Source organism: Spongiibacter taiwanensis (genome assembly GCF_023702635.1).
In the GTDB taxonomy this organism is placed as follows: domain Bacteria; phylum Pseudomonadota; class Gammaproteobacteria; order Pseudomonadales; family Spongiibacteraceae; genus Spongiibacter; species Spongiibacter taiwanensis.
Genome location: NZ_CP098455.1, coordinates 2,929,241 through 2,986,911, shown reverse-complemented (window position 1 = coordinate 2,986,911; position 57,671 = coordinate 2,929,241). Strand labels below are relative to the sequence as shown.

The 57,671-nt window shown below is 55.3% G+C and carries 52 protein-coding genes (2 of these 52 running past the window's edge); 14 read left to right on the top strand and 38 right to left on the bottom strand.

Annotation, left to right across the window (positions count from 1 at the left end):
- The 3 genes from NCG89_RS13600 to NCG89_RS13590 all read right to left on the bottom strand — a co-directional run.
- On the bottom strand, positions 1–559 hold the 5' portion of the coding sequence (locus NCG89_RS13600) for a hypothetical protein (protein ID WP_251087098.1). It extends 227 nt beyond the left edge of the window; 559 of the gene's 786 nt are visible here — the first part of the coding sequence; it begins with the start codon at positions 557–559; the stop codon falls past the left edge of the window.
- A 139-nt stretch (positions 560–698) separates the two neighbouring features.
- Positions 699–1,316, bottom strand: coding sequence for a hypothetical protein (locus NCG89_RS13595; RefSeq protein WP_251087097.1), 618 nt, complete (start codon positions 1,314–1,316; stop codon positions 699–701).
- An 84-nt stretch (positions 1,317–1,400) separates the two neighbouring features.
- Positions 1,401–3,647 (bottom strand): TonB-dependent receptor, encoded by a 2,247-nt coding sequence (locus NCG89_RS13590; protein WP_251087096.1) that lies wholly within the window; start codon positions 3,645–3,647, stop codon positions 1,401–1,403.
- 298 nt (positions 3,648–3,945) lie between these two features.
- Between NCG89_RS13590 and NCG89_RS13585 the strand changes: the two genes are divergently transcribed.
- On the top strand, positions 3,946–4,656 hold the full coding sequence (locus tag NCG89_RS13585) for a TetR/AcrR family transcriptional regulator (protein ID WP_251087095.1): 711 nt from the start codon (positions 3,946–3,948) through the stop codon (positions 4,654–4,656).
- 128 nt (positions 4,657–4,784) lie between these two features.
- Here the strand turns inward: NCG89_RS13585 and NCG89_RS13580 are convergent, their stop codons facing one another.
- The 5 genes from NCG89_RS13580 to NCG89_RS13560 all read right to left on the bottom strand — a co-directional run bounded on the left by NCG89_RS13580 (position 4,785) and on the right by NCG89_RS13560 (position 9,673).
- The gene (locus tag NCG89_RS13580; RefSeq protein WP_251087094.1) at positions 4,785–5,000 is read right to left on the bottom strand and encodes a cytochrome C oxidase subunit IV family protein; all 216 of its coding nucleotides are present in this window, start codon (positions 4,998–5,000) and stop codon (positions 4,785–4,787) included.
- Positions 5,001–5,041: 41 nt separating this feature from the next.
- On the bottom strand, positions 5,042–5,635 hold the full coding sequence (locus NCG89_RS13575) for a cytochrome c oxidase subunit 3 (protein WP_251087093.1): 594 nt from the start codon (positions 5,633–5,635) through the stop codon (positions 5,042–5,044).
- A gap of 113 nt (positions 5,636–5,748) precedes the next feature.
- Entirely contained in the window at positions 5,749–6,486 is a 738-nt protein-coding gene (locus NCG89_RS13570; RefSeq protein WP_251087092.1) for a hypothetical protein, read from the bottom strand.
- A 146-nt stretch (positions 6,487–6,632) separates the two neighbouring features.
- Entirely contained in the window at positions 6,633–7,196 is a 564-nt protein-coding gene (locus NCG89_RS13565) for a hypothetical protein (RefSeq protein ID WP_251087091.1), read from the bottom strand.
- A 68-nt stretch (positions 7,197–7,264) separates the two neighbouring features.
- Positions 7,265–9,673 (bottom strand): TonB-dependent receptor, encoded by a 2,409-nt coding sequence (locus NCG89_RS13560; RefSeq protein ID WP_251087090.1) that lies wholly within the window; start codon positions 9,671–9,673, stop codon positions 7,265–7,267.
- A gap of 449 nt (positions 9,674–10,122) precedes the next feature.
- On the opposite strand from NCG89_RS13560, the gene NCG89_RS13555 reads away from it, so the two are divergent.
- Positions 10,123–12,810: a winged helix-turn-helix domain-containing protein gene (locus NCG89_RS13555; RefSeq protein ID WP_251087089.1), complete on the top strand. Its 2,688-nt coding sequence runs from the start codon at positions 10,123–10,125 to the stop codon at positions 12,808–12,810.
- A gap of 3 nt (positions 12,811–12,813) precedes the next feature.
- Here the strand turns inward: NCG89_RS13555 and NCG89_RS13550 are convergent, their stop codons facing one another.
- The 5 genes from NCG89_RS13550 to NCG89_RS13530 form a co-directional block, all read right to left on the bottom strand.
- Positions 12,814–14,844, bottom strand: coding sequence for an acetyl/propionyl/methylcrotonyl-CoA carboxylase subunit alpha (locus NCG89_RS13550; RefSeq protein WP_251087088.1), 2,031 nt, complete (start codon positions 14,842–14,844; stop codon positions 12,814–12,816).
- Between the two features lie 20 nt (positions 14,845–14,864).
- Positions 14,865–16,472 carry a carboxyl transferase domain-containing protein gene (locus NCG89_RS13545; protein WP_251087087.1) on the bottom strand — a complete coding sequence of 536 codons (1,608 nt, stop codon included), beginning with the start codon at positions 16,470–16,472 and terminating at the stop codon, positions 14,865–14,867.
- A gap of 75 nt (positions 16,473–16,547) precedes the next feature.
- Positions 16,548–17,717: an isovaleryl-CoA dehydrogenase gene (locus tag NCG89_RS13540; RefSeq protein WP_251087086.1), complete on the bottom strand. Its 1,170-nt coding sequence runs from the start codon at positions 17,715–17,717 to the stop codon at positions 16,548–16,550.
- Between the two features lie 25 nt (positions 17,718–17,742).
- Positions 17,743–18,141 carry a MerR family transcriptional regulator gene (locus NCG89_RS13535; RefSeq protein WP_251087085.1) on the bottom strand — a complete coding sequence of 133 codons (399 nt, stop codon included), beginning with the start codon at positions 18,139–18,141 and terminating at the stop codon, positions 17,743–17,745.
- 336 nt (positions 18,142–18,477) lie between these two features.
- A complete protein-coding gene (locus NCG89_RS13530; RefSeq protein ID WP_251087084.1) occupies positions 18,478–18,804 on the bottom strand; it encodes a DUF6482 family protein in 327 nt (108 codons plus the stop codon).
- A 270-nt stretch (positions 18,805–19,074) separates the two neighbouring features.
- Here NCG89_RS13530 and NCG89_RS13525 point away from each other — a divergent pair, with 270 nt between their 5' ends.
- Positions 19,075–19,890 (top strand): enoyl-CoA hydratase-related protein, encoded by an 816-nt coding sequence (locus tag NCG89_RS13525; protein WP_251087083.1) that lies wholly within the window; start codon positions 19,075–19,077, stop codon positions 19,888–19,890.
- Here the strand turns inward: NCG89_RS13525 and NCG89_RS13520 are convergent.
- The 12 genes from NCG89_RS13520 to NCG89_RS13465 all read right to left on the bottom strand — a co-directional run bounded on the left by NCG89_RS13520 (position 19,877) and on the right by NCG89_RS13465 (position 33,627).
- Complete coding sequence (locus tag NCG89_RS13520) at positions 19,877–21,403, bottom strand: SpoVR family protein (RefSeq protein ID WP_251087082.1); 1,527 nt, start codon at positions 21,401–21,403, stop codon at positions 19,877–19,879. The genes NCG89_RS13525 and NCG89_RS13520 overlap by 14 nt on opposite strands.
- Positions 21,400–22,623 (bottom strand): YeaH/YhbH family protein, encoded by a 1,224-nt coding sequence (locus tag NCG89_RS13515; RefSeq protein ID WP_251087081.1) that lies wholly within the window; start codon positions 22,621–22,623, stop codon positions 21,400–21,402. The genes NCG89_RS13520 and NCG89_RS13515 overlap by 4 nt, the downstream gene beginning before the upstream one ends.
- A gap of 57 nt (positions 22,624–22,680) precedes the next feature.
- Positions 22,681–24,549, bottom strand: coding sequence for a PrkA family serine protein kinase (locus NCG89_RS13510; RefSeq protein WP_432757893.1), 1,869 nt, complete (start codon positions 24,547–24,549; stop codon positions 22,681–22,683).
- A gap of 540 nt (positions 24,550–25,089) precedes the next feature.
- Complete coding sequence (locus tag NCG89_RS13505; protein WP_251087079.1) at positions 25,090–25,704, bottom strand: NADPH-dependent FMN reductase; 615 nt, start codon at positions 25,702–25,704, stop codon at positions 25,090–25,092.
- Between the two features lie 71 nt (positions 25,705–25,775).
- On the bottom strand, positions 25,776–26,480 hold the full coding sequence (locus tag NCG89_RS13500; protein WP_251087078.1) for an SDR family NAD(P)-dependent oxidoreductase: 705 nt from the start codon (positions 26,478–26,480) through the stop codon (positions 25,776–25,778).
- Positions 26,477–26,980: a 6-pyruvoyl trahydropterin synthase family protein gene (locus NCG89_RS13495; protein ID WP_251087077.1), complete on the bottom strand. Its 504-nt coding sequence runs from the start codon at positions 26,978–26,980 to the stop codon at positions 26,477–26,479. The genes NCG89_RS13500 and NCG89_RS13495 overlap by 4 nt, the downstream gene beginning before the upstream one ends.
- A 120-nt stretch (positions 26,981–27,100) precedes the next feature.
- Positions 27,101–27,625: a shikimate kinase gene (locus tag NCG89_RS13490; protein WP_251087076.1), complete on the bottom strand. Its 525-nt coding sequence runs from the start codon at positions 27,623–27,625 to the stop codon at positions 27,101–27,103.
- A gap of 429 nt (positions 27,626–28,054) precedes the next feature.
- Complete coding sequence (gene mmsB, locus NCG89_RS13485) at positions 28,055–28,942, bottom strand: 3-hydroxyisobutyrate dehydrogenase (protein WP_251087075.1); 888 nt, start codon at positions 28,940–28,942, stop codon at positions 28,055–28,057.
- Positions 28,943–29,038: 96 nt separating this feature from the next.
- Positions 29,039–30,151 (bottom strand): enoyl-CoA hydratase/isomerase family protein, encoded by a 1,113-nt coding sequence (locus tag NCG89_RS13480; protein ID WP_251087074.1) that lies wholly within the window; start codon positions 30,149–30,151, stop codon positions 29,039–29,041.
- Complete coding sequence (locus NCG89_RS13475) at positions 30,151–30,942, bottom strand: enoyl-CoA hydratase (protein ID WP_251087073.1); 792 nt, start codon at positions 30,940–30,942, stop codon at positions 30,151–30,153. The genes NCG89_RS13480 and NCG89_RS13475 overlap by 1 nt, the downstream gene beginning before the upstream one ends.
- On the bottom strand, positions 30,939–32,105 hold the full coding sequence (locus NCG89_RS13470) for an acyl-CoA dehydrogenase family protein (RefSeq protein ID WP_251087072.1): 1,167 nt from the start codon (positions 32,103–32,105) through the stop codon (positions 30,939–30,941). The genes NCG89_RS13475 and NCG89_RS13470 overlap by 4 nt, the downstream gene beginning before the upstream one ends.
- Before the next feature lie 103 nt (positions 32,106–32,208).
- Positions 32,209–33,627: an aldehyde dehydrogenase family protein gene (locus NCG89_RS13465; RefSeq protein ID WP_251087071.1), complete on the bottom strand. Its 1,419-nt coding sequence runs from the start codon at positions 33,625–33,627 to the stop codon at positions 32,209–32,211.
- 206 nt (positions 33,628–33,833) lie between these two features.
- Between NCG89_RS13465 and NCG89_RS13460 the strand changes: the two genes are divergently transcribed.
- Together NCG89_RS13460 and NCG89_RS13455 are read left to right on the top strand one after the other, a co-directional pair.
- The gene (locus NCG89_RS13460) at positions 33,834–34,709 is read left to right on the top strand and encodes an AraC family transcriptional regulator (protein ID WP_251087070.1); all 876 of its coding nucleotides are present in this window, start codon (positions 33,834–33,836) and stop codon (positions 34,707–34,709) included.
- A 101-nt stretch (positions 34,710–34,810) separates the two neighbouring features.
- Positions 34,811–35,437 (top strand): YbhB/YbcL family Raf kinase inhibitor-like protein, encoded by a 627-nt coding sequence (locus tag NCG89_RS13455; RefSeq protein ID WP_251087069.1) that lies wholly within the window; start codon positions 34,811–34,813, stop codon positions 35,435–35,437.
- A 72-nt stretch (positions 35,438–35,509) separates the two neighbouring features.
- Here the strand turns inward: NCG89_RS13455 and NCG89_RS13450 are convergent, their stop codons facing one another.
- Entirely contained in the window at positions 35,510–36,361 is an 852-nt protein-coding gene (locus NCG89_RS13450) for a MaoC/PaaZ C-terminal domain-containing protein (protein WP_251087068.1), read from the bottom strand.
- Between the two features lie 271 nt (positions 36,362–36,632).
- Between NCG89_RS13450 and NCG89_RS13445 the strand changes: the two genes are divergently transcribed.
- A complete protein-coding gene (locus NCG89_RS13445; protein ID WP_251087067.1) occupies positions 36,633–36,854 on the top strand; it encodes a ParD-like family protein in 222 nt (73 codons plus the stop codon).
- Positions 36,847–37,137: a type II toxin-antitoxin system RelE/ParE family toxin gene (locus NCG89_RS13440; RefSeq protein ID WP_251087066.1), complete on the top strand. Its 291-nt coding sequence runs from the start codon at positions 36,847–36,849 to the stop codon at positions 37,135–37,137. The genes NCG89_RS13445 and NCG89_RS13440 overlap by 8 nt, the downstream gene beginning before the upstream one ends.
- A gap of 67 nt (positions 37,138–37,204) precedes the next feature.
- On the opposite strand, the gene NCG89_RS13435 is transcribed toward NCG89_RS13440, so the two are convergent.
- From NCG89_RS13435 to NCG89_RS13420, 4 genes are all read right to left on the bottom strand, one after another.
- Positions 37,205–37,558 carry a hypothetical protein gene (locus tag NCG89_RS13435; protein WP_251087065.1) on the bottom strand — a complete coding sequence of 118 codons (354 nt, stop codon included), beginning with the start codon at positions 37,556–37,558 and terminating at the stop codon, positions 37,205–37,207.
- A 52-nt stretch (positions 37,559–37,610) separates the two neighbouring features.
- A complete protein-coding gene (locus NCG89_RS13430; RefSeq protein ID WP_251087064.1) occupies positions 37,611–38,108 on the bottom strand; it encodes a hypothetical protein in 498 nt (165 codons plus the stop codon).
- Positions 38,109–38,337: 229 nt separating this feature from the next.
- On the bottom strand, positions 38,338–39,063 hold the full coding sequence (gene cobB, locus NCG89_RS13425) for a Sir2 family NAD+-dependent deacetylase (protein ID WP_251087063.1): 726 nt from the start codon (positions 39,061–39,063) through the stop codon (positions 38,338–38,340).
- A 125-nt stretch (positions 39,064–39,188) separates the two neighbouring features.
- Positions 39,189–39,674: a GNAT family N-acetyltransferase gene (locus NCG89_RS13420; protein WP_251087062.1), complete on the bottom strand. Its 486-nt coding sequence runs from the start codon at positions 39,672–39,674 to the stop codon at positions 39,189–39,191.
- Positions 39,675–39,868: 194 nt separating this feature from the next.
- On the opposite strand from NCG89_RS13420, the gene NCG89_RS13415 reads away from it, so the two are divergent.
- Positions 39,869–41,698 carry an alpha/beta hydrolase gene (locus NCG89_RS13415; protein ID WP_251087061.1) on the top strand — a complete coding sequence of 610 codons (1,830 nt, stop codon included), beginning with the start codon at positions 39,869–39,871 and terminating at the stop codon, positions 41,696–41,698.
- A gap of 136 nt (positions 41,699–41,834) precedes the next feature.
- Here NCG89_RS13415 and NCG89_RS13410 read toward each other — a convergent pair whose 3' ends face one another.
- The 4 genes from NCG89_RS13410 to NCG89_RS13395 form a co-directional block, all read right to left on the bottom strand.
- Positions 41,835–42,023 carry a DUF3094 family protein gene (locus tag NCG89_RS13410; RefSeq protein WP_251087060.1) on the bottom strand — a complete coding sequence of 63 codons (189 nt, stop codon included), beginning with the start codon at positions 42,021–42,023 and terminating at the stop codon, positions 41,835–41,837.
- Positions 42,024–42,235: 212 nt separating this feature from the next.
- The gene (locus NCG89_RS13405) at positions 42,236–44,032 is read right to left on the bottom strand and encodes an acyl-CoA dehydrogenase C-terminal domain-containing protein (RefSeq protein ID WP_251087059.1); all 1,797 of its coding nucleotides are present in this window, start codon (positions 44,030–44,032) and stop codon (positions 42,236–42,238) included.
- Between the two features lie 115 nt (positions 44,033–44,147).
- A complete protein-coding gene (locus NCG89_RS13400; protein WP_251087058.1) occupies positions 44,148–45,935 on the bottom strand; it encodes an acyl-CoA dehydrogenase C-terminal domain-containing protein in 1,788 nt (595 codons plus the stop codon).
- Positions 45,936–46,165: 230 nt separating this feature from the next.
- Entirely contained in the window at positions 46,166–47,362 is a 1,197-nt protein-coding gene (locus NCG89_RS13395; RefSeq protein WP_251087057.1) for a GAK system CofD-like protein, read from the bottom strand.
- Between the two features lie 138 nt (positions 47,363–47,500).
- Here NCG89_RS13395 and NCG89_RS13390 point away from each other — a divergent pair, with 138 nt between their 5' ends.
- The 6 genes from NCG89_RS13390 to NCG89_RS13365 all read left to right on the top strand — a co-directional run bounded on the left by NCG89_RS13390 (position 47,501) and on the right by NCG89_RS13365 (position 53,817).
- Positions 47,501–49,144, top strand: coding sequence for a phosphotransferase (locus NCG89_RS13390; protein WP_251087056.1), 1,644 nt, complete (start codon positions 47,501–47,503; stop codon positions 49,142–49,144).
- Positions 49,137–50,024 carry a GAK system ATP-grasp enzyme gene (locus NCG89_RS13385; protein WP_251087055.1) on the top strand — a complete coding sequence of 296 codons (888 nt, stop codon included), beginning with the start codon at positions 49,137–49,139 and terminating at the stop codon, positions 50,022–50,024. Before NCG89_RS13390 ends, NCG89_RS13385 begins: the two co-directional genes overlap by 8 nt.
- Positions 50,021–51,157, top strand: a complete 1,137-nt coding sequence (locus tag NCG89_RS13380) for an HprK-related kinase B (RefSeq protein WP_251087054.1) — start codon at positions 50,021–50,023, stop codon at positions 51,155–51,157. The genes NCG89_RS13385 and NCG89_RS13380 overlap by 4 nt, the downstream gene beginning before the upstream one ends.
- 2 nt (positions 51,158–51,159) lie before the next feature.
- A complete protein-coding gene (locus tag NCG89_RS13375; protein ID WP_251087053.1) occupies positions 51,160–51,849 on the top strand; it encodes a histidine phosphatase family protein in 690 nt (229 codons plus the stop codon).
- Positions 51,850–52,050: 201 nt separating this feature from the next.
- Complete coding sequence (locus tag NCG89_RS13370) at positions 52,051–53,433, top strand: metallophosphoesterase (RefSeq protein ID WP_251087052.1); 1,383 nt, start codon at positions 52,051–52,053, stop codon at positions 53,431–53,433.
- Positions 53,434–53,550: 117 nt separating this feature from the next.
- On the top strand, positions 53,551–53,817 hold the full coding sequence (locus NCG89_RS13365; RefSeq protein WP_251087051.1) for an amphi-Trp domain-containing protein: 267 nt from the start codon (positions 53,551–53,553) through the stop codon (positions 53,815–53,817).
- Positions 53,818–53,827: 10 nt separating this feature from the next.
- On the opposite strand, the gene NCG89_RS13360 is transcribed toward NCG89_RS13365, so the two are convergent.
- The 4 genes from NCG89_RS13360 to bioF all read right to left on the bottom strand — a co-directional run.
- A complete protein-coding gene (locus NCG89_RS13360; protein WP_251087050.1) occupies positions 53,828–54,181 on the bottom strand; it encodes a DUF4870 family protein in 354 nt (117 codons plus the stop codon).
- A 618-nt stretch (positions 54,182–54,799) separates the two neighbouring features.
- The gene (bioD, locus tag NCG89_RS13355) at positions 54,800–55,504 is read right to left on the bottom strand and encodes a dethiobiotin synthase (RefSeq protein ID WP_251087049.1); all 705 of its coding nucleotides are present in this window, start codon (positions 55,502–55,504) and stop codon (positions 54,800–54,802) included.
- 35 nt (positions 55,505–55,539) lie between these two features.
- Positions 55,540–57,120: a malonyl-ACP O-methyltransferase BioC gene (gene bioC, locus NCG89_RS13350; RefSeq protein ID WP_251087048.1), complete on the bottom strand. Its 1,581-nt coding sequence runs from the start codon at positions 57,118–57,120 to the stop codon at positions 55,540–55,542.
- Positions 57,117–57,671 carry the 3' portion of an 8-amino-7-oxononanoate synthase gene (bioF, locus tag NCG89_RS13345; protein ID WP_251087047.1) on the bottom strand. Its footprint extends 621 nt past the window's final position, so only the last 555 of its 1,176 coding nucleotides appear in the window; the start codon falls outside the window, past its right edge — the gene reads right to left on this strand; its stop codon occupies positions 57,117–57,119. The genes bioC and bioF overlap by 4 nt, the downstream gene beginning before the upstream one ends.

Below are 57,671 nucleotides of genomic sequence, written 5' to 3'. Positions count from 1 at the left end.
CACCAAGCATTGTCGACGCCGAAAACAGCGTAATCCAAGCCATCCAATGGGGTACCAAAGGTTGCTCGCGTTTGTCTTTTAATTCAACTATCGCAGACGAAATCATCTCGATGGCCAGATATACCCAGCCAAAAAGAAAGGCAAACCACGCCCAATCTGAAAATGCCTGAATCACATGAGGATCTGTTTGCGCTCGGTAGGAACACACTATCCAAGCACATGCATTGAGGAAAACAATCAAGGAAATGAAAATGCCGCACACTGCGGTGGTAATAGAAAGAATAGGCGATCTACCCTCAATCTTCGCCAACATCAGCCCCCACTGAATCGAACCTGGGGTCAACAATGCACTACCGATATAAAGAAGGGTGCACCCCAAAATGGTCTGCCAGCGATAGCTGTCAGAGAACCACTGTTTGGTTTCTTCGAGAGTCAAATCCGCTGGCGCTGGGGATATAAAATTTGCTATTCCCAGCCAGCCAATTACCGTTAATGCCACGAAAGCGTACGTACATATCAGAGCCGCCTTCTGCCAAGTGTAGTCGCTTTTCGCTGCCATTGCTTACTCCACCAACAACTGCCGCCATCAAACACAGCGCGCTTGATAGCAGCTCGATCTAAAAAAAAGGCCGTCGCGTGACAGCCAAATGGGTGATGCGTTTATTCTCAAAAAGAGTCTTTTCTAAATCAGTTAAAAATTAGGGTGCTGAGGACAGAATAAGATTTACCACATCCACCGGCGCCAGTAGCCCGAGCTCATTGCTCGGCAGACCGGGCAACTCTCCCAATGGGATTCCCAAAGGCATAGGCGCACTTAACAGAGGAACTGCGGGCACCGCCACCAGACTCGGATCGATAATGCTTCCTCCTCCGGCAAGGAAGCTCAACAGAGTTCCCGGCGCCTCATATAAAACAAAGAAGCCAGGCACAAACCCCCTCAGCAGGGGCGGAGCCAACGGTACTGGAGCAAATGTGCTTGGGCTTTGGGCAATCGCCAAAACACCTTCAACAGCCGTCAAATACTCGGTAGGATCAGCAATCGATGCTGGATCGAGCATTTGTCCAAAAGCAACCATATCAATATTTGGCGTAAGGCTGCTGGCCAGATCCAGGCCTTCAAACCCGCCACCCAAGAGATCGGTTCCGGGCAGGCCACCACCCAGCTCGAAACTCCCCAACACATCCAGATTAGATAACAAACCCAGATCGCCAAGGGCTGGGATGGCCAACTGGGCATGCCCCGCCGCGCTAGCAGCTGCAAATACAGCGCCGAAAATCAAATTCCGGCCTTTCTTACCAATACCATTCTTATTCATTTAACCACCTCATAGATGTCTAAATTTAACGCCAACTAGGCAACCGCAAACCATTGGCGTTATATACGTTACACCGACGCAAGATTACAAAACCGCGTCAAAGTCCCACTTCAAACGCAGCCCGACTACACCAGGGGCTGCCAAGGTATCCGCGCGGCCAAAATCTTGAGCCTGCCGAGAAATAAAGTACTGCTCGTTTTTAACATTCTCTCCAAATGCCGTGACTTGAATGCCCCAGGGGTAGTAGAAGTAGCTTGCTCGTGCATTCCACAGCTCGTATTGAGGCTGCACATAGAGGTCGGAGTTGGACGCCGCGGTGAAATAGAAGTCTGAGTAAAAGTAGTCCACTGCCAACTCCACCGCAGAATCCATGCCAATCGGAATATTCTGGTTGATCGACAGCGACGAACTCCACTCTGGAGTACGCACGATGCGATTACCCGAGAAGTCTCTACTAGTATCACCACTCACGCTTTGCGGCCCGAAAGCAAGACCGGTCTCATCGTCAAAGCCACTGCCATTTTCGAAATCTGCGTAAACAGCATCCAGATACGTAGCGTTACCATTGATGGCCAAACCGGGGTTCATTTCCGGCATGGGCTGCCACAGGAAGTCAACTTCAGCACCTTCAATCTCGCCGGTACCCGCGTTTGAAAAGCGCACGACACCGCCAGAGGTAATCGACAGCTCTGCATTCAGCAAGTCTTTAACTTCGGTTTTGAATACAGCACCATTAAGACGAAGATTGCCGTCGAAGAGCTCAGATTTGAAGCCGAGCTCAAAGGCGGTCGCCTCTTCGCGCTTTACCGCATCCGGCGCTGAGAAGAAGTTAATCGGATTAAACGTTGGGCTTTTATAGCCACGAGCCAAGCTCGTGTAGAGTTGCACCGCATCGTTGACAAACCACTGAAAGGCAATACGGGGCGAGAAGGTCTCGTCAACCACGCCGGGCGTAGTGAACTCAGCCACATCAATATCATCACCCGAGTCATTGTCATTACCAATGATTGGCGTTTCAGTACTCAAATACGTGTTGTACACATGCCGACGCTCCTTCTGATAGCGAGCACCCAGAGTAAGAGAAAACTCAGGATTAAACGTCCAGGTCCCTTGACCATAAACTGACATAGACTCAGTGGCCAATACGCCAGCGGTATAAAGATCTACCTGACCATCTGATCCTTTAAGCAAGTTGCCCAAGAAATTTGGCAGACCCAATGCTCCAGCGCCCAATCCCAATGGGTCTACAACAAGATGGAGGTAATCAAAGCCCGCGTCCGCTTGTAGGTAGTACAAGCCGACCACCCATTCCAAATTTTCGGCCAGGGGCGTATTGTCATTGGAGAGAATTTGAAGCTCAGCCGTTTGCTGATCGGCAAATTGCGCGGCGTCAAAGGCAGCACCCTCGTACTCGCTGGTATCATAATCGAGCTGAGAAAAGTAATTGTCGAAATACTGGTCCGAAAGAATCAACTTATAGTCGAGTGAATCAGTTCGCCAATCAAAGATCATGCCCGCGGTGTAGGATCGAGAGTTAGTTCCCGCCTTACCCTCTGTACCCTCGCTCACACTATTGTGGTAAATCCGATCAAGCTTATCCGGCTCCTGCCCCGCTGCCAGCACAGGTGCGGGACGGGTATTTTCCTGGATCATTGAACTTGGATCACGCTGGTTGTTCCAGTCACCTAGCAGCGTAACGGAAAGCGAATCCGTGATATCCCATAGCAGTTTGGCTTTTATCCCTTCCGAGAAATGATCTAACGGTTCCTCATAAACACCTGAACCGCGAACCGGTTCATTCAACATGGTGGGATCATAGAATTGGTAGTATCCCCCCAGGGTGAAGCCAACATTATCCGTAATGGGTGCGCCGATAAAAATATCATGCTTTTCAACAGCGCCGTCCCACCCCTGGTATTCTCCGTACTCAGTACTAAGATTACCGACGAATTCTTCTGGCGGGGCTGCGGTAATGATATTCACCGCCCCTCCGGTCGCGTTGCGACCAAAAAGCGTTCCCTGCGGCCCCTTCAGTACTTCAACCCGCTCGATCGGTCCCAGCGAGTTCTGCAAACCATGGCCGGACACCTTGTTAATACCATCCACATAGGTCGCAATACTTGGGTCCGCTGACGGCAAAAATGCGTCCGCACCAACCCCCCGAAGGTAGATTACGGTATAACCAACGTTGACCGTAAACGTAAGCCCCGGTGTGATCCGCCCAAGATCCTCCACTTTATCAATACCAAATGCATCAAGTTTCTCATTACTGAATGCAGAGATCGTTATTGGGATTTCCTGTGAGTTCTCCTCTCGCTTTTGAGCGGTCACCGTTACTTCTTCGAGAAGACGGTTTGCTGATCTATCGCCAGGTGCAGACCAAGCGTAGCTTGTGAAGCCTGTAGCCGTTAGCAGCCCACATGACAAGGCCCACAACTGACTCGAGCTGCAGACGCGACGTAGCTGAAACATCGATTAACCCTCTATTGACTTATTAGACTTATGAGTGCGTACATTTCCGGAATGCACATCCCACCCCACCTGACTTTATGTTCAGCCATTTTTGCACAGATTGTCAAACTTTTATTCATCAAAATGTTAGGATTGTGACATCTAGGGCGCTATCGCCGTGGCCCCATTGAGTTATGACCAAAAAGCGCCTTATCATAGAATTGAAAAAACATTGGAAATCAACAACATGACAGCAGACCAGAAAATCAAACCCCGCCCCAGTAGAAAGATGCGTGCCGCCAGCCGGCAGCCAAAAGCCAGCGTAGAGGACAAGTTACTTGCAGCAATCCAGCGTCTGCTTGAAGAAAACAAGAATTTTGGCACCCTGTCAGTAGAGCAGCTGTCAAGCGAGGCGGGCTTATCGAGGGGGACGTTCTACTTCCATTTTAAAGACAAGAATGACCTCGTTGTGCGACTAGTCGAATACCTGACAGATCAGCTGGTTGCAGGTCTAGGGAACTGGGGCCTCGGACTAGACTGGGCCAGCAAAGAAGATGTGAATCAAGCTGTTGAAGGCGTAGTACGATGTCTTTACGAGCACAGAGCCATCGTGGTTGCCATCAGAGACACCATGAGCGGCGACCCAGAGATCAGACAACTCTACGAAAACATGATTATGCAGATTTCATTTCGCGCGCAGGAATCTGTCGGAAAAGTTCTGGCTAGAGGCGACGCAAGAGAGGGAATGAGCAAAAATATCGGAAACACCCTCACTTGGATTGTCGCGCTGTGCAGCAATGATATTGTTGATCGCGGCAGCGAAGAGGAGTTAGAAGAATTGATAAAAAATCTACAGTTTATCTGCGTTTCAACTATATTTAGAGACTAACTCGAATGCATTATCGTCGCTAAAATTTAGATGCTGGCAGGCTTACCTGCCTCTATAACTAAAGCCGCATCTGCCTCCGCAATGCACTGTCGGACAAGCCACCACACTCAGTGTTGTCGCCACGAAGCTTAACTTAGGCCATGACCCAAAATCAGTAGACAGCCAGTGACACCAACCCACAAATGGTAAAGCACACGCCAATGTGACGCTGCATGATTGACCTCCATAAAGTAAACCAAAATCAAATTCGCTTTGGCGATTGCCACAGCAAAAATGATCATAATGGTAACTTTTTGCCCAAGCGTGCTTTCCGCAAAGCCCAACGAAAACAGCGTCAGCGCCATAAGCACAACCCAGACCAGGCCAAGAGGCGATGCAAAGCCCCTCATCGGCTCAGCCCCGTCAAATAAAGCAATGGGAAAATGAACAACCACACAAGATCGACAAAGTGCCAAAACGTACCGAGGTTTTCCAAGCTTTTTTGATAATGATCACTTCCAAAAGCAGATCGGCGCTTATGCAGCAGAATCGCCATTACCACTAACCCTGCCAGCACATGCAAAAAATGTATGCCGGTTATCACATAGTAAAAGCTAAAGAAGACATTAGTGATGGGTGTTACGCCTAACTCTATCTTGGTCCAATACTCCCAGCCCTTAGCTACGCAAAACATCAAGCCTAAGATGATCGCGGCGCAGAGATATCTGTCTGTATGTATTGGCAATCTCCGACGACAACCGACAACCGCACCCGCGACAGCCCAGGAACTGGTCAACAAAATCAGGGTGTTGACCAAACCGATCGATTCATTGAGTTGATACTGAGAAGCGGAAAATACGTCTGGGATTCTGTGCTTTTCGGTAACGTAAGTCAGGAACAACAGTAGAAACATGACCATATCGAGAAAGACGAATATCCAGATACCATCAGTACCGGGCGGCGAAACACCCACTCTTTTCGCAGCTATTTGTTGTGCCATGAAAACCCAAGCGCCTAATAGAATAGAATTATGTCAAAATACTTATTCGAATCAGGAAGTAAAAATAAAAGGAGGTGAGGAGAAATCACACCCCCTCACCAATTAGGCTCAGCTCAACTCGCAGCCGAATAGTGCAAAGTACCAACACTCTTCCGTGGATTATGTACATGCTTGAGAATATAAAAACTGTAGATGGCAAAGAATCCAAACAACCAGCCGCCGAAAGCAATGAAAAAATTCCAGAGGCCAGAAACGGCAAAAGGACCTTCTACTGCGAAGGGCATCAGCGACAGCGGCAGCAACATAGTACCTCCTGCGATAGCACACCACCCCGTCCATGCAGGGAAGATGGTTTGCTCCTTGTTCAGGATCGTGTAGAGACCTACACCGACAAGCTGAATGGTCGTCACAATATACGTACAGTCATACATAAACCAGCTGATAGCATGAATCAGCTTGATCGTGCCAGGTTCAACCTGAGTGTAAAGTAGCGCGCAGGCAGCCCAAAAAACCGGCCCCAACACCAACAACAGCGCAGACAGTGCACCACCGGTAAGCTCCATAAGACTTAATGCGCCCATACTGCCATCTTTTTCCCGTAGCAGGGATGAGAGTAAGCACGACCAGGGCAAATACAAGCCACCAAAAAATGCACTGGCAATCATCGCAACAGGAATGCCCGGATACTTAGCGTAGTACTGAGCTATTAGCTGATCGGGGCTCAGTGCGGTGAAGTTGACTGGGGGCACGTTGTGCCCAAGCAAACCCCAGAAAACAATGTAACCAATAACGAAGCCGGGGCCACAGTAAGCCAGAGCAATGTTGATAATGTGTTTACTGTTGTCGTTCATTCGGAGGACCCTAATCAGCTGATATGATTTCGCTTGTAAAATCCGAACCAAACAATTCAGCTGCGGAAATAAAATATTGTTTCTGATAAGACACTGACACGGCCACGCTAAAAGCGACCGACCGTGTCAGCGCGAGCTCAAAATGGCTACAGACTGAGTGGATCTAATGGCAGTATCAGCCCATCAAAACCACCGCCAAGCAGAACATCAAGTCCACTAAAGCCATCCAAGCTCAGCAGACCTAAACCCGCCCCGCCTGGGATCATTCCCCCTAAGCCCAACTCACCAATGCCGGAGTTAACAAGAGGTATTGCAGGAAACTCTCCCAAAAACCCGAAGTTGGAGATGATTCCGCTATTTTCGAAGAAGGTGGGTGCTAGCGAAGGATCTAAAAGAATTGTGGTCACAGGCACAATTCCGGTAACGATTCCAACCCCCAAGCTGCCACCAATACCAGAGACCGCCTCGAGGGAACCGAAAGGATTGGCGTTACTACCGAATGCGATCAAGCCCGGGACAGCGAGACTTACGTTTTCAAATGAACGCGTAAAGTCATTGGGCAATGCCATTAGATTATCTATGGATACATAATTCGCACCTGCAGGATCTGCCAGCAAACCGTTCAAACTATTTAATGGGGTCTGAGCGATTGCAGACAAAGACAGTGATGCCAAAGCCGCAGCCGTCGACAAACCTGTTATTTTTTTCATACTGAACACCTCAATTACGACATAGAAGAAAAACCCGCGACTTAATGGTAGCCAAGTCGCGGCTTAACTTAGTTGATCAGAGTATCAAAATCCCATTTGACTTTGATGCCAACCAATCTGGGCGCTGCCAGCGTGACCGACCGTCCAAAGTCGGTTTGCAACAGCGTTGAGTAGTACTTTTCGTTGGCAATATTATTTCCGAACAGGGTTACCTGAAGACCATAAGGGTCGTAGAAGTAATTAACCCGAGCGTTCCACAAATCGTACGCTGGTTGTTCGTAGAAAGGGGAGTTTTGCGGCGAGGTGTTGTATCCACCGCTGTAGAAATAATCCAACCCAAACTCCAGATCGCCATATCTTCCCGCCGATACAGCTTGGTTAAGCGCTACTTGATAGCTAAAGTCCGGTGTTCTGACAATACTGTTGCCACTGAAGTCGCGAGAGTTGTCTCCTGTCGGACTATCCGGCCCAAAGTACAATCCCGTTTCGTCATCAAAACCTGCGCCATTTTTATAGTCCGTGTACACCGCATCCAGATAGGTCGCAGACCCAGTAACCGCAAGACCTGGGTTCATGTCAGGCATTGGCTGCCATTGAAAATCTAACTCTGCACCATCAATTTCTCCCTTTCCGGCATTGGAGAAACGTACCACCCCGCCCGAGGTAAGAGAGACGATCCCAGTAAGGATGTTTTTGATTTCGGTGTGAAAGACCGCGCCATTCAGACGCAGGTTTTCGAACAGATCAGATTTGAAACCAAGTTCAAATGCAGTAGCCGTCTCCTTTTCGACCAAATCTGGGTCCGAAAAGAAGTTGATGGTGTTGTACGTTGGGCTCTTGTAGCCCCGCGACAACGAGGAGTACAACTGCAGTCCGTCTACCGGAGTATATTGAACCGCTATGCGCGGCGAGACCGTTTTGGTGTTCACGTCCGGCACATTAAACGTATCAAGACGAACATTGCGTGATCTGTCTTTGCCACGATAGTACTCACCATCTGGCTCATCAGGAGCCGTGCGGACATAATCAAGAAAACTGTTCTCAATACCACGGGTCTCGTCCTGATAGCGAGCACCTAGGGTTAATGACCAGTCATCGTTGAACCTCCACGTGCCCTGGGCATAAACCGCGTCAGACTTGGTTACCAGTGAGGCACCTGCTTCCAGAGTTACCCTGGCGAAAGGGTCCTGAAGAATGTCTTCTACAATCGGGAACGCATTTAGCAGGTTGGTAATCGGCGCTGCGTTAGCTACGGTTCCTACCGGGTACACATTGAAGAACAACCGTTCGAAGCCGCCCGACCCTTCAAAGTGATAATAGCCAGCCACCCACTCCAACTTATCGGCCATCCAGCTCTCATCGTTGGAGAGCACCTGAAGCTCTACCGTCTCTTGCTCGCCAAACTGATGGTAGGTAAAGAAGTTGACTGAATTATTGTATGAGCCGTCGTAATCATCCGCCGCAAAGGGGATTTCTACGTTCACATCGGACAAAATTGCCTTAATATCAACTGGACCGGGCCGCCACTCTAAGATAGCGCCATACACCGTGTTAACCGTCTCGACCCCACCCTGAAAATCGTTATGCCAAACATAATCCGCATCTTGCTCTGCAGGGTTTGCACCGGTAAGCACTTGGGCTGAACGGGTCTCCTCGTAGATAAAACCGGGACCATTAAAACCACTGACCTCGGAGGCTTGGAGCTCCAGAGACAGAGTGTCAGTAATATCCCAAACCAGCTTGAGCCGCGCACCTTGAGTATAATCCTCTCGCATCGGGCCCTTCGTGCCATCTGCTAAGCGGTTCTCACCAATGATGTAGGGTAGATCTTCAAAGTATGCGACTGTGAAGCCAATATTGTCTGTCAAAGGCGCTCCCATGTAGAGGGAGTAAGATGTCTTTTCTACATCACTAACGCCCTCACCACCATCAGGTTGAAAGAAGGCTTCTTCAACCTTAAGAGACCCCACAAATTCCTCAGGGGGACGCGGCGTAATCATGTTTATCGCGCCAGCCGTGGAATTGCGACCAAACAGCGTACCTTGTGGGCCCTTAAGTATCTCAACTCGCTCCACCGGTCCCAAGGCATCCTTTTTACCGTGCCCCGGGGGAACGTTGATACCATCAATATAGGTCGCCACACTGGGGTCAGCCGATGGCAAGAAGGCGTCGGTACCCACACCGCGCAAGTACACCACTGTGTAACCATAGGTGTAGGTCATCGTGAGTCCAGGCGTAATTTTGGCTAGATCCATCGTATTCTCGATGCCATAAGCATCGAGCTTTTCCTGACTAAAGGCTTGAATGGAAATCGGCACATCTTGTGAATTTTCTTCACGCTTCTGAGCCGTGACCGTTACCTCTTCAAGTAGGCGGTTAGCACTACGCTTACTCTGAGCGGGCTCCTGTGCGACAGCCGCGGTGCCGCTACCCACGGCACAGACAACACATAACCCCCTGATCAAACAAGGATTCATAGATAACTTCCTCCAACCCCGGTAAAAGCACGGCTTCTACGGTCTTTTGTTATGAAAAGTCTAATTTTTGCTTATCAGCTAAAAAAAGCCGCTTCGCAGAAGCGGCAAGTTAGGGTGGTGATCAATCTGAAACACGGTTTCAGCGAGAACTCTACCCACCAGAGCTAGTCACGCACCTGCTTCGAGGAAGTAGATGCAGTCACGTTAGGCAACACCTAGAGGCCTTTACTCTGATCAACAAAAGTTCACTTGAAAGAATAAATGTGACAGAGTATTGCCACCCCACCCGAAGGGGTGGTTTTTCGAACTAGAGGTGGGGGGGGGGGGCACACTGAGAAAGCACCACTACTTAAGCCCAACACCGATAACCACAGCAGATGCCGCCCGATCAGGCAGAAGGACCTAAGCTTAAAAAGCTATAAAAAACAATAAATAGGACACAAATCACGATGTACAAGCCGCCTTATTACGCCTTTGATCCCGTAGAAACCAATGCCATACGCACTCTGTTAGATGGGCCGCTGCCTAAATCAACGGGATTTATCGCCCCGATTGGTTATGGCAAAACTGTCGCAATGACAACGCTTTACCACACTTTCAGTGATCGTGGGGTGCAGTGTCACTGGGTTGGGCTGGACGAGCATACAAACACAACAGAGAAGATTGTGTCTGCTATTCAGGCAGTAAACCCGGCGTTAAATCGGCGGGACTACGGAAGTCGGGATACGCGAATTGGCTCACAGCGCAGCCTACCGGAAATGATCAACCACCTTATCGCCCAGCTGGCTACAGTTGAAGGTGATGCAATTTATTTTTTGGACAACCTGAATTCCTGTCAAGATCACAACCTTCCCCAGCTGATTGATGCGTTAATTTTTCGTACAGGGGAAAACCTTCGCTTTATCGGCTCGAGCAATGTCAGGCCCGAATTCAATTTTGGCAAGGCGACCTTGCACGGCCTGTACCGTCAAGTGGGCACCGAGCTGCTAAGCCTGGATAAACGAGCCACTAAAGAACTGCTTGGCCAACAAGCCACCTCTGACCTTAAAGAGAGCGATATTGAGCAAATCATCGCCAAAACAGAAGGCTGGCCGGCAGCAGTACGCCTCGCGCAGATTATGCTTGGCTCCACCGCCGACAGCGCCAGTGTGATGCCCCTGCTGTCGGGAAATGATGAAGGTATTGCCAATATGCTCAAATACCAAATTCTAACGAAGACCGACGCCGCTTTCCGTGAGTTCCTTCATCGCGTGGGATTACTGCGGATATTTTCTCGGGATATGTGTCGGGCTTTATTCCCTGACAGTGACTCCGACAGATACATTGATCAACTGATAATGCGCAATGTATTTATCACACCCATGGACAGCCTTCACAGCCAGTATCGTCTACACACATTCTTTAAACAGTTTCTGCATAACGAGGCCCAACAACACCTCAGCGAGGAAGCAAGAAACGCTTTTTTGTACCGAGCCTCCCAATGGTGCGAGGCCAAACAGCAGTGGCACGACGCGGTAGAGTATGCTTTTGCTGCCGGCGCACCAGACAGAGTGAGCGCCCTACTTACCTCGATCGGAAATTCCTTTGTCCGGGAACAGGGCGATATAGCCCAGCATATGGAGTGGATCATGCGGCTGGTTCAGTCCGGCGAGCCAATCAGCCTGGAGACTCACTATTGGTTGGTATGGGCATTGGTATTTCAGCGCAACTATGAAAAAGGTCGAGCCGAGTTCCTTCGGCTTTTAGAACGCTACCAAAACCTGCCACAAGACTTTCTCGTGGCAAAGGATTTTCAGCAGCGTATGGATCATATCCATATGACGATAGACCTGTTTACCGACAATTTGACCGACGCAGAGACCTCGTCCGGCTATGCCATTTCCAAGGGGCGCAATCACGACCCTTACACGCTCAGCTCAGTGATGTGTATTCACAGTATTTGCCAAGCCAACCAATTTCAGTTTGCCGCCGCTCGGTCCATATTGATGCGAGCCGAGCCCATTATGCGAGAGCTCGGTGGACAGTACAGCGCCGGGTGGATAAATCTGATTCTGGGCTTGATTGCAAACCTTGAAGGCAATTTTCAACAATCGCTGGATGAGCTAGAACAAGGAATTGACAACACCCGTCGCTGCCTAGGCGGAGAATCTGCTCTTACTGGCTCACTGATGGGTATTGCGGCTAACTGCTTGGTTGAACTGGGTGATGCAGATAAGGCCAGAACCTACTTGAAGGTCTTTTTCAAAACTCTCGACAGCAATCTCTTACTGGACTCCGCTGCATTAGGAATTGAAGCAGCTGTGAAGTTGTGGACCCCTGAATGCAGTGAAATCTGCCTCGCCACATTGCGCTCAGCCGTCAGAAAGCACCCTCACAGACTGTCATTGATGACATCATGTGCAATCATCAAGCGACTGATTGCTATCGGCGAGCTGGATCAAGCGCAAACCGAAGCCAGTGCAATTGGCTTCGGTTTGGAGAGTGTCCAACAAAGCAAGCCACTAATCGATAACATCACCCCTAGGTTGCAAGAAAAATGGCAGGAGACGCAGGTAGCGCTGCTGTTCAGCCAGAGTGAGTTACGCGCCATCTTGCCGATACTGGAATCAATGAAAGACTCCGCCAAAAAAGCAGGACGTCGACATAGGTTGGCGAAAATAGACCTCGACATCGCTTTCCTGCACCATCTTTCAGGCAAGACTTCACTGGCCTCCAAATCCTTGATAAGCAGTATTAGGCGAGCCGCCAAAATGGCCCTACTGCAACCATTTTTAGATCAGTCAGAGGCCTGCAGTCAGATTCTTAGAAGTAGCCGTATTTCCGAATCATCCTTTGCGATGCAGGCTGAGAAACACTTCTACAATCTATTGGTAAATGCGCTAGGGATAACAACGCATCAGCCTGCGCAGCCCCTTATCCAGCCGGCTGCTTTGTCCGTGACAGCCCCCCTGACCAAAAAAGAGTCTGAACTACTGGAACTATTATGTCGGGGGCTTTCCAATGCCGACATCGCAAACTACTGTTATGTATCACTGGATACCGTTAAATGGCACTTGAAAAACCTCTATAAAAAGCTTGGCGTGTCTAACAGGACGGCAGCGGTTTCCTACGGACGCGAACTAGGATTGGTGGAATAAGTGCTAGGCAATATGGGGTTCAAACCGCAACAGCTCTGCACCGCCCTCCACCAGTTCACCCGCATTGAAGTGGAAGGCTTCAACCGCGCCATCAGCGGGAGCCGTAATGCTGTGCTCCATTTTCATGGCTTCCATAATCAGCAGTGGTGCACCTTTCTTGACTTGCACACCAGGCTCTACCAACAAGGCCACAATGGTGCCGTTCATCGGTGCGGTCAACTCGCCCTGTTTGTCGCCTTGTTGCGTAAAGTCAGGGGAGTATTGGGCAAAGGCAAAATCGGTGTCGCCGGTAAACAGGCAGTAGCTGGCACCCTGCCTGGCGTTAAGTTGGCGAGCGTAGGGAAAACGCAAGCGCAGCCCATCCACATCAGCCTGCACAACACCCCCTCGAGCTTCGGCAATACAGCTACCACAGACGCGGTATACCTTACCTTCAATCTCAACATCGAGGGTTAACGCCGGCTGGTCCAGCAGGCGGGTAGCATTGATATCCATCACTTCATCGCCCACTTGCAACCGCAGATGCTGCTTGGCTGGGGCATTAGTACGCCAGCCATCGGCGGCCAGCCAGGGCGAAGCCGTGTGATTATCCAAGGCCACAGTCCGCTGATTAGCCAATACCATCAATGCCGCCAGCGCCAGGTGCTGATGACGCTGGGCGGCGCGGGCTTTACTGGCCTGAGCACGTATGGAATCCAAATGCTTATCAATAAAGCCAGTGTCAAAATCTTCTTCGGCAAAGGCAGTATTGGCCGCCAACTGCTGCAGGAAACGACGATTGGTGGTCACGCCGCTGATATGGAACTGGGCCAATGCATTTTGCAGACGGCGCAGCGCACTGGCGCGATCCGTATCCCAGACAATCAGTTTGGCGATCATCGGATCGTAATGGACGCTGATGGTGTCGCCAGCCCTCACGCCGGTATCAATTCGCACGTGGGCATTTTCTTCCGGCACAGACAGGTAATTGAGGGTGCCGGTCTGGGGCAGAAACTGATTATCAGTATCTTCAGCATAGATCCGCGCCTCAAAGGCGTGGCCATGAATACGCAGCTCATGCTGACTTTGCGGCAAGGGCAGACCACTGGCCACCCGGAACTGCCAGGCCACCAGATCCTGTTTGGTGATTATCTCCGTTACAGGATGCTCCACCTGCAGACGGGTGTTCATCTCCATAAAGTAGAACTCACCATTGTCGGCCAGCAGAAATTCCACCGTGCCCGCGCCGCAGTAATTGATTGCCTTGGCAGCCTGTACGGCTGCGTTGCCCATGGCGTCGCGCAACGCTTCGGTCATACCCGGGGCCGGGGCTTCTTCAATCACTTTCTGGTGACGGCGCTGCAGGGAGCAGTCACGTTCAAACAGGTGCACACCGTTGCCGAGGCTGTCACAGAAAACCTGCACTTCCACATGCCGTGGACCGGTCAGATACTTCTCCACCAGCATTTTGTCATCGCCAAAGGATTTGCTGGCCTCCCGTTTAGCGCCGGCCAGGGCCTCGTCAAATTCGCTCTCCGACCAGACGATGCGCATGCCCTTCCCGCCACCACCTGCACTGGCCTTGAGCAGTACCGGGTAACCAATATCAGCAGCGGCGTTTTTCAGTAGGGCCGGGTCCTGGCTGTCGCCGTGGTAGCCGGGCAGTAGCGGTACACCCGCCTCGCTCATAATACTTTTGGCGGCAGACTTGGAGCCCATCGCTTCAATGGCGCCCACCGGCGGCCCGATAAAAATGACTCCGGAACTGTCACAGCGGCGGCAGAACTCGGCATTTTCCGAGAGAAAGCCGTAACCGGGGTGAATCGCCTCGGCGCCGGTTTGCTTGGCGGCAGCAAGAATCTTGTCCATATCCAGATAAGATTCACTGGCAGGCGCACCGCCCAGATACACCGCCTCATCCGCCAGGGCCACATGCATGGCGTCCCGGTCAGCGTCGCTGTACACCGCAATGCTGCGAATCCCCATCTGCCGGGCACTACGAATAACCCGGCAGGCAATCTCGCCGCGGTTGGCAATCAATACACTGTTAAACATTATTTTTCTCCTGAACCGCACTACATGCGGAACACGCCAAACTGGCTGTCGGGTATTTCGGCATTTAGGCTGGCAGATAAGGTCAGGCCCAACACGCGGCGGGTATCGGCGGGATCGATAATCCCGTCGTCCCAGAGCCGGGCCGAGGCATAAAAGGGATCGCTCTGACGATCAAACTGGTCGAGGATTGGCTGCTTGAGCTGCTTCTCCTGCGCATCGCTCCAGGGCTCGCCACTGCGCTCCATTTGCTCACGCTTGATCTGAGCCATAACGCCAGCCGCCTGCTCGCCGCCCATTACCGCAATGCGGGCATTGGGCCACATAAACATAAAGCGGGGCTCATAGGCGCGACCGCACATGCCGTAGTTACCGGCACCGTAGGAGCCACCGATCACCACGGTGAACTTGGGCACCTTGGCACAGGACACGGCCATCACCATCTTGGCGCCGTGGCGGGCGATACCACCGGCTTCGTACTGCTTGCCGACCATAAAACCAGAAATATTCTGCAGGAATACCAGCGGAATCTTGCGCTTGGCACACAGCTCAATAAAGTGAGCGCCCTTCGCCGCGGACTCTGAAAATAGAATGCCGTTATTGGCGATAATACCCACCGGATAGCCATAAATGCGGGCAAAACCACACACCAGCGTGGTACCGAACAGGGCCTTGAACTCGTCAAAATCAGAATCGTCAACGATGCGGGCGATAATTTCCCGCGCATCGTAGGGCTTGCGGGTGTCAGCAGGAACGATGCCGTAGACCTCGTCTGCCGCATAGCGCGGCTCGACCGAGGGGCTAACATCGAGTTGCTGGCGCTTTTTGCGGTTCAGGCGAGACACCGCCTGGCGCGCCAATTGGATAGCGTGTTCGTCATTTTGTGCATAGTGATCTGCCACCCCGGACTGGCGACAGTGAACATCCGCCCCGCCCAGCTCTTCGGCGGTGACGATTTCGCCGGTGGCGGCACGCACCAGCGGCGGTCCGGCCAGAAAGATGGTGCCCTGCTCTTTGACGATAATGGTTTCATCCGCCATGGCCGGAACATAGGCGCCGCCTGCGGTACAGGAGCCCAATACCACCGCAATCTGGGCAATGCCCTTGGCGGACATGTTGGCCTGGTTGTAGAAAATACGGCCAAAGTGGTCCCGATCCGGAAACACCTCATCCTGCTGCGGCAGATTGGCGCCGCCGGAATCCACCAGGTAAATACAGGGCAGATTGTTCTGCTCAGCAATCGCCTGGGCACGCAGGTGCTTTTTCACCGTGAGTGGATAGTAGGAGCCGCCCTTTACGGTGGCATCGTTAGCCACAATCATGCACTCCACGCCGCAGACTTGGCCAATTCCCGCCACCACTCCGGCGGCGGGAATCTCTTCCTTATAAACCTTCCAGGCCGCCAGCTGGCCAATTTCCAGAAAGGGCGAGCCCGGGTCGAGTAAGGCATCGACCCGTTGCCGAGGCAGCATTTTGCCGCGAGACAGATGACGCTGGGCGGCCTTCTCGCCGCCGCCCTGTTGGATTAGCGCGCTGACCTCCTGCAAGGCGCCCAAGTGTTTGCGCATTGATTTGGCATTGGCCTGAAACTCTGGGCTGTGAGTGTTGATACTGGATTTGAGCACTGTCATCAGCGGCTCCTGTGGTGTTGAGCGGCGCCGGCATCGGATGCCGGAGCAAGGTTATTTTCTGATTTGTGGATAGGTTTAGCGGGTCTCGTTAAACATTTCCCGGCCAATCAACATCCGCCGAATTTCTGAGGTGCCAGCGCCAATTTCATAAAGTTTGGCATCGCGAATCAGGCGGCCAGTGGGGTATTCATTGGTATAGCCATTCCCGCCCAGGGTCTGCATGGCCTGCAGGGCCATCTGGGTGGCCTTTTCAGCGGTGTAGAGAATCACCGCCGCCGCGTCTTTGCGGGTTTCCTCGCCCCGATCGCACGCCTTGGCCACCGCATACAGGTAGGCCCTGCTGGCGTTGAGGTCGCAGTACATATCCGCCAGTTTGCCCTGCATCAACTGAAACTCACCGATGCTCTTGCCAAACTGCTTGCGCTCATGCAGATAAGGCACCACCACATCCATGCAGGCCTGCATGATGCCCACCGGGCCGGCGGCGAGCACGGTGCGCTCAAAGTCCAGGCCGCTCATCAGAATACGGGCACCGTCGCCCTCTTTGCCCATCAGGTTCTCTGCCGGCACTTCGCAGTTGTCGAACACCAGCTCGCAGGTGTTGGAGCCACGCATGCCGAATTTGTCGAGCTTTTGCGCCCGAGAAAAACCGGGGAAGTCCCGCTCCACAATAAAGGCGCTGATGCCCATGGAACCGCCATTGATATCTGTCTTGGCGTAGATCACATAGGTGTGGGCATCGGGACCGTTGGTGATCCACATCTTGTTGCCGTTGAGAATGTACTTGTCGCCCTGCTTGTCGGCCCGCAGTTTCATGCTCACCACATCGGAACCGGCATTGGGCTCAGACATGGCCAGGGCGCCGATATGCTCGCCACTGCAAAGCTTGGGCAGGTATTTGCGCTTTTGCGCTTCGCTACCGTTTTTGAAAATCTGATTCACGCAGAGATTGCTGTGGGCGCCGTAAGACAAGCCCACCGAGGCCGAGGCCCGGCAGATCTCCTCACCGGCAATCACATGGGCCAGGTAACCCATATCGCTACCGCCGTATTCCTCGCTGACGGTAATCCCGAGCAAACCCAGGTCGCCGAACTTGCGCCACAGGTCCATCGGAAATTGATTGTCTTTGTCGATCTGAGCGGCCCGGGGGGCGATTTCTTCCTGGGCGAAACGGTAGACCATTTCCCGGAGCATCTGGATGTCTTCACCCAGATCAAAATTGAGACTGGAATAAGAGGTTGTCATTTTATTGTCCTCGCAGATTCGGGGATTAGCTGGCTTTATCTTTTATCGCGTCAGTCAAGCGTGCTTCGGCGTCATCCAGCTCCTGCAACAGCACTTCAATATCCTGCAGCTGATGACGCAGTTGCTGGCGCTTATCGCGGATTTTGTCGATCAGGGTCTGTATTTGCTTTTTATTGCCGTGGTCATGGGCCGGGTCATACATCTCGATCACGTCCCGACTCTCTTCCAGCGACAGCCCAAGGCGTTTGCCACGCAGGATCAATCGCAGCTTCGTTCTGTCCGCCGGGGAATAGATCCGGCTCTGGCCATTGCGACTCGGGTTGAGCAGGCCTTTCTCTTCGTAGAAGCGAATGGTGCGGGTGGTGATATCAAACTCCGCCGCCAGCTCAGAAATGCTGTAAGACTGCTTCTTTTTTGTCGTCACACCCACCTCCGAAGGCCGATTAGCCTTTGCGACCAATATCAGGCAAGAAGGCTATCTTACCTTTACGTTAACGTCAACTTGCGTTCATGGGCATCTCGGTTGGCCTCAGCGGAGCAACCACGCGAATTTGGCAGATAGGGAGCAGTGACAGCCGGAGCCATCAGAGAACGGCGAGGGAGAACAATTTACGACGTGTTGCCGGGGATAAGCGACATTCGATCAGTCGGGTTTAACAGATAACGCGCCTCTGCCAGCACCACTGGCTGATAAGTTGCCACTGACGTTATTGGTCAGCGCAAACACGACTGCGATGACAGGACACCATTAGCCTGCGAGTCAGGCAACGCTCTCCTCAAACTGGGAGAGGCGAATTCGCAGCGCTGATGATACGGCGCTCGAACTACCAATCATTTCATCATAGGCACTATCGTGCAGCAGGTAGATATTTTTGCATTGCGCCGGTGCTAACAAGCTACGAATTTCACTCATTTTTCGTCGACACAGGGGCGTGTTCGGCAGCTCGTAAACTCTCAGGGTGTGGGCACCCATCACAATGGAGGCGGCATACAGGCCCCCTTCAAGTGAGTGAATAATCACCTCATCCACCGGGATGGCAGGCAATTGATCCAAAAACACTACCGACTTATTTTTCTTTTTCAGCATTTTTTCCTCCAGCGTCAATCAATGCTGCAAACTCCGAACCGTGCTATATAGAGGACAACATAAAGATGCCGTGGGTTTCACAGGCCAGCGCATTTTCCTGCGGGAATCTGCGCCACGTCACCGATAACTACGCGAGACTGCCAGTACATATACAATTACTGTGCCTAGTCGGCGGCTCACAGGTATAGCTACGTAATCCACTAGGTATCAGTTGCGAAACAATCGACTTTTTTGCATCGACGACCTTACTGCCCGACAGAGAGAATCCCCATGAATTCAGCGCCCCAGCTACAAGATGCCCAACTGACCGTGAAATCGGGCTACGCGATTTGCGAGTTTCAACGCGACGATGTGCGCAATGCCCTGACCGGCACTGCACTTATTGAGGACATCTGCGCAGTTTTGGACTGGGCGAACAGCAATCTGTCGATTGCCTGTGTGATTTTTACAGGTCAGGGAAGGGCTTTCAGTTCCGGCGGGAACATCAAGGAAATGGCCCAACGTAAAGGCATGTTTGGCGGCAGCCCGGCAACCATCAGCCGGGCCTACCGGGAGGGGATTCAACGCATGACCAAGGCCGTTTGCAATGCGGAAGTGGTCACCATCGCCGCAGTGAACGGTGCCGCAGTCGGCGCAGGTTTTGACCTGTGCTGCATGTGTGATCTTCGTATTGGCTGTGACGACACCCGCTTTGGCGAGACCTTTATCAACCTCGGCATTATCCCCGGCGATGGGGGCGCCTGGTTTCTGCAGCGACTGGTGGGGTATCAACGCGCAGCCGAGCTGACGTTCAGTGGGCGGATTATTGATAGCGAGGAGGCCAGCAGGCTGGGGCTGTTACTGGACTGTGTCGATCCTTCGCAATTGCTGAGTAGAGCGGAAACTTGTGCCAGCGAATATGCCAGCAAGCCGCCGTTGGCTTTGCGCCAGACCAAGCGCCTAATGAAGGCGGCTCAGCGGGTGGAACTGGATGATTTTCTCGATCTCTGCGCCGATGTGCAGGGCCACTGCCACCACACTCAAGACCACGCCCGGGCGGTGGAGGCCTTTATCAACAAAACACCGGCCACCTTCAAAGGCGACTAGCTGGTGTGACCTCCATTTTGTCTACCAGGCCGGCGCCCTCGTCGTGAATCTCCATGGTGACTTTAAAGCCCCACAGAAAACAGAGATGCTTGAGCACCTCTTTGGCTTCGTCTGAGAGAGGCCGCTCTTTCAAGCGGTTGTAGCGCAGCGCCAGCGAGCGATCACCCATGTGCTCGTACCGCACGATCTGAATATCGGGCACCAACATGTCCCGGTTGTACTGCCGAGACAGGGTGCGGCGCACCTCGCGGTAACCATCTTCATTGTGGATGGCATCAATGCGCAAATGATCTTCCTTGTGCTTGTCAGAGATGGCAAACAGATGGAACTGACGAATCAACTTTGGCGATAAATACTGGTTGATGAAGGACTCATCTTTGTAATTGCGCATGGCAAAATCCAGCACTTCGCGCCAGTCCTTACCGGCGATATCCGGGAACCACTGGCGGTCCTCATCATCGGGCTCTTCGCAGATTCGGCGAATGTCCTTCATCATCGCAAAGCCAAGGGCATAGGGATTAATGCCGGAGTAAGCCGGGTGGTCATAGCCGGGCTGCATCACCACGTTGGTGTGGGACTGGAGCACTTCAAACATAAAGCCCTCGTCCACCAGGCCGCGGTCATACATGGTATTGAGCAGGGTGTAGTGCCAAAAGGTCGCCCACCCCTCGTTCATCACTTTGGTCAGCCCCTGGGGATAAAAATACTGGGCCAGCTTGCGCACAATGCGCACAATTTCCCGCTGCCAGGGCTCCAGGGTCGGCGAGTACTTTTCAATGAAATACAGCAGGTTTTCCTGGGGCTCGGGCGGAAACACCCGCTTGGCTTTTTTCTTCTCGGGCTTTTCCGACTTACTCTCTGGCAGGGTCCGCCAGATATCATCGTATTGCTTCCAGGCGTGCTCGTCCCGGCTGCGTTGCCGCTGCAATTCTTCATCGGCAGACAGCGGCGACGGCCGATGAAAGCGGTCTACCCCGTGATCCATCAGCGCGTGGCAGGCATCCAGCATTTCTTCTACCCGGGTTTCGCCGTAGCGCTGTTCGCAATCGAAAATATACTTTCGCGCAAAGACCATGTAGTCGACGATCGCGTCGGCACTGGTCCACTGCCTGAAGAGATAGTTGCCTTTAAAAAAGGAGTTGTGTCCATAACAGGCGTGGGCAATCACCAGCGCCTGCATGGGCATGCTGTTGTCTTCCATCAGGTAGGCAATACAGGGGTCTGAGTTGATCACCAACTCATAGGCCAGCCCGCGCATGCCGCGGCGGTAGCCCTCTTCATTGCGGATAAATTCCTTGCCGTAACTCCAGTGGGCATAACTGATGGGCAGGCCAACGGACGCATAGGCGTCCAGCATTTGCTCGGAGGCAATGACCTCAATTTGGTTGGGGTAAGTATCCAGCCCAAACTCTTTGGCGAGCTTGGCAATTTCCAGATCGTATTCTTGCAGCAACTCAAAGTTCCAGTCGCCGCCGTGGGACAGCACACCGGGTTTTGCTTGCACTTCACTCATGCAGCTTCCCTCTGAAACAACTCCCGCAGCACCGGATACACATCGCCGCGATGTAGCACCGTGCTCATGGCAAAACTCTCGTGACGAATCTGGCTGTAGGCCGCCCCCAGTGGGGTGATACTGCTGATGTTGTCGGGAATTTCAACGTAGGCAAAGTAACGGCATGACGGCAGAATATCCTTGCTCAAGCGCATCGCACTGCGCTGGGGGTCGCTACCAAAGGCGTCGCCATCGGAGACTTGAGCACCGTAGATATTCCAACTCGCCGGGTCGTAACGTTCCTCCAGGATATCGACCATCATATTGAGGGCCGACATCACCACCGTGCCGCCCGTTTGGGGATCGTGGAAGAAGGCATGCTCATCGACCTCCTCGGCATTGGAGGTATGGCGGATAAAGACCAGCTCCACCTTCTCGTACTTGCGGCTGAGGAACATGTGCAGCAGGGTGTAAAAGCGCTTGGCCAGATCCTTTTTCTGCTCGGACATTGAGGCTGACACGTCCATCAGGCAGAACATCACCGCCCGGCTGATTGGCTTGGGCTCCTTCACCCGATGGCGAAAGCGCAGATCGTATTCGTCCAGAAAGGGAATGCGCTCCAACCGCGCTTTCAACTCGGCGATCTCTTCTTCCGAGCCACCCGCCTCTTCCAGCTCACGCAATTGCCGTTTGAGCGGCGACTTCAGCGCAATGCGGCGAGCCATTGCGTTTTCCAGCGATTTGCGAATCGACAGGTTTGCCGGCACACCACTGGGGGTGTAGCCCGCCCGGCGATACTTGAATTGATTGCTGTCGCCGAGGACGTTGCGAGCCAGGCGCGGCAGTTCAAGATCATCAAAGAACAGGTTCATGAACTCCTCTTTGGAGAGGGTGAACATGAAATTGTCCTGGCCACCACCGCCGTCGCCACCGCCACCATCACCCGAACCGCCGCCACCGCCGGCCGGGGGTTTGGCAATCAGGTCGCCGGGAGAAAAGCTGTGATTACCGGGGTGAACCATCTCCCGATCACCGCCCTTGCCGATGCGAAAGCGCGGCTCGGAGATGTCCTTCACCGGGATACCCACCTCCCCGCCCCGGGACATGTCGGTGATGGAACGCTCTGCGACGAGGTCCGCAACCGACCGTCGCAATTGAGCCTTGTAACGCCTGATAAAACGCTGGCGATTAGTCGCGTTTTTGTTGCGATCATTCAGGCGGCGGTCAATGATCATTGACATAGTACGCCCCTTAACACAGTGAATCTGCTCGTTCGGATCGTCTCAACCTGCGGCGGATCAACCGGCCTTACGCACCCTCAAGTACCACTCTGACAACAGGCGAACCTGCTTGGGTGTGTAGCCCTTTTCAACCATCCGGGTCACGAAGTTCTCGTGCTTCTGCTTGTCCTCTGCCGAGGCTTTAGCATTGAAGGAAATCACCGGCAGCAGCTCCTCTGTGCTCGAGAACATTTTCTTCTCGATCACTTCGCGCAGTTTCTCGTAGCTGGTCCAGCTTGGATTGCGACCCTCGTTTTGGGCGCGGGCCCGCAACACAAAATTGACGGTCTCATTACGGAAGTCTTTGGGGTTGGCGATGCCCGCAGGCTTCTCGATTTTTTCCAGCTCACTGTTGAGCATGGCCCGGTCAAAAATCGCGCCGGTTTCCTGATCCCGATAGTCTTCGTCCTGAATCCAGTAGTCGGCAAAGGTCACATAGCGGTCAAAGATATTCTGGCCGTACTCGGTGTAGGACTCGAGATAGGCGGTCTGAATTTCCTTGCCGACGTATTCGGCATAGCGCACAGCCAACCAACCCTTGATAAATTCAAGGTACTGGCGCTGCTGATCTTCCGGCAGCTGTTCACGCATGATGCGCTGCTCCAGCACGTACATCAGGTGCACCGGGTTCGCCGCAATCTCGGAGTTGTCATAATTGAAGACCGCCGACAACACTTTAAAGGCGAAACGGGTGGACATGCCGTTCATGCCCTCGTCGATTCCGGCGTAATCCCGATACTCCTGATAGGACTTGGCCGCGGGATCAGTGTCTTTCAGAGACTCACCGTCATACACCCGCATCTTGGAATAGATGCTGGAATTCTCCGGCTCTTTCAGGCGGGACAGCACCGAAAACTGAGCCAGCATTTCCAACGTACCGGGGGCGCAGGGGGCCTCCGCCAGTGAGCTGCTGCGCAGCAGCTTCTCGTAGATTTTGACCTCTTCCGAGACCTGCAAACAGTATGGCACCTTGACGATGTAAACCCGGTCGAGGAAGGCCTCGTTGTGTTTGTTGTTGCGGAAACTCTGCCACTCTGACTCGTTGGAGTGAGCCAAAATTACCCCTTGGAAGGGAATGGCCGAGAAACCTTCGGTGCCCTTGTAGTTGCCCTCCTGAGTCGCCGTGAGCAAGGGGTGCAACATCTTGATGGGCGCCTTGAACATCTCAACAAATTCCAGCATCCCCTGGTTGGCCAGACACAGGCCGCCAGAGTAGGAATAGGCATCGGGATCATCCTGGGCGTAGGCTTCGAGCTTGCGGATATCCACCTTGCCGACCAGCGAGGAGATATCCTGGTTGTTCTCATCACCCGGTTCGGTTTTGGTCACCGCCACTTGCTTGAGCACCGAGGGTTGGATTTTCACCACCCGGAACTGGCTCAGATCGCCTTCGTATTCCTGCATGCGCTTGATCGCCCAGGGCGATGAAATGCCAGTCAGATAGCGCCGTGGAATGCCGTACTCCTCTTCCAGCTGAGGCCCGTCCCGCATGGGATCGAACAGCCCCAGCGGAGATTCATTAATGGGCGAGCCCTTGATGGCATAAATCGGGTACGCCTCCATCAACTTCTTCAAGCGCTCGGCGATCGACGATTTACCACCGCCTACCGGCCCGAGCAGATACAGTACCTGCTTGCGTTCCTCAAGCCCCTGGGCAGCGTGGCGGAAGAAGGCCACGATTTGAGAGATCACATCTTCCATGCCGTAGAATTCGGCAAAGGCGGGGTAACGGGGAATTAATCGATTGGAGAAAATACGCGAGAGCCTGGGGTCGTGACGGGTATCTACCAGCTCCGGTTTGCCGATAGCCGCCAGCATGCGCTCTGCTGGTGTGGCGTAAACCATGGGGTCTGTGCGGCACAAGTCGAGGTATGCCTCAAGGGACATTTCCTCTTCTTTGCCTCGCAGATATTGCTCCCGGACGTTATCTAAGATGCCCATTCCTGCAATCTCCTTCTGTGCAACAACGCAAACACGCGGTACTAAAAAAGGTGGAGAGAATGTTCAAAAATCCGTTCGACTTACCTTCACTCTACTCTGATACGAACACTGCATCCAGCGATGAAACTCAATTAATGCGTTGAATACGAACCCATTAGCAAAGTGATATTGGCGTTCTAAATCATCAACACTTTCTCCAACTCGCAACGATGATCATTCAATTCTGCGGCCCGTTTAACTATCACGGATTGTGCTTACTCGCCTGACCGTTTTCCCTAGGGAACTTTCTGCCCGAGATTTTCACCCAGGATTTTTTGCTCAGGGAGGCTTTATCCTCACCACCTTTTCCGCGGCCGGGAGCACCGGCCGGTATCGCCAAATTTGTGGCGCGGTTAAAGGATCAACAGACCTTACTTAAGTGCAAAGCAAACTTAGTGCCTAAACGACAAGATGAGACGGATTTGTAATGTAAGCCCGACCAGGACTTCACATGCCGTGAGGGAATCGCGAGTCTTCCAAAACCGTGTTCTGCCGCATAGCCCCTAGCGCTGACGCGTAGGCACACAAATTTTGTAGACCAAAATCCAGACGTTCGCCAAGGTATTTCTGAGCGCGGGGATCGTTGCTGTCAGCGTCGGCATTGAACACCTTTTCTACCCGGCGCACGATCAAGTGCTCGGGAATGTAGCAAAGGCGGGTGTTCTTGTAACTGCTCATACGAAGCTCTGCGATGGGGTAGGCGCCGCCCTCACTGGCAGAAACGCCAATCAAATAAGCGGGCTTGTGAGCCAACTCGCCTTTGCCGCAGAGCAGGAAGAAATTCTTTAAGCCGGCGGGGGCCATTCCGCTCCACTCGGGCGAGACCACCACAAAGCCATCACAGGCAGCCAGCTCGGCCGATACCGGACCAAACAGGGCCTGCCAGTCGGGATCATCCGACCACATGCCCTCATCCCAGAGCGGCAAGGGATTGCCGCCCAGGTCCAGGACATACACCGACTCGCACTCCGCAATGGCATCGAGCCTCTGCTGTACCGCGTTGGCCACTTTGGCGCTCTGGGAACCCGGCCGGTGACTACCGATGACAATACCAATCTTCATATCTGCGTCCTTATCTTTTGCCTGCGAATGTGAGCACTGCGTCGCCCGGCGTAAAGATCGGCCGCCTCGGGCTAGCGCTCGAGCTGACCGAGATTGGCGTGCAAGATGGCGCCGTTGATGACCGGCGAAGAGGCGCAGTACCAGATACTATCGGCAATTTCCTCTACGTCGATCAAACGGCCTTGGGTCACCATGGCAGTGATCCCATCGATCACCTCCTGACGCCCGCCGATTTGGCTGCGCAGCATTTCAGTGTCAGTAAAACCGGGACAAATACAGGCGCTGTGAATTCCCTTACCGGCCAAGTCCTGCACCGTAGCGCGCATTAAGCCGATGACCGCGTGCTTGCTGGTCACATAAGAGCAGGTCCCCGGCACCGCCTTTTCGCTCAGGGTGGAGCCGATATAGAGAATGGCCGAGCCCGGCGGCATATGGGGGATAAGGTGGAGATTGAGGCTCTGGGGAGCAACCACATTAATCTGCAACACCGCCTGCAGATTGGCCTCGGCAAGATTGTCCACCCGGTCAAATTCCTGGCGCGCCGCGTTGTGCAGTAAAACCACCTGCTCGGCCTCGGCAACCGCCTGCGCCAGGGCCTCGGCATGTTGCTCAACGGCCCCCGGCTGAGCCAGATCGATGGCGATATTGTCCACCCCCGCCAGCGGGCACTGTCGACGGGACAGGTTAACCACCCGATAGCCCTGGTCCTGAAATCGTTTGGCCGCAGCAAGACCAATGCCCTGGGACGCGCCGCTTACCACCAGCACCCGGCTCATTGCGCCTCCCGGTGCCAGCTGGCACTGCCCCACTGCCCCGGCCCGGAGGACACCTTCATCACCAGTTCGCTGATCTCATTGCCCTCAATAAAGGGCGCATCTTCCAGCAGACGCTGGAGCAGGTAGCGGGCGAACTCCTCCACCGTGGTATTGCGAATCGGCAACAGAAGAGTGTCTGACTTGAGAAACTTCATCTCTTCCCCGGCAAACAGGGCGGTGTAATACGGGCCGTCCTCGGTCACCGACATATAGGGCGACTGGTTGGGAATCAGGGTGTATTCGTCCAGGGTGGCGCACAGGCGCCGCAGCCGCTTTTTGATTTCCACGTAGCTGAAGCACATCCCGTTCTCGCCCACCTCGGCAGTGAGCAACAGGCTCACTTTGAAGTTGTGGCCGTGCAGGCGCTCGCGCTCGGTGGCGGAAAATATCGTGAAATGTGCACCAGAAAATTTGAGGTCTTCTTTACAAATTTCGATACAGGTCTGACTGTGAACAGGCATGATCGAGACGTTTCCTTATTGCTTTGCGTCCCCGACGGGGCTCCCGATTAACGCCACAACCGATGGTTGCAGCCATTCGATGGTAACCCAGCGCCCAGGGTGATGACAGGCACTGCCAGATTACATTCCCGCAATAGACAGCTGCTGCAGGATGCGCACGGCCAGCGCCGTTTCGTTCTCCTTACCCACCGCAATGGTGACATCGGCCCAGCGCTCGTACAGGGGCTGGCGTTGCTGGTACAGGGCCGCTAAATCCGTTCCTGGCGCGGCGGCAATACCGCGCATGGCGAAATTACCCAGTCGCCGTTGCAACTCGTCCAATGGAACATTTAAAAACACCAGCGGGCCATATTGCTGTAAATGGCGCATCGCCGGCTCGCTGTAGACCGCACTGCCGCCAGTCGCCACGACCTTACCGGCGAAGTCAGCCATCAAAATCGCCCGCTCTTCTACCTCACGAAGGGCGAGATAACCCTTTGCATCGACAATGTCCTGCAATGAGCAGCCACTGGCCTGAACGATCAGGTCATCGGTATCTACGGTCTGCCACCCCAAGGTGGATGCCAGAAGACTTGCCAGGGTGGACTTGCCCGAGGCAGGCATGCCGATCAGCACCAGTGAGCGGGCCTTGATGGGAGGTGGCATGGGCGGTAACTCAGGGGAAGAGGGGCTGGACATAAGGGCCTGTTAACACTAATTGGATTATTACTGCTGGCGGTCATTTTTGCCGCCAGCTCGGCGACAGGCGCGCCGTTTAGTCATTCTAAACAAGTGGCTGGCAACAACGCTGGGGGCAAAAATGGCCCCAGCCCTAGGGGTTGAGGCTAAAAAAGCGCCACTCTGTGTTGCTCCTCGTTTGTTTGGAGTGACCAAACTGCTCTCCTCGCGTCCCGGCGAGGCCCGCGTGATTGGCGCGTTTTTAGCCTCAACAGTGACAATCCAATTAGTGTTAACAGGCCCTAAACAATCTGCCACAGATTGGGCGGGACAAAAATAAAAAAGACAGCGCCCCAAAAGGAGCGCTGCCAAAGAATGGTTCCGCGCTGGGAGTGCGAAACCAAAAGCGATTAAAGTTTACTCGCCCTGAAACATTTCCAGAATAGCGGAGAAGTCCCGCGTGGCGTTGCCTTTGGCCGAGAAGGAGGCATACAGGCTGCGCGCCAGAGCGCCCATGGGCACCGAGCTTTGGGTGCTCAGGCTGTTTTCCATCGCCAAACCCAGGTCTTTCAGCATCAACTGCACCATAAAGCCGGGCTTGTAATCGTTGGAGGCAGGCGCGGTTTCCATCACGCCGGGGTAAGGGTTGTAAACTTCCAGCGACCAGTTGCGACCAGAGCTCTTCAGCATGATCTCAGACAGCACTTTGGGATCCAGGCCGTTGTTTGCGCCCAGTTGCAGCGCCTCAGCGGTACCCACCATGTGGATCGCCAGCAGCATGTTGTTACAGATCTTGGCAATCTGGCCCGCACCGTGATCACCGGCGTGGAAAATATTCTTGCCCATGCCTTCGAGCACCAGCTTGCCTTTCTCAAAGCCGGCGGCAGTACCGCCACACATAAAGGCCAGGGTGCCCGCCTGGGCGGCTTTCACGCCACCGGATACCGGTGAGTCCAGCATTTCCAGGCCGCGCTCGGCAGCCGCCGCGCCCACTTTGCGAGCCGTATCGGCGTCAATGGTGGAGCAATCCAGAAATACAGTGCCGGGGTTGGCCTTGGCGATCAGGCCCTCGTCACCCAGGTACAAACCGGCCACGTGCTTGCCAGCTGGCAGCATGGTGATCACGGTATCTGCGCTGGCCAATGCTTCCAGTGCAGAGCTGGATTTTTTGGCGCCCTGAGCAACCACGGCATCCATTGCCGCTTCAACCAAGTCAAATACAGTGACGGAATGACCCGCCTTAACCAGATTGGCAGCCATTGGGCCGCCCATGTTACCCAAACCGATAAATGCGACATTCGCCATGATATTCACCTGTTTATTGCTTTCAGAAAATCGGGGCAGACACCACCCCGACCAGTAATCTTGGGGCGGCCCAGCCGCCCCGCCTCCCGGCTGGAATTACAGATCCGCCAGGGGGCTTTCTTCCCAGGGCGCTTCAAAATAAGACGCCAGGGCCGCATCAGACACATCGGCGGCAGTCGCGAACTGCCACTTGGGGTTGCGATCCTTATCGATCAGCAGGGCACGCACACCTTCGGCAAACTCGCGTCCGCGAACGATGTTGGTCGACAGTGCCAGCTCCATCTTGAACACCTCTTTGAGGCTGACACCCTTGGTGCGGCGCAGCTGCTCAATGATGATCCGGGCGCTGAGCGGCGAACCCGCCTTAAGGGCGGCGGCGGCTTTCTGAACCCAGGGGTTTTCACTCTGGGCATTGGCCACGGCCTCAATCAGGGCCACATCGCTGTCGGCGCTGCACAGACTCTCGATCTCGTCGGCAGCGGCTTCAACATTGCCCGCCGGCATAGCCGCGGCACTGCGCTCGGTGAAGGTCTTGAGCAAATCCAGCACGCGCTCATGGTTGTCGGCAACACCGGTTGACCAGGGCACATTTGCCAGCGCCTCAAGCACATCGTCCCGGTACTGGTGTTCAATAAAGCCTTCGGCCGCACCCAGGTACAGCGCGTCGGCGGCATTGAAGTTCGCCCCGGTCAGTGCCAGGAACAAACCCTTGTTGCCGGGCATGCGGTTGAGAAAGTAGCTGCCGCCCACATCGGGATACAACCCGATGGTCACTTCGGGCATGGCCAGGCGCGTCTTTTCCGTAACGACCCGGTAGCTGCCCGCAGCATAAATCCCCATGCCGCCGCCCATCACAATACCGTGACCCCACACGATCACCGGCTTGTCGAACTGGTGGAAGGCGTAGTCAACCCGGTACTCGGTATCGAAAAAGGCTTCTGCGTACTCGCAGGGGCCACCGGGCTGCTCGATGGAGGAGCGATACAGCGCCTGAACGTCACCACCCGCGCAGAGGGCTTTTTCACCCGCGCCTTTGACAAACACACAGGCGATATCGCTGCGCTGACGCCAGTCCTTCAACTTGGCCTGCATCAGCTCAACCATGTTCAGGGTGAGTGAGTTGAGGGTTTTTTCCACATTGAGGGTAATGACCCCCACGGCGGGGCCGCTCGCGGAGGGGCGCTCTTCAAATAAAACTTCGTCAGTCATCAGGCGTTCTTCCATTCCGGAGCCCGCTTTTCCAGGAAGGCGTTAACACCTTCTTTCTGGTCGGCCGTATCAAACAACTGAACAAACAATTCCCGCTCCAGCATCAGGCCTTTGGGAATGGTCTCTTCCCGAGCCTGGTGTACCAGGGTTTTACACATGGTGACGGCCACGGGGCTTTGCTGGGCCACTTGTGCCGCCAGCTTCAGGGCCACCTCTTTGGCCGTGCCAGTGGGTACCACTTCTTCAACCAGACCAATCTCCAGGGCTTTGGCCGCTTTCAGGCGCTCGCCGCACAGAATCACCCGCTTGGCCCAACCGGTGCCAACCAACTGGTGCAGACGCTGAGTGCCGCCAGCGCAGGGCAGCAGCCCCACTTTGGCTTCGGGCAGGGCCATTTGGGCCTGCTCTTCAGCGATGCGAATATCGCAAGCCAGGGCGCATTCCAGACCGCCACCCATGGCAAAGCCGTTGATTGCCGCAATGGACACACCGCGGAAGTCCGCCAGGGTTTCAAAGGCCTGACCAAACTTCACACCCATGTCGTAGGCGACTTCTTTGTCACCGTCGGCGAACAGTTTCAGGTCAGCACCGGCAGAGAAGAATTTCTCGCCCGCGCCGGTAATCACCAGACTGAAAATGTTCTTGTCCGCATTCAGATTCTCGACCAGGGTTTTCAGCCCGGTGAGCGACTCCACATCCCAGGTGTTGGCACCGGGGTTGTCGATAGTAATCAGGGCGGTGTGCTCGATGATTTCGACTTTCAGTTTATCGGTTGGGCTGTAGTTGCTCATTTCACGACCTCCATTGCGCCTTCCATTAACACTCGACGGCCAATAATGACCCGCATGATTTCGTTGGTGCCTTCCAGAATCTGGTGAACCCGGTTATCCCGCACGTGCCGCTCCAGGGGATACTCCTTGATGTAACCATAGCCGCCGTGCAGCTGCAGAGCGTCGTTACAGATATCAAAGCAGACATCGGTCACAAAGCGCTTGGCCATGGCACAGAAGGTGGTGGCTTCGGGGTCTTTGCTGTCCAGTTTGAAAGCCGCCATGCGCACCATCTGCCGGGCAGCGACCAGTTGGGTGGCCATATCGGCCAGTTTGAACTGGGTGTTCTGGAAGTCGGCAATTGCCTGACCAAACTGCTTGCGCTCTTTAACGTACTCTACCGCCGTTTCAAGGGCGGCCTGGGCCGTGCCGATGGAACAGGTGGCAATGTTAATGCGACCGCCGTCCAGGCCACGCATGGCGATTTTGAAACCCTCGCCCTCTTTGCCGAGCATAGCAGAGGCAGGCACCACCACGTCTTCAAAAGTGACGGTGGCCGTTGGCTGGCTGTTCCAGCCCATCTTTTCTTCTTTCTTGCCGTAGGTGATACCAGGGGCATCGGCAGGAATGGCAAAGGCACTGATGCCTTTGGCGCCGGAATTGGCATCGCCGGTGCGCAACATGGCAACCAGCACGTCGGTGGCGCCAGCACCCGAGATAAACATCTTGCCGCCATTAACGATGTAGTTGTCGCCATCTTTCTTGGCGGTGCTGCGCAAGCTGGCCGCATCGGACCCGGCACCGGGCTCAGTCAAACAGTAAGACGCCAGCTTTTCGCCAGTTACCAGCTCGGGACACCATTTATCGATGGTCTCCTGATTGCCGTAGGTGCCAATCATGCTGGTGGCCATGTTGTGAATGGTCAAAAAGGCCGCCGTCGAGGTACAACCCCGGGCCAGTTCTTCCACAATCACGCTGGTGTCGAGGCGGCTCATACCCAGGCCACCCGCTTCTTCGGGGGTGTACAGGCCCATGAAGCCGAGCTCACCCGCTGCCTTCAGCGCGTCTTTGGGGAAAATATGCTCAGCATCCCACTGGGCGGCATTGGGCTTGAAAACCCCTTCAGCAAAGGACCGCGCGCTTTCGGCGTAGGCCTTCTGATCTTCTGTCAGGTTAAAGTCCATGTCGTTCTCGTTTTATCAGTAGCCGGAGATTTGCTACAGGCCCCGGCTGGAATCCAATACAAGGGCGGCCACAAAATTGTGGCCGCCAAGGGAGGTGGACAGCTTACTTCAGCTTGTTGATCGCGCTGGCAAACAGCACTTCGTCAGCGGGCAGCTCTTTGGGCTTGTCCAGATTTTTGGAGATCCAGGTCACGTTGATCAGGTCCTGCCAGGTGATGTTGTTATTGGTGGCGTTGCCGCCCCAGCTACCACAACCCAGGGAGAAGGTCTGACGCATGCCGTTCCACAGGTTACCGCTGTTAGACGGTGCCTGAGGCTGGTTCACCATTACCCGTGAGGTTTTGGTGGCCTTGGCAAACTTCATGATGTTGTCGTCGTTGTAGGAGTAGATACCACAGCTGTGGCCCTGACCCTGGTAAGCCTGAATGGCGTTGGTCAGCGCAATGGCTTCATCGATACCTTTGGCAGTGTAGAAGGCCATTACCACAGACATCTTCTCTCCAGAGAAGGGGTGAGCCGGGCCGGCACCGGTTTCAGGAACGATGAAGAAAGTGCGGCCTTCGGGAATCTCAATACCGGCCATCTCGGCCAGCACAGAAGCGGGCTGGGCAACAATGCGTGAAGCAATGTGACCATCTTCCCAGATGATGCCCTGCAGTTTGGCTTTTTCATCTTCGTTGCAGATGTAACCACCCTGGGCAACCAGTTTCTCCAGCAGCGCGTCTTTGATCGATTCAAAGGCGATCACCGCGTTATCAGAAGAGCAGGACGCTGCCAGGTCCAGCGTTTTGGAGATACGGATTTTCTCGGCCGCTTCGTCCAGGTTGGCAGTGTCGTCAACGGTGATTACCGCGTTACCGGCACCCACACCCAGCGCAGGTGTACCGCTGGAGTAAGCAGACTTAACCATCGGCGCACCGCCGGTGGCCAGAATGCGGTCGCACTGCTTCATTAGCTCACCGGTCAGCTCCATGGAGGGGCTGTCGATGGAGATCACCAGATCCGCAGGTGCGCCACAGGCCACAATGGCGTCACGCATCAGGTCGCAGATCATTTTGTTGGTCAGTTTGGAGCGGGGGTGGGGCGCAACGATGATGGAGTTGCGGCCTTTCACGGCAGAGATCGCCTTGATCACCGGCGTCGCCTCGGGGTTGGTGCACGGCGTCAGCGCACCGATTACACCCACGGGCTTGGCGATTTTAACGATATTGCGCTCTTTATCTTCCTCGATCACACCCACAGACTTGTCGTTGATAATGTCGTACAGCGCAGCGCGGGTCTTGCGGAAAATCTTCAGGTATTTGCCGTCGTAGTTACCCAGCTGGGTCTCTTCAACAGTGAACTGGGCAATCTTTTCAGCCACGCCGGGCTGGGCCACCGCCCACACCATCGCAGTGATCAGCTCGTCGACCTGCTCCTGGGTGTAGTTCTCGATTTGCGCCTGGGCCGCACGGGACCGTTCAATCAGGGCAGCAATGGTTTTGGCTTCTTCGGTAGTGGCAGCAGCAGTTTCAGCAGCCATAGTGTTTCTCCCATTATGGTTTTAGGATCAATCAGCTGTCCGGCCAGTCCGGGCGGCTTGGTGTAAAAAGGGACAATATAAAAGCATAACGCGCCCCGAAATTGGATTGATTATCTTGCCGAGTTAATGGACTATATTGCGGTAACATTGTGTTACGCATCCACACTTGGAAATATAAACAATCACTTAAATTACAAATACTTATAATGGCGCTTACCTCCGACTGGCCCCTCCCCGCCGACGGCATTCGCTTTCTCACACCGCAATTTATTGTTAGCGAGCTGGCCCAGCACCCCCTCACCCAGGGGCTGTATCCGGTGGCGATGGGATACTACCCCAGCGCCTACGGTCACCGCATGGCCCGCCGCCAGACCGAAAACTACCTGCTCATCTACTGCACCGCCGGCAAAGGCAGCCTCACCAGCGACCAGCGCCGCTACCAGATTGGCAGTGGCGATCTGGTGCTGCTGCAGCGGGACCACGCCCACAGCTACCGGGCGGACAAGCAAGACCCCTGGACCATCTACTGGCTCCATTTTGAAGGTAATCTGGCAGACGAATTTTACAACCACATTCACGTCACCTCGCCCGTGCTGAATATTGGCGTGCAGCCCCGGGTCGTGCGTATTTTCGACGGCCTGTCGGAGCTGCGCCGCAGCGCCTACCAACTGCCGGAATTCGTTCAGGGCTGCCACCAGCTCCAGGCCTTGCTCAGCTACCTGGCCCTGCTAGTGCGGCAGCAGCGCCCCCAAAGCGGCAAGGCGCTGGATTGGGAGCGGCTGCGCGCCATCATGCAGGAGCATATTCACGGCCAGCTCAATCTGGACGAGCTGGCCGCCAGCGCAAAATTGTCCAAGTACCACTTCACCAAAAAGTTCAAAGCCCTCAGCGGCCAGTCACCCATCCAGTACTTTATCAACATGAAAGTGCAGCGGGCCTGCTACCTGCTGGACAGCACCAGCCAATCGGTAAAACAGGTCGCTGCGGCGGTGGGCTACGACGACGCCTATTACTTTTCTCGCCTGTTTAAAAAGGTCATTGGCCTCTCCCCCAGCGACTACCGCGTGCATCGCAAAGGCTGAGCACAGCAGCCCTTTTGGGCCCGCGCCAGCCGCGTTATGCTATGGGCAAAACGCCACACACCCGACACCGGGTACCATTTTTATCCAACCAGGGAGCCATTATGAAACTGACCAGCTCAGCCTTTCAGGATAAGCAGTTTATGCCTGCGACCTACTGTGCCGGACTACCCGACGAACAGGCCCACGCCACCCTTGGCCCAAACAAGAATCCGCCACTGGCCTGGACCGACCTGCCCGAAGGCACCCAATCGCTGGTAATGATCTGCGTTGACCTCGACGTGCCCTCCGCCGCCGACGATGTCAACCAGGAAGACCGGGAAGTGCCCGCCGACCTGCCCCGGGTGGATTTCTACCACTGGGTCATGGTCGATCTGCCCGCCAACCTCAGCGCCATTGAAGAAGGCCTGTTCTCCGACGGCTTTACCGCCGGTGGCAAACCCGGCCCCGAAGGCCCGCTGGGCACCCGCCACGGCATCAATAACTATCGGGAGTGGTTTGGCGATGACCCGGACATGGGCGGTAAATACTACGGCTACGATGGCCCCTTCCCGCCCTGGAACGACTCCATCATGCACAACTACCGCTTCACCCTGTATGCCCTGGATGTGGCCCGCTGCCCGGTAGAGGGCGACTTTACCGGCGCCGATGTGCTGGCAGCCATTGAAGGCCATGTGCTCGACAGTGCCTCGATCTCGGTGCAGTACACCCTGAATCCCCGGCTGCGCTAATACAGGCCGGCAAATAAAAAACGGGGCCTTGCGCCCCGTTTTTTATTTTCAATCACATGTTCGCGACTGCGATTAATGTACCGCCACAAAACCATCACTGATGGCCAGCTTTTCCCGCTCTTTCACAAAGGCCTGGAAGGCAATGCCGCCATCCACTTTCCACGCTTCCACTTTCAGGGTTTCACCGGGAAACACCGGCGAGCTAAAGCGCAGGTTCAGAGAGCCCATCTTGCTGGGGTCATAGTCCAGGGCCTGGCGCACCACTGACAGCCCGCAAATCCCGTAGGCGCACAAGCCCTGCAGAATCGGCGCGGGGAAGCCCGCCTTTTTGGCCAGCTCGGGGTCGGCATGAATGGGGTTACGGTCGCCATTGAGGCGATAAAACAGCGCCGCCCGCTTGTCGATCACAATTTCTTCACTGAAATCCGCCGGGGTCTCTGGCACCTTGGCCATGGCCTCGGGCACCTCGCCAAAACTGCCGCAACCACCGTCGCCACGAAGGAAATAAGTCGACAGCACCGAGCACAGCAGCTCGCCAGAGGCGTTGTCGTACAGGTCCTTGGCGAAATACATCAGCGCGCCCTTGTCAGCGCCCTTATCCATCACCGCATCCACCCGGTATTCGCCGCGCAGCTCGCCAGAAGCTGGCAGCGGCTTGTGGAAGGTACAGCGCTGCTCACCGTGCAGCAGCTTGACCAGATTGATTTCAAACTTCTTGTCCGCCAGCCACAAACCCGGGTGGGCCAGCACCGCCGCAATGCTCGGCAGGCTCTTCAGGTTCTTTTCAAAGACAAAGGGCAGCTCCCGCTCATCCATCGGGTCGCTGCCCGCACCCAGGCTCAGGGCATAGAGCATGGTGTCTTTATCGGTGTAGTTAACAATGATGGGTTGGAATACGTGATCCCGCAGGGCGTCCAGATTCATGTCAGTTTCCTTCGCGTCGTCGCCGCGTTAGTGGTCTTGTTAAGGCTCACACCCAGCGGCGCGGTGCTGAGCCAAACGCGGATAGTGGGTGATAAAGATGAAGCTTAGGAAATTAGCGTATAGTTCGCAAGCTTAACTGTTTGGCTGATGCGGGAAAACTTGGGCTTGAGTGGCCTTTTGCGCCGCGACAACAACGCCTTGCTGCAACTTGCCTCACTTGTGGCAAAACGCTACACTCCCTGTAAGAAGCCGACTTGCAGAGGACATGGCCATGGCTACAACGAGCATACGATTAGACCAAGATCTGGTTGATAAAGCCACGATTATGGCAAAAGCCCTGAATAGAACACCGCCTAAGCAGATTGAGCACTGGGCAAAAATTGGCGAAATGATGGAAGATAACCCAGATTTGCCATATGAATTTGTTAAGCAGGCGATCATAGCAAAAGCAGAAAAAGAAGCTGGAAAGCTTGAGGAATACGACTTTGGCTAAAGTCGTTAGCGTATTACAAACACCTACGTTCAAAAAGGTGGTAAAAAAGTTGAAGCCAAACCAAAAAAAGGATTTGGATACAGCTATTAAAGCGCTGATGAAAGACCCAAAACTTGGGGAGCAGAAGAAAGGCGACCTAGTTTTTTTGCGTGTACATAAATTCAAGATGAACAAGCAGCTAACCTTGCTCGGATATAGTTTTGATGAAGGACAGTTGATTTTGGAATTAATGGTGCTTGGTTCCCATGAAAATTTCTACCGTGATATCAAGCGTGGCACGTAGAGTTGTAACGAGGCAAACAATATAGATTTAGTCGGCTATTAGGTTGACTTGGGATCACAGTCGCTTGTTATACCTTTGCTGCCACGATGCCTCGGACAATATCTTGAGACAACACAGCTGGCACAATGTTGAAGCCGAGTATAAAAAACCTTCTATAGAAACGCACGTTTCGGTAATTGTTTGGGTGATTCTGCTTTTTTATAAAAATTTTATTAGCTTCCCAGATAGAGGATGTACCGTGGGTAGATTCTACGCCCTTTTCCAAACATTCTTGGAAGTGCCGAAATGCCTCATTGGTAAATCTAAATTCATACCACGTTTTCTGAAAGGCAACCAAAAAATTGTAAGAAACATCGATTTTCACCTCTATTTCATTTTCGGCAATCCTCAGAACCTCATATTTCACGCCGGCGTCTTTCATTCGATGGAAATTCTTTCTTAGCTAGGTATAACGCCTCAAGAAGGGGCGCCGTTTACGGCGTCCCTTCTTGACTTGTTAGGTCTTCTGCTAATTCTTTCGCTTTAGCTTCGTGCTCTTCATCGGTCATGTCAGTACTAAATGATATCTTCAATGCGCGCAAGGAAATGAACAAGTTAAAGATTGCGAATAAGTATGCTATTCCTGAGGCTGCACCAATCCATGGCGCTGATATTAATCCAAGGCAAATAAAAATTAATGCTATAACAAGACGATTGAGAGCATGAAACATAGATACAATAAAAGTGCGTTCACTGCCTCCAGCACATCTTTTATGGTAGAAGAACTCTAGACTTTTCAAGTCCCTTCTAGTTTCGCTACTAAATTTGCCAAGTAAATTGTAACCAGCATTTATAAGCCGCTTGCTTACTTCATAGACCAACCAGAAAGCAGCAGAGCCAAGGGCTCCCTGTGCTATTACAGGTAAATCTAAAATATGTTGTAGCATATTTGCACTTCCATTTTTATTGGCAACATGTAGACCTAACAGCATGTTAATGAGGTCTTCGACCTCATAATATTAATTAGCGGGTATACCTTATAATTCGAAAATTTAAAGGCAACTTTTCTAACACCCTGATAAATAAAGGCAAAAACTCACACCTTTCGCACAGCATCGCCAAAGCGATAATTTACCCTGCCAATACCGCCAAAAATAGGGTCAGGAACAAACACAATCGCTCCACAAAAAAAACCGCTTAACACTGCCGCAACCACCCACACTAGGCAAGAATCTCCCGAACCAACTTGGGCAGTTCCTCACTGGCCAACCCATAGCGCCCCTCGGCAAACAGAGTACGGGTCTGGGACGGCTCAAGGTTCACTTCAATGGTATCGGCCCCCGCCGCCCGGGCGACCTGCACAAAGCCCGCTGCGGGGTAGACGTTTCCGGAGGTACCGATGGACAGAAACAAATCACACTGGTCCAGGGCCGCGTATATCTCGTCCATCTGCAGGGGCATTTCACCAAACCAGACCACATGGGGACGCAGCCGGCCGGGTTGGCCGCAGCAGGCGCAGAGGTCAGCTCCGTCGATATCTCCTTCAATATCGAATAACTGATCGGTGACCGCGCAGCGCATTTTTAACAGCTCGCCGTGGAGATGAATCAGATTTTTAGAGCCGGCCCGCTCATGGAGATTGTCGATATTCTGGGTGACCAGCAGCACCTTGCCATTGAGGCGCTGTTCCAGCTCCGCCAGGGCGAAATGGGCCGGATTGGGGGCGACCTCGCCACCCAGTAACTGGCGACGGCGCCCGTTGTAAAACTGGTGCACCAGCGCGGGATTGGCTTCGAAGCCTTCGGGCGTGGCGACATCTTCAATGCGGTGGTCTTCCCACAGGCCGTCGCTGGCCCGAAAGGTCTTAATGCCGGATTCGGCGGAAATCCCCGCCCCGGTCAGCACCACAATATTGCGATAATCTGGCATCGCGTCTTTTCCTTTCACTGGGTTTTCCGCCATTGTTTTTGATTGGCGTTTTCTATTCCGTTTTCCTGCGATTTCTTGTTTCCTGCGATTTCAAAGTCAGGGCTGGCCCGGCAATGCTATTCACTGGGGACATGAGCAAGCCACTACAGACTTTTCTCCCAGAACAAGGCCTCGCCTGCCGCCGGGTCCAATGCGTAGCCGGCAAAGCCAATCCGGGCATACACACCGCGCGCAACCTCGTTACCTGCCAGCACTTCAAGGGTCAGCTTGCAGCAACCCCGATCACGGGCGACCCCCTCCAGCGCGGCGAGCATTTGTCGGCAAATGCCCTGGCCCCGCGCTTCGGGCACCACCACGACATCGTGAATATTAAATAGTGGCGCGCAGCGAAAGGTGGAGAAGCCGGGAAAGGCGGTAACCAACCCCAGCGCCCGATCCTGGTCATAGGCTAACAGCGTAACTGCGCCGGGGAAGGCTGCCAAATGATCACACAGCACCGCCAGCTTATCCGGTGTGATGGGCTGACCGCCGCCCATTGGGTCCCGGGCATAGCAGTCCATCAATTCGGTAATGGCGCGGCGATCCCGAGGGGAGCGGTAATCAGCAGTAACGATGTTCAATCCAGACAAAGGGGACTCCAAAGCGGAACAGGATGCGCAGCAACAAGCGCTTATGGGACCCGATGATACCCAAGAAAATGCCGATTGGCCCAAGCGCCACAGCCACTTTGTCGACCGGCGCATAGCATTGCCGACCAGAAGACCTATACTCGACGCAATGTTTTCATCGAACACAAATCCGCCAGACCGAAAGAGATAATAAAATGCAAAAGGCCTCCCTAAGACTGTTCGCCGCCAGCACACTGGTTTCCACCCTTCTGCTTTTGAGCGCCTGCGGCGGGGGCGGCGGCGGTGGTAGCACTAGCAGCGGCAACGACGAAGGCAACAGCGGCGGCAACGAAACGCCCCAGACCGCCCTGAGCCATCGCAGTGGCAATAGCGGTGTGGCAGAAACCCAGGGTCATTTCGACCAGATTATCAGCGCCAGCGACGGCGAGGATGTGGCCTTCAGTGTGTTTGTACCCAACAATACCGAGGGCGCGCCGGTACCGTTGGTGATCCACGGCCACGGCTTTGGCCTGAGCCGCATCAAGGATTTTGACGACCCCAACCCAGTATCCAGCTTTGCCAGCGGCGATGTGTCCGGTGATGTCTCCCGACGCTTGTGGGAGGAGGCCGGTTACTACGTGATCAGCTTTGACCAGCGGGGCTTTGGCGAGAGCAGCGGCGACATTACCGTAATGGACCCGGAGCTGGACTGCGACAATATTTCCCGAATGATCGACTGGGCGGAGCAGAACCTGCCTAACCTGGGCTACCGCGACAGCGACCCGGTGATCGGCGCCATTGGCCTGTCTTACGGCGGCGGTTTTCAGACGGTCTGCTCCAGCACCGACAAGCGCTTTGATGCCATTGTGCCCATGGCCACCTGGAGCCATCTGCCCTACAGCCTGTACGCCAACCAGACACCAAAAAACATCTGGCTGGATCTTCTCGCCGTTGCCTCCCAGGGCAAGCTGGCACCCTATCTGATTCAGGGCTTTATCGAGGCGACCACCACCGGCGATATCAGTGATGAGATCATTGATGAACTGGCCACCCACGGCCCCCGGGCTTTTTGTCAGGGCCAGATGGCCACTGGCCTGTCCACCGCCGATGCCCTGTTTATTCAGGGCAGTCACGATGTGCTGTTTAATCTCAACGAAGCGATTGAAAACTACGAATGCTGGAAAGCCAACGGTCAGGACACCCACCTACTGATTCAGCGGGACGGCCATATTGTGCCGGCACTGCAAACGGCGGGCTCGCAGATATTGTTTGGCACCGACGAGCAGCTGTACTGCGACGAGCAGGTGTTGAACACCCGGGAGGTCGCCGCCGACTTTCTGATCAGCAAACTCAGTGGCAGCGCTGCCAACTTCCGTCTGCCCGACATCTGCTTTAGCCTGGCGGCCAGCCAGCAAGGCACCACCTTTGCCGAAGTCCCCCGGGGCGGCCAACTGCGCGAACTTCCCCCAAGCCAGGTGATTCCGGGCGGCCTCAGCAGCCTCGCCAACCTGCTGCAGAATATTCCGCTAACCACCCTGCTAAACACCCTGTCGGCGCTGCCAGTTGAAACCCTGGCCGTGGTGCAGCAAGTGGCTGCCGGTTTGGCCGACCCGGCATCGCTGGCAGACTCCGCCGACGATATCGTCAATCTGCTGCCGGAGGAGCTGATTGTGCAATTGGTCGCCCCGGCGCAGTTTATTCCCCTTGAGACCATGACATCGGCAGCCACCCTGGCCGGCATCCCGCTGGCGTCACTGGTTCTCGACGGCGGCAACGGCGAGGACACCACCCTGTATATCGGCCTGGGCAGAATCCCTGCGGGCGGCGGCGATGCCAAATTGATCAACGATCAGGTGCTGCCAATTACCGGCACCGGCAGCCTGCTGGTCGAGATGATCGGCGTATCTGAGCAGGTGAATAGCGGCGATACATTGGGGCTGATGGTCTATGGCTTTCACCCCTACTTTCTCCACGGCGCGGCAATCGCCCAACCGACTCTGCCCACCGGGCTTGCCGGTACTATCGACTTACCGCTGGTTCAATGAGAACAGCGGCTCCTCTACTCAAAGAACAGATTTGACCGGCAGGAGGCTTGAGGGGCAATACAGGGAGATGACGCTGGGAAGGGTTGCGCCGCCATGCTGACTGCAGCGGCGCAAATGCGATCAAAACTGGGGCAGATTAATAAACGCCTGCCGCCCACGCGAGTAGCAGACTGGCGCAACTCAACGTGGTGACCATAATGGCCAAAATAAACAACAGTTTCAGCGGCCGAAACGGCTTGCGCTCGGTTTCGTTGTAGCCCTGACGCAGATACGCATCCACCCGGGCCTGGTCTTCTGGATACAATTTGTTGTGTTCGTTTTCCATCGCTTTCCACCTCGCTTTCAGCGCCAGCAGTATACCGTATTCACACGCCGACCATGACAAATTCGTGACCGTAATACCAGCCCAGAACGGTACCCGGGCTCGGGCATCGGCAGCCGGCTCAGGAGTGGAATTGAAGCAGTGCGAAGAGGTGACCGGGGCACGTTGATCGGGGCTCGGTGACCGGGGCGCGGTAGCACCCCGGTCATCCCGTGCTAGGCAGACAGAAAGGCCTCGGCGGGAATCGCCATCAGGCTGTCGCTGCCATTGCGAATCGACGCGGACAGGGCGTCCGCCTGGGGCAGCAGATGCTCAACGAAGAAGCGCGCGGTGTGCAGCTTGGCCTGATTAAAGGCCTCGCTCTGGGCGCTGTCGCCACTGAGAATCACCTTGCACTGTAGCGCCCACATGTAGGTGTAGAGGGTCAAACCCATCACATGCAGGTACTCAACCGACGCTGCACCCACTGCATTGGCATCGCCGTCAGCGGTGCGGGACAACACGGTCTCGGTCAGGGCTTCCAGGTTGTCTATTGCGCCGCTCAGCGGGGTCAGAAATTCTGCCAGCCCGGCCACGCTGCCGTTTTCTTCAACAAAGCCACGCATTTCGGCCAACAGGGGCGCGAGGTATTTACCCCCATTGGCGGCAATTTTGCGGCCCATCAAATCCAGCGCCTGAATTCCATTGGTGCCTTCATAAATCTGGCTGATACGCACGTCGCGCACCAATTGTTCCATGCCCCATTCTTTCACGTAACCGTGGCCGCCAAACACCTGCTGGCCCAGCACGGTGCCTTCCAGGCCTTTGTCAGTCAAAAAGGCTTTTGCCACCGGGGTAAGCAGCTCGACCAGGGCCGATGCTTTGGCCTGGGCCTCGCCTTCACCAAACTTGGCGGTATCCAGCTGCTTGCCAACGTACACCGCAAAAGCGCGGCCCGCCTCTACATAGGCCTTTTGGGTCAGCATCATGCGCCGTACGTCCGGGTGCACAATCAGCGGGTCGGCCGCGCCATCGGCGTTTTGCGGGCCGGACGGCGCCCGGCTTTGCAGGCGCTCCAACGCGTATTCCGCCGACCACTGATAAGCCGCCTGGCCCGCGCTGAGGCCCTGAATACCCACCGACAGGCGCTCGTAGTTCATCATGGTGAACATGCCCTGAAGGCCTTTATTGATCTCACCGACCAAAAAGCCCTGGGCGCCGTCAAAGTTCAGCACACAGGTGGCCGAGGCATGAATACCCATTTTGTGCTCGACGCTGCCACAGTTGACGCCATTGGCGTCCCCCAATGAGCCGTCGTCATTCACCTTCACTTTGGGCACCAGAAACAGCGAAATGCCTTTGGAGCCAGCGGGGGCGTCGGGCAGTTTGGCCAGCACCAGGTGAATGATGTTTTCGGTCAGATCCTGCTCGCCGCCGGTGATAAAGATCTTGGTGCCACTGATGGCATAGCTGCCGTCGGCCTGGGGAATGGCCTTGGTGCGGATCATGCCGAGGTCGGTACCGGCGTGGGCTTCCGTCAGGCACATGGCCCCGGCCCACTTACCCGCATACATGTTGGGCAGGTACTTTTCCTTCAACTCGTCTGAAGCGTGATTGGCAATAGCCAGCGCCGCCCCCGAGGTGAGGGTCAGATACAAACCCATCGCAATATTGGCGGAATAGAGCATCTCTTCGAACAGCAGAATCAGCATCTTGGGCATATTCTGGGCGCCGTATTGCTCCTCACCCGACAGCCCTGCCCAACCGCCTTCGGCGAGCTGTTTGAAAGCTTCTTTATAGCCTTCCGGGGTGATCACATTGCCATCCTGCCAACGCACACCCTGGGCATCACCGCTCTGGCTCAAGGGTGCGATCAAGCCTTCGTTGATCTTGGCACTCTCTTCGAGAATGGCATCGGCCAGTTCCCGGTTAACCTCCTGCAGAGCGGGAAATTCACGCCAGAGTTGTTCTGCGTTGAACACCTCGTGCAATACAAACTGCATGTCTTTTAAGGGTGCTTTATAGTCGGGCATGTCGCCTCCCAATCTTGTTCTTTCAGTGCGGTTCAGACACCACAATCCGGCCATAAATGCCGGATTGGGTCTGAGTATTACGGTGATTCAGGCAGCGGGGGATGTCCCCCGCAAATTAAAAGGCAAAGGCCTCCGCCGGCATGGCCATGATGGAGTCAGCACCATTGAGCATCGCCAGTTTGTGCGACTCGGTGCGGGGCAGCAGGCGCTGGAAGTAGAACTGGGCCGTTTGCACCTTGGCACTGAGGAAGGCATCGCTGCCGTCGTTCTCCAGCGCAATGGCCGCCATCCGCGCCCACATGTAGCCCAGGGAGAGGTAGCCGGCGTACATCAGGTAGTCCACTGAGGCAGCGCCCACCTCTTCCGGGTTGGCCATGGCCTTTTCACCCAATTTGGCGGTGACTTCGCCCCACTCCTGATTCAGCTTGGCCAGCGGGCCGATAAACTCCGCCATCTCCGGGCGGTGCTGCTGAGACTGACAGAATTTATGGATAATTTTGGTGAACACCGCCAGCTGCTTGCCACCGCTGCCCATCACCTTGCGACCCAGCAGATCCAGCGCCTGAATGCCGGTGGTGCCTTCGTACAGGGTCGAAATGCGCAGGTCACGCACGATCTGCTCCATGCCCCACTCGGCAATGTAGCCGTGACCGCCGTAGACCTGCATGCCGTAGTTGGCCGACTCCAGGCCAGTCTCGGTAACAAAGGCCTTGGCAATCGGGGTCAGCAGCTCTGACAGGTTCTCGGCGTGCTCGCGGGCCTCTTCATCGTCTGAGAAGTAAGACACATCCACCAGTTGCGCCACCCAGTAAATAAAGGCGCGGCTACCCTCGGCCAGGGCCTTTTGGGTCAGCAGCATACGGCGCACGTCGGGGTGCACAATCAGCGGGTCGGCGGGGCCGTTCGGATTTTTGGGGCCGCTGAGCGAGCGCATCTGCAGACGCTCCCGGGCGTAAGTCAATGCGCCCTGGAAAGCCAGTTCGCCAGACGCCAGACCCTGCAGTGCGGTGCCCAGGCGAGCTGAGTTCATCATATGAAACATCGCATTTAAGCCGCGATTTTGCTCACCGACCAAAAAGCCGGTGGCCCCATCAAAGTTCATGACACAGGTCGCCGAAGCCTTGATGCCCATCTTGTGTTCAATGCTGCCGCAGCTCACGCCATTGCGCTGACCAACATTGCCATCCGCGTCCGGGAGGAACTTGGGCACCAGAAACAGGGAGATACCTTTGGTGCCCATCGGCGCGCCCTCAATACGGGCGAGCACCAGGTGAACAATATTTTCGGTCAGGTCGTGCTCACCGCCAGAAATAAAAATCTTGGTACCGGTAATGCGGTGGCTGCCATCGGCCTGGGGCTCGGCTTTGGTTCGCAGAATGCCCAGGTCCGAGCCGCAGTGGGGCTCGGTCAAACACATGGTGCCGCCCCAAGTACCGTCTACCATCTTGGGCAGATAGGTTTCCTGAAGTGACTCGCTGGCGTAATTCTCGAGTAGCCGCGCGGCAGACTGGGACAGACCGGTGTACATACCCCAGGACCAGCAGGCAGAGCTCACCATCTCACTCATTACCAGGCCGATGGAATTGGGCAGACCCTGACCGCCAAACTGGGTGGCCGCCGTCATCGAAGGCCAACCGCCCTCGGCATATTGCTGGTAGGCCTCTTTGAAGCCGGTGGGTGTGGTCACCCCGTCTTCAGACCAGGTACAACCCTCCTGGTCGCCAACCTGGTTCAGCGGCGACAGCACGTTCTCAGAAAACTTCGCCCCTTCTTCAATGATGGCATCAAGTAAGTCTTCACTTACCTCTTCCCTTTTTGCCAGCTTGGTATAGTGCTCGTTGCAGTTGAGCACATTCTTGAGGACAAAGTGGATATCGCGCAGGGGTGCTTTGTATTGCGGCATGGGAAAACCTCACTCTTAAACCGGGCAAGCTAAAACGGCTCACCAATGTTGACAGTGAAAACTATAGCAGGGTTTTTGCGCTGGGCAAGTCCCTGGTGACGGATTTTTATGTCATTTGGGTCAATCAATGGTGGCCGGCGAAGGCCGCAGAGTGAGCAGGAAAAGGCGGGAGGCGTGCCCCGGAAGCGGGGCATCGCCCGGAAAGGCGCGCTATGCCGGGCTGGCGGGGATCAGACCAGCGACATCAGGGCCGCGACCAGCAGCGCATTGTCGTAGTAAGGCGCGCTGGCCTTGCTGACCAGCCGGGTGTCGATCACCGAGATGCCCAGCTGTTCCAGGCGCTTTGCCGAGGGCAGCGGGCCATAGTTGCCCTGCCGGCTGTCAATGAGGATAAAGTTCAGCTGACTCGACACCGGGGTAGGTTCCTCGCCGCAGTCCGCCTGTAACTGGGCGAGCAGTTGATCCAGACAATCATCCAGCGTCATGCCGTACTGCTCCGGGTCGCGGCCCAGGTTGGGTAAATACACCTTTGGGCAGCCGTTACTGGCAATGGCCCGCCCCACTCCCGATGGCAGCAAGTTCACTAGCAGGCTGGAATAAAAGCTACCGGGGGGATAACAAATCAGCTCGGCTGACTCGATCAACTTGCGATTTTTCTTGCGCACCGACAAGGGTGTTGGCTCAGGCTGAGACGCCGATGCCGACAGAAACACCCGCTTCACCTTTTTTTGCAGCGGCGGCACTTCCTTGCCAGTCAGTGCGTGCTGCCCGATCACCCGAGAGCCATCCTCCAACTCGGCAACCAGGTGCAAGTCCTCATCAACGATGGCGCGAACGGTGCCTTGCACGTTCACCAATTTGGAGAACAGAAACACAATGGGATCGAGGTGGCGGTGATTGTTGAGGTAACCGCCGGTCAGAATCAGGTTGCCGATACTGGCACCCGCCAAATTAAAATCGGCCGGCATTGCCTGTAGAAAATAGCCGAGCTGATTAGAAATCAAACGCCGCATCGGATTGGCGATTTCGCTCATCAGCTCACCCTTGCCCTGGGCCATGGTCTCTAGCTGAGCGCGCAGCGCGTCACTGCTGCCGCCTTTGGGAAAACGATGGTTAAACAGGCGAAAGATATCCGGATGCCCCAGCACCGACTCGTCGGCCAATGCCATCATCCGGCTGCGTAAATCACCGATCGAGGGCATGCCAAAGGCCCGGCGCAACTCGGCGGAGCTGCCGCCGGAATCGAAGGGAGTGACCAGGTGGGTAGAGTTGTGGGTGTAATCCTTGAGGGTTTTGCACAGCGAGTTAAGCGCGCTGCCACCACTGAAAAACAGCACCTTGGGGCCGAGCTCGGGGCTCTTCCGATAGCGGCTGATTCGCAGGCCATCAGGGATTTCAACCGTCCGGCTCAAACGAATGGGCGACATCAACCACAACTCCTTGTTCTGCTACCAACGGCCACTTCGGTGGCCATGCAGCAGCAAATTTAACAATTCTGTATTACTTTAGCAGTATCGTTATGACAATTTTGTTGCACCGCCAATCAGACACCCCGGATCTGCCCTATGGAAATCCCCAGCAGCATCGCCAGCAATCTGCATTTTCTGCAGGTCGAAATCGACTCGCTGGTCGAAAAGCTGCAGGTCTTTTTTGGCGACGTCGGCAAGGGCAATGCCAAGGACATTCTCAGCCGGGAAGGGTATATCCAGAATCTGAAGCAGCGTATTCATAACAGCTGCCTGCAACACCTGACCCAGTTTGAGCCGGGCCACCCGCAGATCACCGCCTTGCGCAGCATTGAGGAAATCGCCTCCCAGTTGGAAGATATTGGCACCCTGGCCATTGGCTGTGTCAGCCATGTTGAGCGAATGTCGGCCCCCGAAGTGCTGCGCCCCACCCTTTATGTGCCCATGTTGCAGCACATTCGCGATGCGCTGGAAATGCTGGAACCCGCCATCAGCGACAACAAAAGTCGCCGGGCGCTGCGCATCACCCGATTTGAAGGACGCTTGGAGCAGGACTGCAACAAGCTGAAAAAGCGCTATATTCAGGCGCTGAAAAACAACAAGAAGCAGACGGAAGATCTCGCCCAGGCGCTGTTCGTTAGTCAGAGCGTGGCGTCAATGGGCGACGCGCTGGTGAATATCAGCGAAGCCATTATCTCAGCCAATGTCGGCCAGACCGTGAGCCTTGAGCGCTACCGCTCACTGCAATCGTCGGTGGAAAAGCTGCAGCGCCAGCAGAAAGTCGACGACGTCAAAATTGAAACCATTGCCGAAACCCGATCTGGCAGCGCCATCGCCGGGGTTTCCAGCGGCAAGGAAACCGACCAGAGCTATCTGGGAATCTTTAAAGATGGTGAGAAAAAGAAGGTCAAGGAGGAGCGGGAAGGCGTTAAAAGCTGGCACGATATTTATCCCGGGCTGGCACCGCGAATCTTGTCCTACGACAAACGGGGCCAGTCTGCCGCGCTGCTAATTGAGCACTTGCCCGGACTGACCTTTGAAAAGCTGGCCTTACAAGCCGACGACAATCTGTTTGCGCAGGCCCACGACCGCCTCGTTGAAACGTTAAACAAGGTATGGCGGGAAACCCTGATCAAAGAACCGGTCACTGCGGATTTTGGCGGCCAGCTAAAACGACGCATCGACCCGGTCTACAAAATTCACCCCGAGTTTAATCGCGCGCCCAGCCGCATCAACGCGCTGCGTTTGCCCGCCTTTGACACCCTTATCGAGCAGGCCACCGAGCTGGAAGCCAAATTGGCGGCGCCCTTTTCGGTGTATATCCACGGCGATTTCAATATCGACAACATTATTTACGACCCCGCCAGCCAGAAGATCAATTTCATCGACCTGCACCGCTCCCGCTATATGGATTACGTGCAGGATGTGTCGGTATTTATGGTGTCCAATTATCGGCTGCAAATTCTGGACACCCCCGTTCGTCGACGCTTAATGCAATCAGCATTGCGTATTCATGAGACGGCCAGTGCATTTGCGCGCGAGCAGGATGACACCAGTTTCGATCTGCGCATGGCGCTCGCCCTGGCCCGCTCCTTTGCCAGCTCAACCCGCTTTATCCTCGACAAGGCTCACGCTAAAGGCATGTTCTTTCGAGCTCGCTACTTGCTTGAGCAAGCACTGGCCGCCAACCCCCAGAAGCCGGAAAAATTTACACTGACAGTCAGGGAGATGTTCATTGCCTAAGCCACGTATCGCCGTTGTCGGCATTCCCGGAAAGTGGTCAACCGAAGTGCTGGCAGACGCCCTGGAGCAACGCACAGGATTTCGCCTGGTGGTCGACATGCATGAGCTGAGCATGGATCTACAGCAGGGCCGCCTGCTGTATCGCGATCAGGACCTGTGCCAGCTCGACGGTATTATCGTCAAGAAAATCACCGCCCAGTACAGCCCCCAAAGCCTGGACCGACTGGAAATGCTGCGCCTCGCCGAAGCAGCCGGGGTACGCGTGTTCAGCCCGGTGAACTCCATGGCTCGGCTGATCAACCGACTGTCTGGCACCATGGCTCTACAGGCCCAGCAGATCCCCATGCCGGAAACCTGCGTGACCGAAGATATCGACCAGGCCCTGGATGCCATTCACCGCTTTGGCAGCGCCGTGTTTAAACCCCTCTACTCCACCAAGGCCCGGGGCATGTGCATCATCGACACTGATCAACCCAGTGAGGAAATCAGCGCTGCAGTGCGGGCCTTTATGGCCGCCAACCCGGTGATGTACATTCAAAAGCGCCTAAATTTACCCGGCAGAGACTTGGCGCTGGTGTTTCTGGGGGGCGAGTATTTGGGCACCTATGCCCGGGTAAGCCAGTCTTCCAGCTGGAACACCACCATCCACAGCGGCGGCCGTTATGAGAGCTACCAGGCACCGGCGGATATGATCGACATTGCACGCCGAGCCCAGGCCGCTTTCCGTATGGACTTCACCACCGTCGACATCGCCGAAACCGATAACGGTCCGGTGGTATTCGAGGTGTCCGCCTTTGGGGGATTCAAGGGCGCGCTTGAGGGTGCGGGCATCGACGCCGCCGCCCGCTATGCGGATTACGCGGTGGAGCAACTTTCATGACCACCGACAACGTCGAGCGCCTTCGTCATCAATTACTGGGGGAGCGCCAACCCCTTCCGCGAGCGGTGCAGTTTCACATCGCCGGTGTGACGCTGGAGCTGCGCAGTAACAATGAAAACCTGCTAGCAAAGATTGCGCACTATATGGCGCATCTAACAGCCCCATCAACAGCAGCATCGCCTGCCAGCGACGCAAACGATCAGCTAGTTAACATCACCATTACCGCCATTGAGGCGCCAGCACCGGAGTTGGATCTGGCCTTCAAAGACTGGAAGCGGGAGCCGGGCAAGCAATCCCGCAAGGACAGCTACCTGGCACTGACACCCAACACCCGATTGCTGCGCAAAGTGCGCACCGGCATGGTCTTTCTCCAATCACCGACCGAAGCCCTGGTGGTGGGGCCCTGCCTGAAGAATGACAATCAGGTGATCAACTTCATCAACAATCAGTACATGAACTATCTGCAGCAGCAGGGCTGGCTGATCTGTCATGCGGCGGGGGTCGTGCTCGATGCCCATCAGAACCAGGCGATTGCGCTGGCTGGTCTTTCCGGTGGTGGCAAGTCCACCCTGATGCTGACCCTGATGGAAGGTGAGCGAACCCGCTTTGTCAGCAATGACCGTTTGTTCATCAAGGTCGAGGGCAATGGCGCCCAGGCTGCCGGGGTGCCCAAGCTGCCTCGGGTGAATCCCGGCACCCTGCTCAACAACCTTCGGCTGGTCAGCCTGCTGCCAACGGCACGCCAGCAGGCCCTCACCAATTTGCCCAAGCAGGCCCTGTGGGAGCTGGAGGAAAAGTACGATGTGCCCATCACCGCCTGCTACGGCGAAGGTCGCATTCAACACAACGCGCCGTTAAAGGCCCTGTTTATCCTGAACTGGCACCATGCCGCCGATGCAGAGACCACGATTACACAGGTTGATCTCAACCAACGTCGGGAACTGCTGCCCGCGGTAATGAAATCCCCCGGCCCGTTTTATCAAGACAGCGAGGGCCATTTCCTCGATGGTGATATTAGGCCCAAGCCCGAGAAGTACCTGGCTGCGCTCAAGGGGGTGGCGTGCTACGAAATCACCGGCAGAGCCGACTTTGCCAAGGCCGCCGATGCCATCACCTCGCTGGTGGGAGCGTAAGCATGGTGAGAACTGTCATCGCCCTGCTCCGTCACGGCGACTATCACCAACAGGCCGATACCCCCAGTGCCCTGCAACCCTGGCCGCTCACCGAAACAGGCCGAGCCCAGGCCCGGGCCGCAGCCCCGCAACTAATGGATTTCTGCGCCGAACATCAGCTCACGCTGGCGCACCAAATTGACTGCTCCAGCCTGTTACGCGCCTGGCAGACTGCGCAGATTCTGGCCGACGAGTTGACTCGGCTAACGGGCACCGCAGTGACCACCGCGTCATTTGATGCGCTATGGGAACGCAATGTGGGCAGCGCTGCCAATCTCACCACGACCCAAATTCAGCAAGCGGTGGCCAGCGACCCGCGCTGCCCACCACTGCCCGATAACTGGAAAAGCGACAGTCATTTCCGCCTGCCCCTGCCCGGTGCAGAATCATTGATGGACGCAGGACACCGGGTTGCCAGCCATATTGAAGGGGCCATGACCAACACTGGCAGTGACCCTCAACTGAAAGTATTTGTGGGCCACGGCGCCGCTATCCGTCATGCGGCATCGGTGATGGGCGCGCTGGCAGAGTCGGATATCCCCACATTGAGCATGTACCACGCCCAACCTGTCTTTCTGGAACGGATCGACGATCATTGGCATCACATCGGCGGCAATTGGAAAATCCGTCACCGCGAAGCCCACGCAGATTAATACACCGCGCATCCTCCGCATATCACCCACATACTTTGCCCTTGCCCGGCGACATCGGCGGTTGCAGCGAGTTCGTCATCGATTTGCAACAAAGATGAAATATAAAGAGGAAGTGAGAAAACAGCGCGCAGCACTGTCCAACGGACAACGCACTGCCAGACACCAGGCGGCCTGAATAGCGAGGCGAGGATACCCGGCACTATGATGGACACTATCACGCGATATTACGGCGACTCGATGCCGACAGCGGTAGAGCCCGCCATTCGACTCCCCGAGCTCGGCACTACCACGCCCTCTCAGCAAGCCGTTTTGCAGCGCTACTTTCCCAACCATGCCCTTCGCCGCATGGAACAATGGGCGCTGGACAATACTGCATCTGACGAAAACGACATTGCCCTCGCCACCGCCCTGCGCAGTGGCCACGCTCTCAAGCAATGGCGCTGGCCCAAGCAACCGGTCCTGTTTTTTTCCGACGCCCACGCGGATGCCGATGCCTTTGCAGCCTCACTGATCGCCTCTGGCGGCATTGTGGAAGACGGCCAGCAGTTGCGCCTCAGCGACTACGGCAAGAAGGCCTGCTTCGTGATCGGCGGTGACTGTTTAGACAAGGGGCCGAGCAACTTGGCGTTGCTGCGCAAAATTCGTCAATTGCTCGACACCGGCGCCAAGGTCAAACTCCTGGCAGGCAACCACGACATCCGCTTGCTGGTGGGTCTGCGTACCCTGGTCCGCCCCCGCACCGTCCTCAGCGAGCATTTCTTTCTGCGCATGGGACCCAAGGTGGTGCCCCTGCTCAAGGAAGTGTTTGACGTCTACCTGAGCGGCAATCCCCTGCCACATTCGATACCGGATGAGGCAACCTGTCGCCAGCGGCTGATGCCCCGCGACACCTGGCCGCAAGCATTTGCCGACGCGGCAAGAGGCAAATTGAGCGACGAAGCCATTGCCAAGGAAATTGCCGGCATGGCGAAGAAGCGCGACAGTTTCGAACAGGCCTACCGGGATGCGGGTCTGGACCTGCGCCAAGTCTACGCAACCGCCCAGCGCTGTGTTGACCTGTTCTTTGCCCCTGGCGGCGAGTTCAGCTGGTTCTTCAGCAAGATGAAGCTCAGCTATCGGGCGGGCTCCTTCCTGTTTATCCATGCAGGCCTGGACGATAACGTAGCTGACCTGCTGAAGAAAAAAGGCCATCGCCACCTCAACAAGTTGTTTCGCAAACAACACAGCGACGACCTGTTTTCGTTTTATTATGGCGCCGTCAATAACACCCTGCGTACCAAGTATCGCAAGACCGATTTGCCGCTCAGCAAAAAGGGGGTAAAAAAGGTCAACAAACTCGGCATTCACGCCATCATGCACGGCCACCGCAACCAGACCAATGGCCAGCGGTTGATGTTGCGACAGGGGCTGTTGCACATTGAAGGTGACATCACCATGGATCGCAACTCGCGCATTAAAGAAGGCCTCTCGGGCCTCGGTGTCGGCTTCACCCTGATTCACCCCTCCGGCAAGGTGATTGGCATCAGCAATGACCACCATGCGACCCGCGTGCTCGAACCGGCCAGTTATCTGACCTGGCACTAGATGGCGGGGGTTGGGTCGCTCAGAAATTCTACACCAAGCCTTCCAAACCCGTTGGGGAAAGCCCACTATTAGTTGCTAAAAAAGTAGCTGCTGAAATAGCCATCGAGGAAGAGCGCAATGCGCGAATCAAAGAAAAGTTTTCGCCATGAGTCGCTGCAGGATCGCGATACCGTACAGGGAATTTTAAAAGCGCTGACCAAGGGACTGAATCGTGGCGAACTGCGTTTCAGCGACGATGATGGCGAGATTCTGCTGCACCCCGAAGGGCTGCTGACACTGAGAGTCAGTGCCAGCCAAGAGGACAACCGTCACCGGCTGGACATCCGGGTGAGCTGGCAAACTGATGACGGTCCTAAAGAGGGAAAAACCCTCAACGTTGAATAAAGCCGCGGGCTTAGAACAGCCACCCGGTCGGGTCGGGATGAGGCTGTTTGGTGTCCAGCGCTTTAATGCCCTTCACGCAGCGCACTATCAACCACACCACCCAAAACAGCAGCAGTAGGTAGCCCACAATCGCCATCGACAACATCGCGCCAATCACGATGTACAGCGCCCCTATCCAAAAGGTACGAATCTGAAACTGATAGTGGGACTTCAACCATTCTGGCGCGTCCCCTTTATTCACATAAGCAATCACCACACCGATAATGCCGGTAATGCCAAACACAATGCCAATCAGATAAAGAATGTAGACAATCTTGGCTGTTCCCTCACCGCCACCACCCTGCGCTACCGTGCTCTCAGTCATCCTGTTTCTCCGAATAGATCATGGAATTGGCCTTCCGCCGCGACAATCCGCGTCGCGGAAAAAGAAGACGTACCGCGTGTTTTTAACCCGAGAAGAGTATGAGGTCCAGCCCGAACGGCACTTACTTTAGGCAAATATCGTCCGGATTGTCCTTCCCGCAAAGGCGCACTACTGTCCGGAATAGTTTTTGTGTCGTCATGCTCGCGAACGCGGGCATCCAGAAAATCCAGCTACGTTAGCAAACATACTGGATACCCGCGTTCTAGGGTATGACGATATCCGGGGGCTATCGTTTCAGGACCCCCGCCTTCGCGCACTACTATCCGGAATGACTTTTATGCCGTCATGCTCGCGAACGCGGGCATCCAGAAAACCCAGCTACGTTAGCAAACATACTGGATACCCGCGTTCGCGGGTACGACGATATTTGAGGCTTTCTTAAATCAAGTCACGTCCCCGGCAGATGCTGTTTCCGCCCACGATATTTAGTCCTTGCAAGCTGTGTGGCTCAATTTATTCCGGACAGTAGTGCGCCTTTGCGGGAATGACAGGCTTAAGTAAGTACCATTCAGGTCCAGCCCCGTTCGCCAGCCAGGCACACAAAGGGAAGCGTTTGCGCTACGCCGGGTCTTTCGGCGATAGCCCCAGCGCGCCCAGATCGAGGTAGCTTGCGACCTTGTTAAAATCCCTTGGGTCCGCCAAGTGGGGAACAATACCCAAGCAGGGCGCGCGCAGCATTTCAGCCAGGGTTTGCATATTTTCTTCAAAACAGTCCATGTTGGGATCAATACGATTCGCTACCCAGCCTGCAAGCCGAAGTCCATCGTTGGCTATTGCCTGCGCTGTTAGCAGGGCGTGGTTAAGGCAGCCCAGCTTCATCCCCACCACCATAATCACTGGCAATTCCAGCTCCACAGCCAGGCTGGCCATGGTTTGGTGCATGTTCAGTGGCACACGCCAGCCGCCTGCTCCTTCGATCAATTTCAAGTCGGCGGGCTTCATCAAGGCGCCGCGAACATAACCTGCCAGCTGGGCGACCTGCAACCGTCGCCCCTCTTGGGCGGCGGCAATGTGCGGCGCGATGGGCGCCTGAAACAAAACCGGATTCACCTGAGAGTAGGGCAGCTTCTCTGTCATGGTTTGCAGCAGTAACATGGCATCGCCGTTCACCGGCCCTTCCGGCCCGGGCTCTGCCCCGGCGGCCACCGGCTTGAGCGCCAAGGTAGAAAGTCCCATCTTGTTTGCTGCCGTTAGCAGACCACAAGAAATCAGGGTCTTGCCCGCATCCGTATCGGTTCCCGCAACAAAAAACGTTTTGCCCATTCCTTTTCTCGCCGTTCGTTTTTGCCGTTTCCTGTTCAGCACGACTTGTGCAGACACAGGTACCACACCTGATAGCTGGCCGGCAGGGTGCCATCCGTTTGGCGAAAGCCTTCATAGGCTTCAGTTAACGCGAGCAGTCGCTGCCGCCCTGCAAGACCGCCGGGGCGGCCCTCATTGACGTTGCGGGCGCCCAGGCTCTTCAGCTCCCGGGTTAGTTCACCGAGCCGCCGGTATGACACTACCTCCAGCGCCTCCCGCCACCATGACAGGTTCAAACCACTTCCGTCTATCGCCGCTTGCAAATATTCCCGGTCGGCAAAGGAGTTCACGTGGGTGTACTGATCAACCTGCTGCCATGCCTGGCGCAATTCAAACAGGGTTTGCGGACCGAGGGTTGCCAGCAAGGCCTGACCACCGGGTTTGAGCACCCGCTGCAACTCGGCGCAGACCGCCGCAAAATTCTCGCACCACTGCAGCGACAAACTGGAAAACACCAGGTCAACACTCTCGTCAGCCAGGGGCAAATCTTCCGCGTCGCCACAAATCCAGTAATTCGCCTGACCGGCTCGCGCGCTGGCCGCATAGCTCACCATCCCCGCAGCCAGATCCAGTGCGAGCACCTGTTGTTTGGCCCGCTCACGCAACGCGCGCAAGCAGTAGCCCGTGCCGCAACCCAGGTCGAGCACCGTTCCAGTGGTCGTCGGCAGCGCCGCAAGCAGATGATCGGCAACCCGCCGCTGCAATTGGGCAACGCTGTCGTAACTGACCGCGGCTTTGCTGAAGGCCCGGGCCACCTGTTGCTTGTCGATGTGACGCTGGGCGCCTGCCATGATCCATCCGTGCTCACCGGCAAAGGCTAATACCGCACTGAGCACTTCATCAGGCTGGGACAAAAAAGGAAGATGACCACTGCCGGGCATGACCTGCACCTGCTGATTCGCCGACAGCGCAAGCTGCTCCGCCACCGCGGCAGGAACCAAAGCGTCCTTCTCGCCGAGCAGGTGCAACACCGGCACCGTCAATCGCGCCAATGCCGCGCGGTTGTCGAATCCGTTGAGGCAAGCCAGCCCCCGACTGAGATTATCAAGACTGACATCCTGCGTTAGGTTCAGCCCCTCCAGTCGTTTCAACAGCTGCTTGCCCGCGCTGTCACCCAATACTTGCAAGGCATTAAAGCGCTTCAGAGTGCGCCCGGCATTGCCGGCAAGGCTGTCGGCAAATTGCTGGAAGGTCTCCGGCGCCATGGCCCAGGGCCAATCCGGTCTGGCCACGAACACCGCATTGCTGCCAATGGTAATGACCCCATTCACCCGGTCCGGGTAGCGGTCAGCGAGCGAGGTCGCCAACATGCCGCCCAGGGACCACCCCACATAAAGCGCTGATGGAGGCAGCTCAGGCAACACCTGCTCAAGCAGGGTGTCGGGGTCGACTGGGGCGGCAAGCGACGCACTCGCGCCATAGCCGGGCAGATCCAGCAGGGTGATATTGAAATGCTCACGCAGCCCCGGCAGCAAGCTCCGCCAAATGCCACAGTGACTGGCCCAGCCGTGCAGCAACACCAGTTCGACGGTACTGCCACTCGTGGAAGCCAGGCGCTCGCGATAGAGCTGGCTCACAGCTGGCCTCGCTCGCGCCAGATGGCGGCCAAGCTGCTCAGCAGACGATCCACATCGGTCTCCCGGTGGGCTGCCGACAGGGTGATCCGCAAGCGCGCGGTACCCACCGGCACGGTGGGCGGGCGTATGGCAGAAATCAGAATACCCTCGGCTTCCAGGGCCCGACTGATTGCCAGGGCCTGGCCATCATCACCCACCATTAGCGGCTGAATTGCGGTGTTAGATTCCATTAACGGCAGTCCCAGCAGGGCTGCCTCATGGCGAAAGTAGGCGATCAGCGATGCCAGATGGTCACGCCGCCAGGCTTCAGTTTCCAGCAAGTCCAGACTGGCCAGGGTTGCCGCAGCAACCGCTGGCGGCATGGCGGTGGTGTAGATGTAGGGTCTGGCAAATTGAATCAGGCTTTCAATCAGCGTTTCGCTGCCGGCAACAAAGGCGCCGAAGCTGCCAATGGCCTTACCAAGGGTGCCCATCAATACCGGTAGTTGTTGCTGGTCCAGGCCAAAGTGGGCGGCGCTGCCCGCACCGGACGCCCCCAGCACACCAAAACC

Excerpts from the sequence above, each read along its gene's own strand:
- NCG89_RS13570 (WP_251087092.1), bottom strand. The coding sequence starts at position 6,486 with ATGAACGACAACAGTAAACACATTATCAACATTGCTCTGGCTTACTGT.
- NCG89_RS13400 (WP_251087058.1), bottom strand. The coding sequence starts at position 45,935 with ATGCCGCAATACAAAGCACCCCTGCGCGATATCCACTTTGTCCTCAAG.
- NCG89_RS13365 (WP_251087051.1), top strand. The coding sequence starts at position 53,551 with ATGCGCGAATCAAAGAAAAGTTTTCGCCATGAGTCGCTGCAGGATCGC.
- NCG89_RS13525 (WP_251087083.1), top strand. The coding sequence starts at position 19,075 with ATGAATTCAGCGCCCCAGCTACAAGATGCCCAACTGACCGTGAAATCG.
- NCG89_RS13445 (WP_251087067.1), top strand. The coding sequence starts at position 36,633 with ATGGCTACAACGAGCATACGATTAGACCAAGATCTGGTTGATAAAGCC.
- NCG89_RS13550 (WP_251087088.1), bottom strand. The coding sequence starts at position 14,844 with ATGTTTAACAGTGTATTGATTGCCAACCGCGGCGAGATTGCCTGCCGG.
- NCG89_RS13460 (WP_251087070.1), top strand. The coding sequence starts at position 33,834 with ATGGCGCTTACCTCCGACTGGCCCCTCCCCGCCGACGGCATTCGCTTT.
- NCG89_RS13415 (WP_251087061.1), top strand. The coding sequence starts at position 39,869 with ATGCAAAAGGCCTCCCTAAGACTGTTCGCCGCCAGCACACTGGTTTCC.
- NCG89_RS13495 (WP_251087077.1), bottom strand. The coding sequence starts at position 26,980 with ATGCCTGTTCACAGTCAGACCTGTATCGAAATTTGTAAAGAAGACCTC.
- mmsB (WP_251087075.1), bottom strand. The coding sequence starts at position 28,942 with ATGGCGAATGTCGCATTTATCGGTTTGGGTAACATGGGCGGCCCAATG.
- NCG89_RS13575 (WP_251087093.1), bottom strand. The coding sequence starts at position 5,635 with ATGGCACAACAAATAGCTGCGAAAAGAGTGGGTGTTTCGCCGCCCGGT.
- NCG89_RS13490 (WP_251087076.1), bottom strand. The coding sequence starts at position 27,625 with ATGCCACCTCCCATCAAGGCCCGCTCACTGGTGCTGATCGGCATGCCT.
- NCG89_RS13455 (WP_251087069.1), top strand. The coding sequence starts at position 34,811 with ATGAAACTGACCAGCTCAGCCTTTCAGGATAAGCAGTTTATGCCTGCG.
- NCG89_RS13555 (WP_251087089.1), top strand. The coding sequence starts at position 10,123 with ATGTACAAGCCGCCTTATTACGCCTTTGATCCCGTAGAAACCAATGCC.
- NCG89_RS13540 (WP_251087086.1), bottom strand. The coding sequence starts at position 17,717 with ATGACAACCTCTTATTCCAGTCTCAATTTTGATCTGGGTGAAGACATC.
- NCG89_RS13470 (WP_251087072.1), bottom strand. The coding sequence starts at position 32,105 with ATGGACTTTAACCTGACAGAAGATCAGAAGGCCTACGCCGAAAGCGCG.
- NCG89_RS13515 (WP_251087081.1), bottom strand. The coding sequence starts at position 22,623 with ATGTCAATGATCATTGACCGCCGCCTGAATGATCGCAACAAAAACGCG.
- NCG89_RS13500 (WP_251087078.1), bottom strand. The coding sequence starts at position 26,480 with ATGAGCCGGGTGCTGGTGGTAAGCGGCGCGTCCCAGGGCATTGGTCTT.
- NCG89_RS13435 (WP_251087065.1), bottom strand. The coding sequence starts at position 37,558 with ATGAAAGACGCCGGCGTGAAATATGAGGTTCTGAGGATTGCCGAAAAT.
- NCG89_RS13395 (WP_251087057.1), bottom strand. The coding sequence starts at position 47,362 with ATGTCGCCCATTCGTTTGAGCCGGACGGTTGAAATCCCTGATGGCCTG.
- NCG89_RS13580 (WP_251087094.1), bottom strand. The coding sequence starts at position 5,000 with ATGGCGCTGACGCTGTTTTCGTTGGGCTTTGCGGAAAGCACGCTTGGG.
- NCG89_RS13545 (WP_251087087.1), bottom strand. The coding sequence starts at position 16,472 with ATGACAGTGCTCAAATCCAGTATCAACACTCACAGCCCAGAGTTTCAG.
- NCG89_RS13475 (WP_251087073.1), bottom strand. The coding sequence starts at position 30,942 with ATGAGCAACTACAGCCCAACCGATAAACTGAAAGTCGAAATCATCGAG.
- NCG89_RS13465 (WP_251087071.1), bottom strand. The coding sequence starts at position 33,627 with ATGGCTGCTGAAACTGCTGCTGCCACTACCGAAGAAGCCAAAACCATT.
- NCG89_RS13560 (WP_251087090.1), bottom strand. The coding sequence starts at position 9,673 with ATGAATCCTTGTTTGATCAGGGGGTTATGTGTTGTCTGTGCCGTGGGT.
- NCG89_RS13360 (WP_251087050.1), bottom strand. The coding sequence starts at position 54,181 with ATGACTGAGAGCACGGTAGCGCAGGGTGGTGGCGGTGAGGGAACAGCC.
- NCG89_RS13450 (WP_251087068.1), bottom strand. The coding sequence starts at position 36,361 with ATGAATCTGGACGCCCTGCGGGATCACGTATTCCAACCCATCATTGTT.
- NCG89_RS13390 (WP_251087056.1), top strand. The coding sequence starts at position 47,501 with ATGGAAATCCCCAGCAGCATCGCCAGCAATCTGCATTTTCTGCAGGTC.
- bioD (WP_251087049.1), bottom strand. The coding sequence starts at position 55,504 with ATGGGCAAAACGTTTTTTGTTGCGGGAACCGATACGGATGCGGGCAAG.
- NCG89_RS13405 (WP_251087059.1), bottom strand. The coding sequence starts at position 44,032 with ATGCCCGACTATAAAGCACCCTTAAAAGACATGCAGTTTGTATTGCAC.
- NCG89_RS13530 (WP_251087084.1), bottom strand. The coding sequence starts at position 18,804 with ATGCTGAAAAAGAAAAATAAGTCGGTAGTGTTTTTGGATCAATTGCCT.
- NCG89_RS13595 (WP_251087097.1), bottom strand. The coding sequence starts at position 1,316 with ATGAATAAGAATGGTATTGGTAAGAAAGGCCGGAATTTGATTTTCGGC.
- NCG89_RS13430 (WP_251087064.1), bottom strand. The coding sequence starts at position 38,108 with ATGCTGTTAGGTCTACATGTTGCCAATAAAAATGGAAGTGCAAATATG.
- NCG89_RS13520 (WP_251087082.1), bottom strand. The coding sequence starts at position 21,403 with ATGAGTGAAGTGCAAGCAAAACCCGGTGTGCTGTCCCACGGCGGCGAC.
- NCG89_RS13375 (WP_251087053.1), top strand. The coding sequence starts at position 51,160 with ATGGTGAGAACTGTCATCGCCCTGCTCCGTCACGGCGACTATCACCAA.
- NCG89_RS13565 (WP_251087091.1), bottom strand. The coding sequence starts at position 7,196 with ATGAAAAAAATAACAGGTTTGTCGACGGCTGCGGCTTTGGCATCACTG.
- NCG89_RS13380 (WP_251087054.1), top strand. The coding sequence starts at position 50,021 with ATGACCACCGACAACGTCGAGCGCCTTCGTCATCAATTACTGGGGGAG.
- NCG89_RS13510 (WP_432757893.1), bottom strand. The coding sequence starts at position 24,549 with ATGTCCCTTGAGGCATACCTCGACTTGTGCCGCACAGACCCCATGGTT.
- NCG89_RS13505 (WP_251087079.1), bottom strand. The coding sequence starts at position 25,704 with ATGAAGATTGGTATTGTCATCGGTAGTCACCGGCCGGGTTCCCAGAGC.
- NCG89_RS13480 (WP_251087074.1), bottom strand. The coding sequence starts at position 30,151 with ATGACTGACGAAGTTTTATTTGAAGAGCGCCCCTCCGCGAGCGGCCCC.
- NCG89_RS13410 (WP_251087060.1), bottom strand. The coding sequence starts at position 42,023 with ATGGAAAACGAACACAACAAATTGTATCCAGAAGACCAGGCCCGGGTG.
- NCG89_RS13370 (WP_251087052.1), top strand. The coding sequence starts at position 52,051 with ATGATGGACACTATCACGCGATATTACGGCGACTCGATGCCGACAGCG.